This is a genomic window from Nonomuraea sp. NPDC049649, assembly GCF_040675175.1.
Classification (GTDB): domain Bacteria; phylum Actinomycetota; class Actinomycetes; order Streptosporangiales; family Streptosporangiaceae; genus Nonomuraea.
In genome coordinates this window covers 1-54854 of record NZ_JBFAOH010000033.1, presented here as the reverse complement: position 1 = coordinate 54854, position 54854 = coordinate 1, and the positions used below count along the sequence as shown (strand labels likewise).

Sequence of the window (54854 nt, the reverse complement as noted above, 5' to 3'; positions counted from 1 at the left end):
CAGGCGGTGCGTGATGAGGATCACCGAGACGCCCTGCGCCGAGACCGTCTTGATCAGTTCGAGGACGGTCTCGACCTCGGCGACGGCGAGCGCCGCCGTGGGCTCGTCGAGAATGAGCAGCTTGGGCTCGAAGGTGACCGCCCGGGCGATGGCGATGGCCTGGCGCTGGCCGCCGGACAGCCCTCCGACGGGGATGTCGGTCAGCGGGATGCGGATGTTCAGGGCGTCCAGGTGGCGGCGCGCGTCCGCGTGCATCCTCCGTACGTCGAGCAGCATCCCGCCGGCCTTGCGCGGCTCCCGGCCGAGGAACAGGTTCCCCGCCACGTCGATGTCGTCGCAGAGAGCGAGGTCCTGATAGACCATCTCGATGCCGAGTTCGCGGGCGTCCTTCGGGCTGGCGAAGGAGACCGGCCGGCCGTCGAAGACGATCTCGCCGGAGTCCGGCACGACGGCGCCGGCCAGCACCTTCATGAGGGTGGACTTGCCGGCGGCGTTGTCGCCGACGAGCCCCACCACCTCGCCCGGGCCGACGCGCAGCGTCACACCGCGCAGCGCGTCGACCATCCCGTAGCGCTTGCGGATGTCGCGCATGACCACCCGGTCCACGCGACCCGCCTCTTTGCCGGTCATGCCGCTCACTCGAAGGTGGCGCGGTACGGGTCGACGTTGTCCTTGGTCACGATGGTCACGGGCACGTCGATCCTCTTCTTCGGCTCGGCGCCGCCGACCAGGGCCTTGGCCTCCTTGACGGCCTCGTAACCCTCGGTCTTCGGGTCCTGCTGCACCACGCCGACCACGAAGCCGGCGTCGATGCCGCTGATGGCCTCCTTGGTCAGGTCCCAGCCGAAGACCTTGACCCGGTCGGCCGCGTTCTGCGACTTCACCGCGGCGACCGTGCCGAGCAGGGCGGGTTCGCCCGTCGCGTACACGATGTTCATGTCGGAGCGGGAGGTGAGCAGGTTCTCCGCGGCCGCCATGGCGGTCTCCTGCTTGTTCTGCCCGTCCACGGTCTGCACGATCTCGGCGCCGGCGCCCTCGACGGTCTTGGCGAACTCGTCCTTGCGGATGTTCTGGATGAAGGAGTTCAGCGCGCCCACCACGCCGAGCTTCGGCGCGGTCAGGTTCTGCGACTGGGCCCACTCGTTGACGAACTCGCCCGCCTGCTTGGCTGCGTCGGCGTTGTCCACGCCCACCTGGGTGTCCACCGCGGGCGAGTCGACGATGGCGTCCACGGCCACGACCTTCAGCCCGGCGTCCTTGGCGATCTTCACCGCGGGCTTGATGCCCTCGACGTCGATGGCGACCACGATGACCGCGTCGAACTGCTGCTGGACGAAGTTGTCGATGGCCTCGTTCTGCTTGGCCGGGTCGTCGTTGGCGTTGAAGATCGTGAGGTCGACGTTCTCCTCCTCCGCCGCCTGCTGGGCACCGGCGTTCATCTCGTTGAAGAAGATCGCCTGCTGGTTGATCTGGACCAGTGCGACCCGCGGGCGGTCTCCATCGGAGCCGCCGGAGTCGCCGGAGCCACCGCAGGCCGTGGCCAGCAGGGCGGTGGCCAGGATCGTCGTCGCCAGGCGGGTGAATCGCGGGGATCGAGCCATGGGAGGTGAGCCTTTCGGAGCGGGAAAGACTGGGTAATCGATTACCCGGGTTCCGGGCATGCTAAGGGCCGGGAAATGGAGCGTCAAGATGCGGCTTCCACCAAGAGCCTCTATCCTGCGGTAAGATCGCGGCACTCCAGCGGCGGCTAGGTCGATCGTCGGTAAAGATTCGGGGAAATCGATTACACGATGAGCGTGACGATTCACGACGTGGCCCGGGCGGCCGGCGTCTCCGTGGCCTCGGCCTCCCGCGCCCTCTCGGGGCGGCGCAGGGTCACGCCTGAGATCGCCGAACGGGTGGCGCGGGCCGCCGCCGAACTCGGCTACCAGCCGAACGCGGTCGCCAAGGCGCTGCGCGACCAGACCACCGGCACCATCGGCATGGTCGTGCCGGGCATCGGCAATCCGTTCTTCACCACGATCGTCGAGGCCGTCGAGCGCGAGCTGCAGAACTTCGGCACGGACCTGCTGCTGTGCTCCTCCCAGTCCAGTCCGGAGGTCGAGGCGCGGAGGCTGGAGACCCTGCTGGCCCGGCGTGTGGACGGGCTGATCATCAGCCCGTGCGGCATCGAGGCCAGCGTTCCGGCGGTACTGGACGCGGCCCGCCGGGTTCCCCTGGTGCAGCTCGACCGCCACATCGAGGGCGGCGGGGCCGACTGGGTGGGCGTGGACGACGAGGCCGGGATGTCCCAGGCGGTCGACCACGTGGCCGCGGGCGGCGCGCACTCGGTGGTCTTCGTAGGCAGCCGGCTGCTGAACTCCTCCGCCCGGCTGCGGCTGGACGGGTTCGAACGCGCGGCGGCCCGGGCCGGGATGGAGACCCGCACGCCGCTGCTGGGCGACTTCACCCTCGAATGGGGCATCGAGGCCGGGCGCAGGCTGCTCGACGACGGCCCCCTGCCGGACGCGGTGGTCTGCGGGAACGACGAGATCGCCGTGGGCCTGCTGCGTTCGCTGCGGACCGGCGGGACGCGAATCCCCGAAGACGTGTCGGTGGTCGGCTTCGACGACGTGGGACACGCGACCATGTGCGACCCGCCGCTCACCACCGTGCGCCAGCCGGTCGAGGAGATGGCGGCGGAGGCGGTGCGCCTGCTCGGCCAGATCAAAGCCGGCGACCCCCGGCCCGCGCAGCGCATCGCGATCGCCCCCAGCATCGTCGTACGACAGACCAGCCGACCGGCAGCGGGAAGGGAGACCACGTGAACGAGGCGGTCGAGCTGGCACGCCAGCTGATCAGGATCGACTCGGTGGGCGGGAACGAGGCCGCGGTCGCCGAACCGCTCGCGAGGCGGCTGTCGGACGCCGGCTTCGCGGTGCGGCGCCACGAGCACGCTCCCGGCCGTACCGGACTGATCGCCCGCTGGGGGACGGGCGAGCCGGTGACGCTGACCGGGCACCTCGACACGGTCCCGCTGGGCGGCCGCGCGTGGCGCTTCGCGCCGCACAGCGCGGAGATCGACGGCGACCGCCTGTACGGGCGCGGTTCGAGCGACATGAAGGCCGGCGTCGCCGCCCTGACCGTCGCCGCCGAGCGGCACGTACGCCGTACCGGGCCGAAGGCCGCCCTCGAAGTGGTCTTCACCGTCGGCGAGGAAACCGGATGCGAGGGGGCGGCCGAGATGGTGGCCGCGGAGCTGGTGAGCAGATCGCGCGCACTGCTGGTGGCCGAGCCGACCGCCAACCGCGCGCTGCTCGGACACAAGGGCGCGCTCTGGCTGGAGATCACCACGCGAGGGAGAACCGCGCACGGCTCGATGCCGCACCTGGGCGACAACGCGGTCTACAAGCTCGCCCGCGCGATCAGCGCCGTCGAGGCGTTCGATCCCGGGGTGCCCGAACATCCCTGGCTCGGGCCGTCCACCGTGAACGTGGGGACGGTACACGGCGGGATCAACGTCAACTCCGTGCCCGACCTGGCCACCGCGACAGTCGACCTGCGTACCGTCGCCGGCCAGGACCACGTGCGGCTCCGCGAGCGGCTGCAGGCCGCACTCGGCGCCGAGCCGGCCGTCGACGTGCTCGTGGACCTGCCCGCGATCTGGACGGAGCCGGACGACCCCTTCGTCCGGGCCCTCGTCGAGGCAGGGGCGGGCGAGCCCGGCGACCGCCCGGCGGCCAGCTACTTCACCGACGCCTCGATCCTCGCCACCGCCTGCGGCGGGGTGCCGACGGTCATCTGCGGCCCAGGTGAGCCGGAGCAGGCGCACGTCACCGACGAGTACTGCCTGATCCACCGCATCGAAGAGGCCGTCGAGATCTACACCGCCGCCCTGGCCGGACTTGTCCCCTGACGCCTACGTCTGACAACGGGCTTGCGTCATCGGCAGAGGTCAGTCACAGCGACAGCCGTTCCTCTGCCATCTTGATGAAGGCCGTGAGGCTCATCCCGTTGAGGCGCAGGCGCGAGTCCCCCCGCTCCACGTGAAGCGGCTGATCGGCGAACTGGTACTGAAGCAGCTCCACCCGGTGCCAGGCAAGCTGTCTGAGGGACCGTGCGAACGCGTCCGAATTGCGGCATTTATCTGAGCGAATATCTTTCACTTTTCAGCGGGCGCCGAAGACCTGGTACAGGGTGCCGGCGACTACTGCCCAGGCGAGTGTCGCGAGGCCCAGCACCGCGGGGGCGGGCAATTCAACGGCCAGGGTCCAGACCGTGATGGCGGAGGCGATCATGCCTGTCGCGCGGAGGGCGGCGCCGCGGGCGTCCTGGACGACCGGGTCGCGGCGGTGCTCCTCCTCCTCGATGAGGGTCAGGGTGGCGCCGAGGATGGCGGGGAAGGCCAGGAAGACGCCGCCAGGGAACCCGGGAAAGCGCCCAGGCGGGGGACGAGCGGCACGACCGCCAGGCAGTACGCCACCAGCGCCACCGATCCGGCGATCATGCCGAGCGCGGACTCCGCGAGCGGGCTGGTGGAACACCGTCACCGTCATCCCGGCGATCGCCACGGCCGGTGCGGCCGCGAAGACGCCCGCGAAGCGCTTGGGTGTCAGCATCTCGCCGACCACGGCGAAGAGGCAGCGCCCGCACCGCGATCCATCACATCTGGTTCATCGCGGGACCCGCCGCGCACCCCCGGTCTCATCCCCCATGAACCTTCCATACCACCGAGGGCCGTTCACATGCGTACGAGCCGGGCGGCGGGCCCGATCAGCCTATGCGCGTACGACCCGGGTGCCGGTCACGAGGTCGTGCAGGGCGGCCCGGTCGCGGCGGACCAGCAGCAGGGCGATCGAGAGCCCGGCCAGCGCGTACGTGGCGACCAGCAGGACCGTCCCGTCGTCCCCGGCCGCCAGCCGGGAGCCCGCCAGGTGGGCGAGCTGCCACGGCAGCAGCTTCACGACGTTGCGTGCCACGATCCGGGGCAGGCCGGGCCGCTGCCCGCCGGTGGTGGCCACGGTCAGTCCTGAGCGTCGTTTGCCCCAGGTGGCCCGGTGGCGGCCCGCCTCGCCGATCGTCAGGTACGCGCCGGCGGGCAGCACGGTCAGCAGGGCGATCAGCAGGTCGCCGCCGGCCGTGCTGAGCCCGTCGAAGGGCCGTACGCCCGACAGGTACAGCGGGACGAACACGGCGGCCAGCAGGGCCAGCCAGCCGAGGATCACCAGGTAGTCCCGGCCGAGCGCCGCCAGCCGGGGCCGTAAGTCGGTCTTCACCACTGGTAGGGCAGGTACTTGCCGTCCATGGTGATGACGACGCGGTCACCGTCCGGGTCCGGGACCCGCTTCACGTCGAGGCGGAAGTTGATGGCGCTCATGATGCCGTCGCCGCACTGCTCGTGGATCAGTTCCTTGATGGTCGGCCCGTAGACCTGGATGACCTCGTACAGCCGGTAGATCGTCGGGTCGACCGGGACGGCGGAGTCGAGCGCGCCGCGGGTGGGCTGGGCCTGGAGGGCGAGGGCGACGTCCTCGCCGAGTTCCAGGAGGGCGACGGCGGCGTTCGCCTCGTCCTTGGTCATGGGGTGCTGGCCGAGCAGCGCGGCCGTCGTCCAGGCCAGTGGCCTGCCCACCGCCTCGGCGAGCTGGGCCCACGTCACCCCCGTGGCGATCTTGGCGTTCTTGACGGCCTCGGCGGCTTCCTTCTTGCTGAGCACAGCGCCTCCCTCATGTGGACAGCATCTCCTCCATGAGATCACATCGGGGTAGGAGGGCGGGTTCACGCCGATGGGGCGGTCAGGGCCTGGAGTTCGTTGCGTTGCAGCAGCAGGGTGGCGAAGAGCGCGTTGGCGGTGTCGCTGAGCGTCAGGACGGCCCGGTGCACGGCGTGGTCGTCCAGGTCGGTCCGGTCGTGCTCGATCTGCGGGGCGTGCTCTCCGTAGGTGCCGCCGCCGGTCATCTGCGACTCGGGGGTGAGGCGGGTGGTCAGTGCCTGTTCGACGCCGTCGGCGGCGGACGCTTCCGACACGACGCAGACGACGTTGACGGGCTGGTCGTCCAGGCCGGCCGGGCGGCGCAGGCCGACACCGTACAGCGTGACCGCGCCGGGAGAGGACGGCGGGACGATGGTGGCGGCGGCGACGTCGCCGAGGCAGTCCGCCACGGCGGCGTGCGCGGGGTTGTCGGCCAGCGTGCGCTCCCCGCCCAGGACGGCTTCGAGCTGGTCGGGGGTGGAGGCGGTGGCCGCCGTGGAGCCGGTGACCACGACCTGGTTGAGCTGGTTGGTCAGGCCGCGGACGATCGGGCGGGACAGGTCGACTTCGGGTCCGGGGGCGAAGGAGAGCCCTTCGTGGCCGCCCATGGTGCGTGGCTCGGCGCCGAGGGCGGTCAGTTTCGTCCGTACGGTCTCCGCGTCGACGTCGCCGTCGTACCGGAACGCCTGCTGCGGAGGCTTGCCGATCGAGATCGCGCGGGTGGCGGTCTCGGGGGTCATGCCGGTGGCCTCGGGCAGGGCCTTGTAGGCGGCGCCGAGGGTGCCGAGGCCGGAGACCGCCGCGAGCGACCAGCGGCCGCCGTCGCCGCCGAGGTCACGCCACCAGCCCGGTTCGCCGTACTCGAAGTATTCGGCGGCGGGCCCTTCTCCTGAGACGGCGGCCAGCGCGTCTCGCAGCCCGCCCTCGCCCGCCTGCTGCCCGCACCCGGTCAGGACGAGCACGGCGGCCAGCATCACACTCGTTTTCCGCATGAACCGGAGCGTAGAGAACGACCTGCGCATCCGCGAACGGGACGTCACCGAGGGCGGTTCCACCAGAGGGAGAGCGACAGGGCGGCGGCGATGAGGACGGCGCCGCCGGCGGCGAACCAGGCCGCCGTGTCCACCCGCTCGCGGATCACGGTGAAGGTGCCGGGCAGGGTGCCGAGGGCGTCCTGGAGCTCGGCGGCGTTCTCGGCCCGGTGGTAGGTGCCGCCGGTGGTCTCGGCCATCCGCTTGAGCGCGGGCTCGTCGAGCCTGCGGACGTTGCGACCGCCCATGTCGAACCCGCCGCGGCCGTACCAGCTGCCGAAGCCGCGGCCGTCGAACTGGGAGTTCTCGCAGACCATCGGGACCGGCTCGGTGGTGCCGAAACCGATCGGGAAGACGCGGACCCGGCGCAGGGCCGCCTCCCTGGATGCGACCCGCGGGTCCACGCCCTGGGTGTTGGCGCCGTCGGTGAGCACGACGATCGCGGCGCCCGCGTACCCTTCGCGGGGGTTTCCTGGGTTCGCGCCGGTGGGGGCCACCGACGGGTCGACCTCGGCGATCGCGTCGATCGAGGTGAGCACCGCCTGGCCGATCGCGGTGCCGCGGCCCACGTTGAGGTCGTCCAGCGCCGCCACGAGCGACTCGGTGTCGTCGGTGGGCGGCACGAGCAGGCCGGCGCTGCCCGCGAAGGTGACCAGGCCGACCCGTGGCCCGCCGCGCTGCGACTCGATGAACTCGGCGGCGGCCTTCTTCGCAGCGGTCAGCCGGTTCGGGTCCACGTCGGTCGAGCACATCGAGCCCGAGATGTCGAGCGCGAGCAGGATCGTCGCCGACGTCCGCGGCACCGGCACCGACGCCTGCGGCCGGGCCGCGCCCACGGTCAGCAGGGCGAGCCCGGCGACGAACAGGGCCGGCGGGATCTTCCTGATCCAGCGGGTCCGGCCGGGCAGAGCCGTCCGTACGAGCGCGATCGAGGTGACGCGGACGGCGGCGCGCCGGCGGCGGCGCAGCGCCCACCAGCGGATGGCGAAGATCAGCGGGATGACCAGGATGGCCAGCAGGGCCCACGGCCACGAGAACGTCATTCAGATCACCCGTCCAGACCGGAGCACGGTGAGCGCCGCTCCCCCGGTGAGCAGCGCGAGGGCGAGCCCGATCAGACCGCCCGCGAGGGGCAGCGGTTCGTCGGACACGGTCAGTCGCAGGTCGATCGAGTCGGCGATGCCGTCGAGCCGGGCGGCGTCGGAGGCGGGGTGGTAGGCGCCGCCCGTGGTCCGCGCGATCAGGGTGAGGGTCTCCTCGTCGAGCGCGGTCCGCAGGTGGAAGCCGTCCACGTTGACCGTCGCACCGGCCGGGGTGCCGACGCCGACGGTGTGGATCCGGACGCCCGCCTTCTGTGCGGCGGTGGCGGCCTGTTCGACGTCGCCGCCCTGGTTCTGGCCGTCGGAGAAGATCACGATCGTGGCCGAGGGCCAGTAGCCGAGGTCGGGGATTGTGCCGTCGCGGTCGACCACCACCTGCTCGCCGGTGATCGCCGACAGCGAGGCCGTGATGGCGGTCGCCAGCGACGTACCGCCGGTCACCTTCAGACGGTCGACCGCCTTGAGCGCGAGCGAGTGATCGGCGTCCGGCCTGGCCGTGGTGAGCGCGCCCCGCTCGAACGCGACCACGCCGATGTCGACGCTGTCCGGCTGCGCCTCCACGAACGCCCGCGCCGCCCGCTGCGCCCCCGCCAGCCGCGTCGGTGCCACATCGTCGGCCCCCATGCTGTTGGACACGTCCACGGCGAGAATGACCGTCCCCGCCGTACGCGGCACCGGCACCATCGCCGCCGGCCCCGCCCCCGCCACGGCGAGCACCCCGAGCCCCGCGATCGTCAACCCCACCCCGAGGTACGTGCGACGCCCGCCCGGCACAGCCACCCCGGCCGCGGCGAGGACCCCCGCCCGCCGCCGCGCCGACACGACAACCCCCCACCCCAGCGCGACCGTGACCATCAGCCCGACCACCAACACCAACGGAGAACTCAGACTCATGAACCCCCCTCCCACCGCTCCGAACCGACAAGCCCGGCAGATCTCGCCACCTCCGCAGGTCCGGCAGGCACGGGCGCGGTGAGGACGACCCGGCCAGCCACTCGGGCGGGGGTGGGTGATGTCATGGGTGGGTCCTCGTCCGGGTGACTACTTCCACCAGGGTTTCCGCGAGGTCGCGGTGGGTGTCCACGCGGTGGACGGGGACGGCGGCGCGGCGCATGCCCGCCGTGAGCCGGGCCTCGCGCTCGGAGACGGCGGCGTGGAAGCGGACGCGCAGGAGCGGGTCGGCGGAGTCGACCACGAGCTGCTCACCCGTCTCGGCGTCCTCGACCACGATCAGCCCGGCTTCGGGCAGTACGTCGTCGGCGGTGTCCACGATCCGCAGGGCGACCACCTCGTGCCGCCGGGCGAGCCGCTGGAGCGACCGTTCCCAGTCGCCGTCGCCGATGAAGTCCGACAGCACGACGACGAGGGCACGGCGGCGCGCGAGACGTCCGGCGGCGTCGAGCATCTGCGCCAGGTCGGTGGTGGCGGCGCTCGCCTCGCCGGTGCGTTCCAGCTCGGCGGCGATCCGGAGCGCGTGCCGCCGCGAGGTGCCGGGCGGCACGACCCGCAGCATCCCGGTGTCGAACAGCAGCGCCCCGACCCGGTTGCCGCCCCGCCCGAACAGCCGCGTGAGGACGAGCGCGAGCTCGGCGAGGACGTCGTGCTTGGCGCGTCCGGGCCGCCCGGCCGCCATCGACGCCGACCGGTCGAGCACCAGCCAGACCGTCAGCTCGCGGTCCTCGGTGAACAGGCGCAGGTGCGGCTCGTCCAGCCGCGCGGTGACGTTCCAGTCGATGTGCCGGGCGTCGTCGCCGTGGATGTACGCGCGAAGCCCGGTGAAGTCGATCCCGGAGCCGCGGTGCGCGGTGCGGTGCATGCCCTGGAGCCGGCCGTCGAGCCTGCGGAGGACCTTCCACTCCAGGCGGAGCAGGAGCTTTTCCGGGGCGGTGGCCATCGGGTCACCGGTTCTGCAGGACGACGTCGGGGGTCCGGACGGCGCCGAGCACCCGGGTGATGACGGTGTCGGCGTCGACGTCGTCCGCGAGGGCCTCGTAGGAGAGCACGAGCCGGTGGCGGAGCACGTCGAGCGCCAGCTCGGACAGGTCGTGCGGCAGGACGTAGTCGCGCCCGCGCAGGAACGCCAGCGCCCGCGCTCCCGTGACGAGCGCGATGGACGCCCGGGGGCTGCCGCCGTACGTGACGTACCGTTCGAGCTCGCCGAGCCCGGCCGTCGCGGGAGAGCGGGTGACGGCGACGAGCCGTACCGCGTACTCGACGATCGCCGGGTCGACGTACACCTGCTGGGCGCGGGCCCGCATGGCGACCAGGTCCTCGGCGCTCATCATGGGCTGCGGCGGCTCGGGCGGGCGGAGCGCCCGGTCCACGATGGCCTGCTCCTCGGCCTGCGTCGGGTAGTCGACGACGACCTTCATCATGAAACGGTCGACCTGCGCCTCGGGCAGCGGGTACGTGCCCTCCGACTCGATCGGGTTCTCGGTCGCCATGACCAGGAACGGCTCGGGCACCCGGAACGTCTCACGGCCGATCGTCACCTGGTGCTCCTGCATGACCTCCAGCAGGGCGCTCTGCACCTTGGCGGGGGCACGGTTGATCTCGTCGGCGAGCAGCAGGTTGGCGAAGACGGGGCCGAGCTCGGTGCGGAACTCGCCGGAGTGCTGGTGGTAGACGCGGGTGCCGACCAGGTCGGCGGGCACCAGGTCGGGGGTGAACTGGACGCGCTGGAAGGTGCCGGAGATCGCGGCGGCCAGCGACCGCACCGCGAGCGTCTTGGCCAGGCCAGGCACGCCCTCGACGAGCAGGTGCCCGTCGGCGACCAGCGCCACGGCCATCCGCTCCAGCAGCACGTCCTGGCCGACGATCGTCCGCTTCACCTCGTACAGGACGTCTTCGAGGGGGTGGGATGCCGAGGTCATGGCTCTTCCTTCTCGGTCAGAGTTGGGGGCCGTCGCCCGGGGGGCCGTCTCCTTCGCCGCCGAGGGCCGCGCCGATGGGGACCGCGAATGCGACTCCGGCGAACGCCTGGTCGTCACCCGGGTCGGCGATCGCGACGACGATGCCGATGACCAGGCCGGCGGCGTCCAGGAGGGGGCCGCCGGAGCTGCCCGGGTTGACGGAGGCGTCGAACTGGATGAGGCCGCTCAGACCGCCTTTGTCGGTGGTCCGGTTGAGGCCCGACACGACGCCGGTGGAGACGCTGTAGGTGAGGCCGAGCGGGTTGCCGATGGCGACGACGGGGGCGCCCACGGTCGCGCCGCCGCCGAGGGTGGCCGGTACGACGATCTCCGGCAGCTTCGCGGGCGTGAGCGTCGCGATGTCCTGCTTGGGGTCGGCCGACGCGACCTCGGCCTCGGCCTCGGTGCCGTCGGCGTACGTGAGCGTGATGTCCTTCGCGCCTCTGACGACGTGGTACGCGGTCAGGATCGTGCCGTCGTCGGCCGCGATGACCCCGGTTCCGAGTGACCGCCCGGCTCTGATGACCACCACGGAGGGGCTGACCCGCTGGAAGACCTCGGCCGTGGTGAGCGTCGCGCTGGGCGTCGGTGTCGGGCTGGGCGCGGGCGCGGCCTGTTCGCCGTTCCCGTCGCCGGTCCCCAGCCAGTACGCGAGCACTGCCACGATGACGAGTACGACGCCCCCGACGAGGAACCGCTGAGCCTTTCGCGGCACGCGCTCCATGGCTCCATCGTCATAAATTTCAGTTGAAAGTGCTACAAACTCCGCCTGAGAACCTCATGAGAACCGGACGGAAAACCGTTTGCTTCGCATGACGGGCGCGGGGCACGGTGGTTTCCCGACCTCCTCGCCGGAAAGAGCGTCCTTGTCCCAGCACCCTTCCCCGCCGGTGGAAACGGCCACCGTCACCGTGTTCGCCTCCCCCGCGAGCTGGATCGAGTCCGATGCCCTCGCCCAGTGTCACCAGGTGGCCGCGCTCGACGGCATGAAGCACGTCGCCGCCATGCCTGACCTGCACCCCGGCAAGGGCGCCCCGATCGGCGCCGCCATGACGTCGGCCACGCTCTACCCCTTCCTGGTGGGCTCCGACATCGGCTGCGGCATCGCCGTGTTCCCCATCAAGCTGAAGCGCACCGATCCGGAGAAGCTCGCCGCCCGCTTCCCCGACCTCGACCGCACGCCGGACGACGACGACCCCGCCTGGGACGTGGTGGAGGGCGACATCCCCGCCGGTCACACCGAGGGGCTGGGCACGGTCGGCCGGGGCAACCACTTCGTGGAGCTGGCCCGGATCGGCACCGTCTTCGAGCCGGAGCACGCGAACCGGCTCGGCCTGGCGGCCGGCGACCTGGTCCTCGTCGTCCACAGCGGCTCCCGCGGGCTGGGCGAGCGGATCCTGCGCGCGCACACCGAGGCGCACGGCGCCGGTCCCGCCTCCGACCCCGCCGCCTACCTGGCGATGCACGACGACGCGGTGCGGTGGGGGTCGCTCAACCGGCGCCTGATGGCCGCCCGGGTCGCGCACGCCCTGGGCGCCCAGCCCACCGAGCCGGTGGTCGACCAGTGCCACAACCTGGTCGAGGTCCGCGACGGGGACTACCTGCACCGCAAGGGGGCGGCGCCGGGTGACGGGGTCGACGTGCTCATCGCCGGGACCCGCGGCACCCCGTCCTACCTGGTGGCCGCGCACGCCGGGCCGGACGCGGGCTACTCCGTGGCGCACGGGGCGGGCCGCAAGATGTCGCGCGGGGACGCCCTGCGCCGGGGCCGGGCCAAGCACACCGTCGAGGAGCTGCGCCGCACGCCGGTGGGGTCGCTGGTGGTCTGCGGCGACCGTCAGCTGCTCTTCGAGGAGGCACCGACGGCTTACAAGCGCATCGAGCAGGTGATCTCGGACCTCGTGGAGCACGGGCTGGCCACGCCTGTCGCCACCACCGTCCCTGTGGTGACCTACAAGACGGCCGATCCCGGGCCGCGGAGGGACCCGCGCCGTAAGCGGGGCCGGTCGTGAGCGTCCACCTGATGTTGTCGGCCGGGCGGGGGCCGCAGGAGTGCGCGTGGGCGCTGGCGCGGCTGCTGGGCCGTCTGGAGTCCGACGCCGCCCGGCGGAAGCTGCGGATCCGGCGTGTCGAGACCGTGCCCGGTGAGCGGCCCGGCACCTTCCGGTCGGTCCTCATCGAGATCACGGGAGCGGACGCCGAGACGTTCGCCGCCTCGTGGACCGGGACCCTCTGCTGGCAGGCCCCCAGCCCCTACCGGCGGGTCCCCCGCAAGAACTGGTACGTCATCGCCCAGCCGTGCGAACCGGGCGTCGCGTCCACGGAGTTCGCCGAAGAGGACGTGGAGATCGTCGCCTGCCGCACCGGCGGCCCCGGCGGGCAGCACCGCAACAAGGCCAGCACCGCGGTCCGGGCGACCCACCGGCCCACCGGGCACGTCGTCGTGGTCGACACCGAGCGCCAGTTCAGCCTCAACCGGCGCATCGCCATCCGCCTGCTCCGCGAGCGCGTCGAACAGGACGACGAGGCCGCCGCCCGCTCCGCCACCACCGACCGCTGGCGCATCCACGACGAACTGGTACGAGGCAACCCCACCCGAGTGGAACGCCCGGGCACCCCCACCCGAACCTCACCCCGCCGCAACCCCTGAGTATGGTGGACCACCCCTGCGCGACAGGGCGCGGACCCGCACCCGCCGCTGAGCCCCGACCGGATGAACCCCTGGATTACTCGGTGGCCGGGAAGTTGTAGATCTCCGTCGGCGTGCCGATCTGCTCGACCTTGCCCTGGTTCATGACGGCGATCCGCGACGACAGTGACAGGGCCTCGGTCTGGTCGTGCGTCACGTACACCATCGTGATGTCCGTCTCGGCCTGGAGGCGCTGCAGCTCGGCGCGGAGGTCGTCGCGCAGCCGGAACTCCAGCTTCCTGCGGCACGCCGAGATCGTCTCGGAGGAGTACGGGGTCGACGTCCGCAGCCTCCTGCTCGAAGCCGGCAGGCGGGGCCTGGTCGGCGGCCAGGAGGACATGATCGTGGACATCGCCCTCGATCTGGCGAAGACCACCACGTCCTAGTATCGGGGGCATGGCCCTTTCCCCGGGGGACGTCGACCGGTTCGAGGCTTCCAGGCCCCGCCTGGAAGCCCTCGCCTACCGCCTGCTCGGCTCGGCCGCCGAGGCGGAAGACGCGGTGCAGGAGACCTTCCTGCGCTGGCAGGCCGCCGACGTCGCGCGCATCGAGGTGCCCGAGGCCTGGCTGACGAAGGTGCTCACCAACCTCTGCCTCAACCAGCTCGCCTCCGCGCGGGCCCGGCGCGAGACGTACGTCGGCCAGTGGCTCCCCGAACCGCTGCTCGGCGGCGACCCGATGCTCGGCCCCGCCGACACGGCCGAGCAACGCGAGTCCGTCTCGTACGCGCTGCTCACGCTGATGGAGCGGCTGTCTCCCGCCGAGCGGGCGGTGTACGTGCTGCGCGAGGCGTTCGGCTACCCGCACCGCGAGATCGCCGAGATCCTCGACGTCACCGAGGCCGCCAGCCAGCAGCTCCTCCACCGCGCCAGGAAGAACCTCACCACCGGCAGGGCCCGCACCGAGGTCGACGAGGCCGCCGCCCGGCGGCTCGTCGAGGAGTTCCTGACCGCCGCCGCCAGCGGCAAGACCGAGCCGCTGGTGCGGCTGCTCACCTCCGACGCCACCGCCGTCGGCGACGGCGGCGGGAAGGTCCCGGCCCGCGCCAAGGCGTTCGAGGGCGCCCTCGCCGTCGCGACGTTCCTGCGCGGCCTGCTCCTGCCCGGCGAGGCCAAACGCCGCTACCTCGGCGGCAAGCCCGGCGTCTACGCCTGGACGGCCAACGGCGAACCCGCCCTGGTGGCCGTCCTGGACGGCCGGGTCGTCGGCGTCATGTGCCTGGAGGTCACCGCCGACGGCGTCGTCGCCGTCCGCAGCCAGGTCAACCCCGACAAGCTGGTACGCGCGACCGAGCTCTGGGCGTCGGCCGACCGCAGAGAACCCCTGCTCTACGCCTTCTGAGCCACGGTGTGAGGCGCTTCACAGCGCGAACCTGTCAGGAATCCGCCGGATGCCCGGTTCAAGGGGCAAACCCGTGCGAGACAGGAGCAGGAAGATGCAGCACCGCATCGTCGTCCTCGGAGCCGGATACGCCGGAACCATGGCCGCCGGCCGCCTCGCCAGGCGGATCCGGCGCGAGGACGTCACCATCACCCTGGTCAACGCCCACCCCGACTTCGTGGAACGCGTCCGCCTGCACCAGCTGGCGACCGGCCAGGACCTCAAGCCCCGCCCGCTCAGCGAGATGCTCAAGGGCACCGGCGTCGACCTGCGCATCGCCCAGGTCACCGCCGTAGACGTCGACCGCAAGACCGTGACCCTCACCGGCTCCGAACTCCCCTACGACACACTCGTGTACGCGCTCGGCAGCGGCTGGAACCCCCAGGGCGTGCCCGGAACCGACGAGCACGCGTACGAGATCGCGAGCCGCCCCGGCGCGCTGAGACTCCGCGACCGCCTGACCCGCCTCGGCGCCGGACAGACCGTGACCGTCGTCGGCGGCGGCCTCACCGGCCTGGAGGCCGCCACCGAGATCGCCGAGTCCCGCCCCGACCTCGACGTCGCCCTCGTCACCCGCGGCGACCTCGGCGACTGGCTCTCCCCCAAGGGCCGCGCCCACCTGCGCAAGGTCTTCGGCAAGCTCGGCATCACCGTCCACGAACACGCCGCCGTCACCGCCGTCGAACCCACCCGCGTCATCACCTCCGGCGGCCCCGTCCCGGCCGCGGTCACCCTCTGGACCACCGGCTTCGCCGTCCACCCCATCGCGGCCTCAACCACCCTGAAGCTCGGCGACAACGGCCAGATCGTGGTCGACGAGACCATGCGCTCCGTCTCCCACCCCGACGTGTACGCCGTCGGCGACGCGGCCCTGGCGATGGGCGCGGGGAACAAGCCGCTGCGGATGTCGTGCGCCTCCGGAGGCCCGACTGCGTGGCAGGCCGCCGACTCGATCGCGGCCCGCCTCACCGGCGGCAAGTTCCCGAACGCGCCGCTCCGCTACTTCAACCAGTGCATCTCCCTGGGCCGCAAGGAAGGCCTGATCCAATACGTCACCGCCGACGACCGCGCCGTGCGAGCGGCCCTGACCGGCCGGTTCGCCGCCGTCTATAAGGAGCTGATCTGCAAGGGCGCCGCCTGGAACGTCGCCAACCCGACCTTCGGCCTGCCGGTCCGCCGCCGCCCCCTCACCACCACCTCAACCGCCCAATCCCCGGCCTAGCCTGGCAACCCCGAGACACACCGGTCACCTACAGAACCGCGCGAACCCGACCGAACCCGGTAACCGCCGCGCCGCCTGAGAACACCGGTTCGGCACGACAGCGCGAAACCGGCCGCACGACCCCGCCTTGGAATACCGGAAAGTCGGCGGGCGCCCCATGGCAGGTGCCCGCCGCGAGCGGGACTTTCCTCAGGAACCGCCCGGGGTGACCAGTCCGGATTCGTAGGCGAGGACCACGAGCTGGGCGCGGTCGCGGGCGTGGAGTTTCGTCATGGCGCGGTTGATGTGCGTTTTCGCGGTCATCGGGCTGATCACCATGCGGTCCGCGATCTCGTCGTTGGACAGGCCCCGCGCGACCAGGGCGACGGCCTCGCGTTCGCGGTTGGTCAGCTCCTCCAGCGCGGCGCCGGTGTGGAGCGGCTGGGTGACGTACCGGTCGATGAGCTTGCGGGTGATCGCCGGAGCGAGCAGCGCGTCCCCGCGGGCGGCGACGCGGACGGCGTGCAGGAAGTCCTCCGGCACGATGTCCTTGACCAGGAACCCGGCCGCGCCCGCGCGCAGCGCCTCGAAGACGTACTCGTCCAGGCCGTAGTTGGTCAGGATGACGACGTGCACCCCGGCCAGGGCCGGGTCGGCGGCGATGCGCCGGGTCGCCTCGATGCCGTCGACGACCGGCATCTGGATGTCGATCAGCGCGATGTCGGGCAGCAGTTCCCTGGCCAGGGCCAGGCCCTCCCGGCCGTCGCCCGCCTCGGCCACCACCTCGATGTCGTCCTCCAGGTCGAGCAGCGCCCGGAACCCGCTGCGGATCAGCGGCTGGTCGTCCACCAGCAGGACCCTGATCACGGCGTCCTCTCCACGGGAAGCTCGGCCTGTACGGTGAAGCCGCCCTCGTCGCGGGGCCCGGCGCGCAGGGTGCCGCCGAGGGCGGTGACGCGTTCGCCCATGCCGAGCAGGCCGACCCCCGGCACCGGGTCGGCGCCCCGGGTCTCGCCGTCGTCGTCGACCCGTACAGCGAGAACGTCCGGACGGCAGTCGATCCGGACGGCCGCGGTGGCGGAGGCGGCGTGCCGGGCGACGTTGGTCAGCGACTCCTGGACGATCCGGTAGACGGTCCGGCCCACCGCGGCCGGCACGTTCTCCCGCTGCCCCTCGATCGTCAGCGTCGCGTCCAGGCCGATGGCGCGGGCCCGTTCCACCAGCTCGGGGACGTGGTCCAGGCCGCGCGGCGGGGACGGGTCGTCGTCGCGCAGCGCCCCCAGGGTGGCGCGCAGCTCCCGGTTCGCCTCGCGCCCGGCCTCCTGGATCGCCAGCAGGGCCTCCGGCACCTCCTCGCCGCGCCGGCGGGCCACGTGCACGGCGACCTCCGCCTGCAGCTTGATGATCGAGATCTGGTGGGTGAGCGAATCGTGCAGCTCCCGCGCGATACGCAGCCGCTCCTCGTCGGCGCGGCGCCGCGCCGTCTCCTCCCGGGTGCGCTCGGCTTCCTCCGCCCGCCGCTCCGCCTGCCGCAACGCCTCACCCGCCGCCCCCGCGGCGACCAGCCACGCGATCTCCAGCGCACCCCGGGCCCGCGCGAACACCTCCCCCACATCGTCCAACCCCGAAGCCAGCGCCGCGAGCGGCAGCGCGGCCAGCACCACCACGCTCGCCGCCACCGTCACGGCCCGATGCCCCGCCCGCACCGCCGCGTACACGGCGAACAGGTACGCGACGGCAGGCACCTCGAACCCCACCGCCTGATACCCCACCGCGCACACCCCGGTGACGACCAGCACCACCACCGGCGCCCTCCGCCGCCCCGCCAGCGCCAGCCCCCCGCCGACCAGCAGCCCATACCCGGCCACCCCGGCGACCGTCCCCGGCCGTTCCCCCGCCAGCCCGGTGACCAGCAACACCGCCGCCACACACCCGGCGATCCCCCAGTCCACCCAGCCCCGCCCCAACCGCATACGCCCCGCCACCGCCACGGCCCGGCCTCCACTCACGCGGGACTCTCCTCCCGGTCCAGCGACCTCGTCAGAGCGCCTTCATGGGCGCACCCTAGCCCGGCGGGCGGGTGGGGCGAATCCCGCGAGCGGAGGAGTGGCGGGTACCGCGGACGCGGTATGCGTGCGGATTCTGCGGCGGCCGCGGCAGCGCGAAGTGTCCACGTACGCCGGACGACCTGCGGCGGGTCCCCCGGACACCATCGAGGACGACATCCAGACGCAGGAGGAGATCCACATGCCAGGCAGAATCGTGCCGGTGGTCGCCGGGGCCGCGCTGATCGGGGTGCTCGGGCTCGCCGCTCCGGCGCTCGCGGTCACCTCGCCGGAGCAGGTTGATTCGTACGTGATGACGTCGGGCCGGGTCTGGTCCCTGGTGGGGGCGGGGCTGGGGCTGGCCGGGACGGTGCTGGGCGGGCTGGCTCTGGCCGGGACGCGCGTCGGACGGAAGGGAGCCGTCGCCGCTCTGGGGGCGGGCCTGGTGGGCGGGGTCATCGGCGCACTGGTCGTGGCCGTCGCCCAGGGCGGCCCCGGCACCGGGTACGGCATCGTCGGCGGCTACATCGCCGTGGTGGTGTCGCTGATGGCGACGGTCCTCGGAGGCCTGGGCCTGGCCCGTACCCGCTGAGGCGGAGACCACAAGGGGCCGGGCGGCGGCCTGTGCGCGCCTGCGAAGCTGGGCGGTCGGAGCGTCGCCGTATCCCCGGCCGTCCGTATCATCTCGGCATGACGAATCCCGGGTCGCGGGTCAGCCGGCGGGCGGTGCTGCTGGCGGCGGGCGGGCTGCTCGCGGGCTGTTCGGGGCAGCCGGAGGTCGCCCCGGTGGATCTGCGGCTGGGCACGGGACCGGCGGGGGCGGTGTATCGGCGGATCGGTGGTTCGATCGCCCGGCACATCGCCCAGCAGGTGCCGGGGGCGACGGTGACGACGGTGCCGAGCGGGGCGTCCACGGACAACATCAAGATGCTGAGGAAGGGCGAGGTGCAACTCGGGCTGACGAGTCTGGACGCGCTCATCCGTACGGACGGGAGCGCGCCCGGGGAGTTGTCGGCGGTGTGCCGCCTCTACGACAGTCACCTGCATCTCGTCGTCATGGCCGGTTCGAAGGTCGAGGAGTTCGCGGACCTCAAGGGGAAGCGCGTCTCGCTGGGCGCCTACGATTCGGGCACGGAGTTCACCTCGCGGCGGATGCTGGAGCTCGGGAAGGTCGGCACCGAGAGCCGGAACCTGAGCCAGGCGGCCTCGGCGGCGGCGCTGCGCGACGGGGAGATCGACGCGATGTTCTCGCTGACGGGAGTGCCGACCCCGGCTATCACCGAGCTGGCGGAGCATCACCCGATCCGGCTGATCCCGCTGGACTCGCAGGCCGACGCGCTCGTCACCGCCTACCCGGGGCCGTACGCTCCCGCCATGATCCCGGCGACCGCGTACAAGGGCGCGCCGGCCACCCGGACCGTCGCGGTGCCGAACGTGCTGCTCGCCCGGAACGACCTGCCGGACGAGCTGGTGTACGCGATCACGGACACGATCTTCACGCACACGGGCGCGATCGCCGCCGCGGGCCGGGGCGAGCCGGACGATTTGCCCGAGGCGTGGCACATCAACGTGCGGACCGGGATCTCGACCGCGTCGGTGCCGCTCCACCCCGGCGCGGCCGCCTGGTTCCGCGACCGCAAGCGCTGAGGGTCAGGCCGGCGGGGAGGACTCCTCGCGGGGCAGCGCGACCACCGCGGCGAACCCGTGCCCGGACCCGTCGGGGCGCGGCAGGCCGTCCTCCAGCCGCAGCTCGCCCCCGGCCGCCCCGACCAGGTCGGCGCAGATCGCCAGCCCCAGGCCGGTCCCGGTGACGTTCTGGTGCCGCGGCGCGCGCCAGAACCGCCGCAGCGCCTGGGACCGTTCGGCCGCTTCGATGCCCTGCCCGTCGTCGCGGACGGCGATGGCGACCTCGTCGCCGTCGACCCGGGCGCTCACCTCGACCGTCCGCGCGCCCGACAGCCGGAGCGCGTTGCTGATCAGTTCGTCTAGGATGCTGCCGAGCCCGCCCGTGGGTTCCAGCAGCCGCAGCCCCGGCGGCACGTCGACGGTGAGCGTCTGCCCGGCCGTCGCCGTGAGCGCGCGCCACCGGTCCACCCGGGTCGTCAGCACCGCGTCCAGGTCCACGGGCGAGGCCGTGCGGATGCTCTCCATGCGGGCGCTGGCCTGCAACGAGTTGAGCAGCCGCTGCATGGCCTTCAGCTCGTCGACCGCGACGTCGTACACCTGCCGCCCGCCGCCGGAGGCGCGCAGGTGCGGTTCCAGGCTTTCCACGGCGAGGCGGAGGCTGGTCAGCGGGTTGCGGAGCTGGTGTGAGGCGTCGGAGACGAACGCCCGCTGCCGCTGCACGGCGTTCTCGACCGCGTCCATCATGGTGTTGAACGACTCCGCGAGCCGGCGCAGCTCGACCGGGCCGGCTTCGGCGTCGGCCCGGATGGTGAGGTCGCCCTGGGAGATGCGGGAGCTCGCGGCGTCCAGCTCCCGCACCGGGCGGAGCACCCACGCCGACACCGGCCAGGCGACGGCGACCAGTGCGATGAGCGGCAGCAGCCCGAGGGTGGCGAGCTGGGCCCAGCGCACGAGGATGCGCTGGCGGGTCTTCGACAGGTCGGAGATCGTGACGACGGCGCCGACGACCTCGCTGTCCCGGCCGACCGGCTCGGCGACGACGAGGGCGGAGCCGTCCCACGGCGCCCACTCGCCGGAGGGTTCCGGCCGTGCCCCGGCCAGCGCCGAGGTGACGATCGGGGGCAGCGCCGGTTCGTTCCGCGCCGCTTCCTCGTACGCGCGGCCGGGGCCCATGAGCACGGCGCCGGAGGTGTCGATCACCGCGACCGGGATGCCGTAGAGCTCGTGGTAGCGGGCCAGCTCCTGCTGGAGCGCCTCGCGCCGCCCGGTCGCCAGCGCCGTGTCGGCCAGTGACGCGAACCGGCCGACGTCGTTCAGCCGGTCCACGTACGTCTCCTGCATCTCCCGCTCGGCGACGGTGACGCCGAGCGGGACCCCGAGCGCCGAGACGAGCAGCACGGCGAGGGGCACCAGGACGAAGAGCAGTCGGCGGTGCACGGCGGGTCAGCCGACCGGCTCCGGGTCGGCCAGGAGCCGGTAGCCGACCCCGTGGATGGTCCGGATGACCACGGCGGGGCCGATCTTCTGCCGCAGCGCCGCGATGTGGGTGTCGAGCGTGCGGCTCGACGACTCCCAGGTGGCGCCCCAGATCTGGTCGAGGATGACGTCGCGGCTCACCACGTTCGGCGCCCGGCGGGCCAGCAGCAGGAGCAGGTCGAACTCCTTGCGGGTGAGCGTCACCGGCCTGTCCTCGACGGTGACCTCGCGGGTGCCGACCTCGATCCGGATCGGGCCGAGGTGGAGCGGCGCGTCGGGGGCGCTCATGGCGCGGGCCAGCCGGGTGCGGCGCAGCACGGCGTCGATGCGGGCCAGCAGTTCGGGGATGCCGAACGGCTTGACGATGTAGTCGTCGGCGCCGGCGCGCAGGCCGCGGACCCGTTCGTGCTCCTCCGAGCGCGCGGTCACGGCGATGACGGCGGTTTCGGGGCGGTCGCGCAGCTTGCGGATCACGTCGAGCCCATCGCCGTCGGGCAGGCCCAGGTCGACGAGGACGACGTCGGCGGGGTCGGCGCGCACGGCCTCCGCGGCGGTGGCGAGCCGGTGGACCTCGAATCCGGCCTGGGCCAGGACGGTCACCAGGCCACGGGCCACGCGGTCGTCATCTTCGATGATGGTGATCCGCATACCGGATTGTACGACCGGCCCCGAGGCGGCGCGAAGACCAGTTCTTGGGATTTCTGTGACATCTCCCACATTCCTTGGGATTCCTCTGACACTACGCGGGCCTCCGCGCGCCCAAACTAAGGCCGCGCAGTCACCGAACGGGTGCGAATGCGCAGACGAGGAAGCAGTGATATGAGACTCACCAGCGGATACCGGGCCGCCGCCCGCATGATCGCCGCGATCGGCGTCGTCTCCCTCGCCGCCGCCTGTGCGGGCAGCGGCGGCGGCAGCGACCCGGCCGCCTACCCGGACCAGAACATCACGTTCGTCGTGCCGTTCAGCGCCGGAGGCCCGACCGACACGGTCACCCGCCTGATCGCCGAGCCGATGGCCGCCGAACTCGGCGGCAAGATCGTCGTACAGAACGTGGAGGGCGCGGGCGGCACCGTCGGCGCCGGCGAGGTCGCGCAGGCCCAGCCCGACGGCTACACCGTCCTCATGCACCACATCGGCATGTCGACGGCGCCGTCCCTCTACCAGAACCTGGGCTACGAGCCGCTGGAGAGCTTCGAGACGGTCGGGCTCGTCACCGAGGTGCCGATGACGGTCATCGCCCGCAAGGACTTCGAGCCCGCGACCCTCCAGGACCTGGTGGCCCACGTCAAGGCCAACACCGACACGGTCACGCTGGCCAACGCCGGGATCGGCGCCGCGTCCCACCTGTGCGGCCTGCTGTTCCAGACGGCCGCCGGGGTCAAGCTGCAGGAGGTCCCGTACCAGGGCACCGGGCCCGCGCTGACCGACCTGGTCGGGGGCCAGGTCGACTTCATGTGCGACCAGACGACCAACACCAGCGGCCAGATCAGCGCCGGCGAGGTGAAGGCGTACGCCGTCACCACCCCCGAGCGGGTGGCGAGCCTGCCCGACCTGCCCACCACCACCGAGGGCGGGCTGCCCGACCTCAAGGTCAGCGTCTGGCACGGCCTCTACGTGCCCAAGGGCACCCCGCCGGAGGTCGTGACGAAGCTGTCGGAGGCGCTGCAGGCCGCGCTGGCCGACCAGAAGGTCATCGACCAGATGGCCAAGCTCGGCACCGCGCCCGTCCCGGCCGGCGACGCGACTCCGGAGGCGCACCGTACGAAGCTGGAGGAGCAGCTCGGCACCTGGTCGAAGGTGTTCGCCGACGCCGGGATCGAGGCCTCCTGACGTGCGGCGCCGCCGGTCCCTCCCGGACGTCCTGGCCGGGGGAATCTTCATCCTGATCGGTGGCGCGTTCGCGGTGGGGTCGCTCGGCTACCAGCTGGGCACCCCGCTGCGGATGGGCCCCGGCGCCTTCCCGCTGCTGGTCGGCGTGCTCGTGGCCGCTCTGGGCCTGGGGATCGTCGTCAAGGGGCTGATCGCCGGTGAGGCGATCGAGTTCGGGCGGGTTCCCTGGCGCGCGATCGCGGTCGTCTCGGTCGCGCTGGTGTTCTTCGGTCTCACCGTACGAGGGTTCGGGTTCGTTCCCACGTCGTTCGTGACCGCCCTGCTCACCACGCTGGCCAGTAAGCACGTACGTCCCCTGATGGCCCTGACGGTGAGCGCCGGGCTGACCCTGGTCGCCACGCTCGTCTTCGTCGGCGCTCTTCAGCTGCGGATCCCGCTCTGGGGCCCGTGGCTGGGGTTCTGACCCGGCAACCGGATTGAGACATGGAACTCCTCGAAAACCTCGCGCTGGGTCTGTCCACCGCGCTCCTGGTCCAGAACGTCGTCTACTGCTTCGTCGGCGTGCTGCTCGGGACGATGGTCGGCGTGCTGCCCGGCATCGGGCCGACCGCGACGGTGGCGATGCTGCTGCCGATCACGTTCAGCTTCGAGCCGGTGACGGCGCTGATCATGCTGGCGGGCATCTACTACGGCGCGCAGTACGGCGGCTCCACCACCGCCATCCTGATCAACCTGCCCGGCGAGTCGTCCGCGGCCGTCACCGCGCTCGACGGGCACGAGATGGCCCGCCAGGGCCGGGCCGGTCCCGCCCTGGCCACCGCGGCGATCGGGTCCTTCATCGCGGGCACCATCGCCACCCTCGTGCTCGCGGTCGCGGCGCCGCCGCTGGCGCGCGTCGCCCTGCAGTTCGGCCCGGCCGAGTACTTCTCGCTGGTCCTGCTCGGCCTGATCGTGTCGATCGCGCTGGCGCGCGGCACGGCGCTCAAGGCCCTGGCGATGATCTTCCTCGGCGTCCTGCTCGGCACCATCGGGCAGGACATCTACACCGGCACCCCGCGGTTCGTGTTCGAGCAGCGGGAGCTGTACGGGGGCATCGACTTCGTGTCGGTCGCCGTCGGCATGTTCGGCGTGGCCGAGATCCTGCGCAACCTGGAGAACGAGCAGACCCGCACCACGATCGTCGGCAAGGTGAAGAACCTCTGGCCCACCCGCGACGACTGGCGCCGCATCGTCGGCCCCATCCTGCGCGGCACCGGCCTCGGCTCCGCGCTCGGCATCCTGCCGGGAGGCGGTCACGTGCTGGCCTCGTTCACCTCGTACGCGGTAGAGAAGCGCATCTCCAAGCGGCAGGACCAGTTCGGGCACGGCGCCATCGAGGGCGTCGCCGGGCCCGAGTCGGCCAACAACGCCGCCGCGCAGACGTCGTTCATCCCGCTGCTCACCCTGGGCCTGCCGGCCCACCCGGTGATGGCGCTGATGATCGGCGCGTTCATCGTGCACGGCATCACGCCCGGCCCGAACGTCATCAGCGAGGAGCCCGCGCTGTTCTGGGGGCTCATCGCGTCGATGTGGATCGGCAACGTGCTGCTCGTGCTGCTGAACCTGCCGCTGATCGGCATGTGGGTGCGGATGCTGCGCATCCCGTACAAAGTCCTGTTCCCGATGATCATCCTGTTCGCGTCGATCGGCACGTACTCCCTGGGGTTCAACGCCTTCGACGTCTACGCGATCATGTTCTTCGGGCTGCTGGGCTACGTCCTGATCAAGTGCGGCTGCGAGCCGGCGCCGCTGCTGCTCGGCTTCGTCCTCGGGCCGCTGCTGGAGGACAACCTGCGGCGGGCGCTCATCATCTCCCGCGGCGACGCCACCGTCTTCCTCACCCGGCCCATCTCCGGAGCGCTCCTGGCGCTGACGGCGGTGGCCCTGGTCATCACCGTCCTCCCGGCGATCAGGAAGCGTCGCGAGCAGGTGTTCGTCGAAGACGAATAGCCAGCGCCGTCATCGCCACCGCGGTCACCACCGTGACCAGCGGAATGACCGGCAAGGCGGCGGGGACCATGAAGATCGTCACCGTCCCCGCCGCCGCCCCGGCCACCAGAGACGTCAGAATGGCCAGATCCCGCAGCCGCGCCACCCCCAGACCCGGCGCCAGCAGAGCGGAGATGACCCCGGTCAGCGTCCCCGTGAGATACGTGGTCGACACGGCCAGCCGCCCGCCCAGAGCGCGCATCGCCGCACTCTGCAACCCCATCGCCGACGCCGCCAGCACCAGCAGCACATGCCGCTCCCCGCCGGCCAGCCAGCCCACCGCGAACAGGACCAGCACCAGCAGCTCCGCCCCCAGCGCCGCCAACATGCCGGCGACCTGCGCCGACACCCACCGCGCGATCCCGGTCCCGGCGGCGACCCCCACCGCGTACCCGGCCAGCGCGAGCCCCGCACCGACCAGACTCTCCACCTTGCCGGTGCCCGCCGCGTTGCCGAACACCACCAGGTTGCCGGTCATGACGCTGCTGAACACCCCGCCGAGCCGGATGACACTGGCCGCGTCGACCGCCCCGGTCCCGAGAGTTAGCGTGACGGCCACCGCGCTGAGCGGGACATCCTCAGGCTCCCCACCGCCCATCCCGCCCCCTCCGGTCAGAACACACTCTTCGTGCCGGTTTCGTGACTTATTGATACCGAGGCAGGTCGTGAACTATTCACTGGCCGTCTCCGCCTGCGACCCGCAGCGTTGTGGGCATGAGGAACAGAGCGGATCTCATCGTCTACCTGGCCGTCGCCTTCGGCGGGGCGTGGCTCGCGGCCATCCCGCTGTGGACGCAGGGGCTCCAGACGACCGCGCTCCCCCTGTCGCTGGCCGGGCTCCAGCTGTCGCCCGCGCTCGGGGTGCTCGTGGTGTGGCTGATGACCGCGCTGCGGAAGGATCCGGCCGCGCGGGAGTGGGCGCGGCTGACCGGGCTGACGTTCGGGGACCGGCCGGGGCGGACCGTCGGGTACACCGCCGCGACGTGGGCGGGGCTCCCCCTGCTGATCGCCCTCGTGATCGCGGTCAGCGCGCTGGCCGGGGTCTTCCCGACCGACCTGAGCGGGCTCTCCGGCTACCGGCAGGCCTTCCCGCAGGGCACCCACGCCACCGCCGTGGTGGGCGTCGTCTCCGGGATCGTGGTGACCACGGTGTTCGCGTCGGTGACGGCCTTCGGCGAGGAGTGGGGGTGGCGCGGCTTCCTGCTGCCCCGCCTGCTCCCCCTCGGGTACGGCCGGGCCATCCTGCTCTCCGGCCTCATCTGGGGTCTGTGGCACGCGCCCCTGACCCTCCTCGGCTGGAACTACCCCGGCCTCGGCCCCTGGGCGGTGCTCCCGTTCACCCTGTTCTGCGTGGCCGTGGGCGCCGTGCTCGGCTGGCTCCGGCTCAGCACCGGCAGCGTCTGGCCGGCGGTGATCGGCCACGGCGTCCTCAACGCCGCCGTCCCCACCCTGTACCTCGTCGTCTCGGCGGCGGGCCAGTTCCCCGATCCGCTGCTCGGCGGGGTGTTCGGGGCGATCGGGCTGATCGCGTTCGGCGCGCTGGGGCTCGCCCTGGCACGGATACGCCCCTGGTCAAAGAGCATGTAGGTGGAGACCTCGTACGGCTCGTCACAATTGGTCATGCATCTCGGACATGGGCGGATCACCAGTTGAGCCGCTCGGTCAGGAGTGCCTGCTGGGCCGGATTGGCGGTCAGGTCCAGGGCCCGAGCGTCGGCGCGGTGGGCCTCGTCGCGGCGGCCCAGGGCGCGCAGCAGCTCGGCGCGGGTGGCGTGGAAGAGCGGATAACGCTTCAGCGGCAGGTCCGCCAGCTCGGCCAGCGCCGCCTCGGGGCCTTTGACGTGCTGGAGCGCGATCGCCCGGTGCAGGCGGGTCACCGGGGAAGGCGCCAGGCGCAGCAGCATGTCGTACAGGACGAGGATCTGCGCCCAGTCGGTGTCCGCGAAGCTGCTCGCCTCGGCGTGGCAGGCCACGATCGCCGCCTGCAGCTGGTACGGGCCAGGACTGCGGTGGGTGTGGGCGGTGCGGGTCAGCAGGGAGGTGGCCTCGGCGATGGCGGCGTGGTCCCAGAGGGAGCGGTCCTGGTCGGGCAGGAGCACCAGGCGCCCGGCGGGGTCGAAGCGGGCCGCGGCACGGGCGCGGTGCAGCCGGATCAGCGCCAGCAGGCCCGCCGCCTCCGGCTCCTTGGGCATCAGGTTCGCCAGCAGCGCGGCCAGCCATTCGGCGTCGTCGACCAGGTCACGCGCCTGCGCCCGCTCGTTCGTACTGGAGAGGTAGCCCTCGTTGAACAGCAGGTAGATGACGGCGAGCACGCCGCCCAGCCGCTCGCCCAGCTCCTCCTCCCGGGGAACGCGGTACGGGATGCCAGCCTCGCCGATCTTCCGTTTGGCGCGGGTGATGCGCTGGGCCACGGTCGGCTCGGGCACCACGAACGCCGCCGCGATCTGGGCCGTGCTCAGGCCGCACACCACCCGGAGCGTCAGCGCGATCCGCGCCTCCAGGGACAGCGCCGGGTGGCAGCAGGTGAAGACGAGCCGGAGCCGGTCGTCGCGCGGTTCGGGTTCCGGGCGCAGGAGCAGGGCCAGTTTGGCGCGGTAGTTCGACTCGCGGCGCAGCACGTCCAGGCCGCGACGGCGGGCGACTGTGAACAGCCACGCGTCCGGGCGCTCCGGGATCCCCTCGGCCGGCCAGCGGCGCAGGGCGGTCTCGACCGCGTCCTGCACCAGGTCCTCGGCCGCGGCGAAGTCGCCGAGCAGCGAGACCAGGGACGCGGCCAGCCGCCCGGCGTGCTCGCGCACCACCCGCGCGAGCACCTTCTCGTGCGCCGGCTCACTCACCAGATCGGGCGGATCTCCACGATCGGGCAGGCCGGCCAGGACCGGACCAGCTTGAGAGCCTCATCCAGATCGGCCACCTCCACCTCGGCGAACCCGCTCACCACCTCCTTGCCCTCGACGAACGGCCCGTCCGTGACAACCGGCTCCCCCTCACCCAGCCGCACGGTGGTGGCGGTGTGCCGGGCCGCCAGATGGGTGTGGTGCGTGATCTTGTCGGCGTGGTCGGCGAACCACTGCCCGACGGCGGCGTAGGCGGCCTCGCGTTCCTGCTCGCCCATCGACTCCAGCTCCTTCGCGAACTCCGGCGACTCGACGAACATCAGCACGTACTTCACGGCGCTCCTCCTGGGGTCACGGGACGGCGCTCCACCGTCCCTACCCATCTGACGATCGGCGCCCGCCCGGATACGACATCCTCGGATTCAGATTCAATCGAACTGGTGCTCGAAAACTCTGGCATCAGCGCTCAGATCACGCTTACGATCTTGATGTTCGCCGGCCGTCCTGAGCGGCCGGCTCTCCCACGACTGGACGGAGATCGACCTTGAGACGTGCGCTGATCGCGTTAGGCATCGGCTTGAGCGTGCTGGGTTCCGCTGTCGTCACCGCCCCGGCGGAGGCCGCGAGCGTCGCGACGGTCCCGCTGGCCCGCACCAGCACGGCGGCCCAGGAGGTCGCCGAGTTCTGGCTCGCGGACGGGGCCGCCAACCTCCGCGACGCCACACCGTACGAGGTGGGGGCGACCAAGAACGGGGAGCGCCTTTCCGCAGACGTTCCGCCCGACGGGCCGCCGGTCTCCCTCGCCCCGATGGAAGCGCCGGACCCCGCGACCTCGGGCAAGGTGTTCTTCATCGGCGACGACGGCCGGCCGCACTGGTGCACCGGAACCGCCGTGCGGTCGTCGTACCGCAACACGGTCGCGACGGCGGCGCACTGCGTGTTCAACATCGAGGCTCCGATGGGCGCGCTCGGCGCATGGGTCTTCGTCCCCGCCTACACCGAAGGCGCGACCCCGTACGGCCTCTACGTCGGGAAGCAGGGCAACACCCACTACGACTACGACGACATCCGGGACCACGGGCGTAACTACGCCTTCGTCAACGTGTACAACGGCGTCGTCTCCTCGGCTTCCGCCGGGCTGACCGACGTCGGGAGGCTCGGCGACAACGTCGGCGGCCAGGGGATCGCGTTCAATCAGCCGATCGCGTCCACGGTCGACGTCCTCGGTTATCCCGCCGGCCCGCACCCCGACGGCACCCGGCCCTACACCGGCGAATCCCTCGAACGGTCGACCGGGTCGAGGTTCGCGGTACGGGTCACGGTCGCCCGCGCGGACCGGCTCGTCGGCGTCGACTCTCCGTTCACCGGTGCGGGTTCGCTCGGTTCGGCATGGCTGACCGGCTACTCGGACGAAACCCGTACCGGCTATCTCAACGGCATCACGACCAGCGTCTCCGACACCGACGGCGACGGCCGGTACGACACCGGCATCTCGTCGTACTTCGACCGCGAGACGATCCCGGTCTACCAGCACACCAGCGGCACCTGGACCGGCCGCTTCATCTGATCGGATCACCACGTGCGGGTGATGGGCGCCATACCGGGCGGCCACACGGTGCCCATCGCATCTCTCTGATGTCTTAGCTTGGAAACGGCATATGGCAGTGTTCTTCCCATCCGAACCCCGGTCAGGAGATCTGCCATGGCACGTGTCCAGCTCGCCCTCCGCGTCGCAGACCTGGAAAGCTCGATCACCTTCTACAGCAAGCTCTTCGGCGTCGAACCGGCCAAGCGCCGCCCCGGCTACGCCAACTTCGCCATCGCCGAACCGCCGCTCAAGCTGGTCCTGATCGAGGGCGAGGAGGGCGAGCCGACGCGGATGGACCACCTGGGCGTCGAGGTCGAGGAGTCAGCCCAGGTGGACGCCGCCACCCAGCGCCTCAAGGACGCCGGCCTGGCCACCTTCGAGGAGAACGACACCTCCTGCTGCTACGCCCTCCAGGACAAGGTCTGGGTGCACGGCCCCGGAGGCGAGCCGTGGGAGGTGTACGTGGTCAAGTCCGACGCCGACACCCCGGGCGCCATGGCCGCCCCCGAGCCGACATGCGCCTCGTAGAGGCGGCGCCGCGCTAGCGGCGGACGCGGTAGACGAGGTGGAGCACGCGGTCGCCCTGGATCACCACGTGCGGGTCCTCCAGCAGGTGCTGGGCGTCGATCGAGCCGAAGAAGCGCTTGCCCGAGCCGAACACCACCGGCACCACGTCCATCGCCACCTCGTCCACCAGGCCGAGGGCGAAGGCCTGGCCGCCGACGTCGCCCGCCGCCACGGCCACGGTGCGGTCCCCCGCGAGTTCCTTCGCCTTGGCGACCGCGCGGGTCACGTCGTCGACGAAGTGGTAGGACGCCTCCGGGTGCCAGCCTTCGGGCTTGGGCCGGTGCGACACCACGACCACGTGGTCACCCGCCGGGGGCTTGCCGTCCCAGCCGTTCACCATGTCGGTCGACCGACACGACGTTGTGCATCTTCACCATGGTCGGCTATGCGTCGACCGAGCGACCTGGGAATCGACAGGCTCAGGGAGAAACAATCGTCCGGTGATAGTGCACCACCGGTTCGGCGAAGCCTTCCCCCTCTTCGATCTCCATGCGGCCCGAGAGGGTGAAGCCCATCCGTTCGTAGAAGCGGCGGGCGCGGGGGTTGGCCTCGAACACCCAGAGCCCGGCCGTGTCGTAGCCCAGCTCACGGAGCCGCCGCAGCGAGCGGGTCATGAGCGCCGCGCCCAGCCCGGTCGACCAGTGTTCCGGCAGCACGTAGATCGCGTAGATCTCGGCCTGGCCGAAGGCGCTCAGGCCGGCGATCCTGCCCTCCGCCTCCGCCACGAGGACGCGCCGGTCGCCGATCATGCGCTGCCAGTGTTCGACCTGTGCGGGGGTGACGGTCAGCGCGTCGAGGTAGGCGTCCGGTAAGAGCCCGTGGTAGGCCGCCCGCCAGGAGGCGTTCTTGACGTGCAGCACCTCTTCGGCCTCGTCGCGTACGGCGTCCCGTACTTCGAAACCCGTCATGTCAGCGTGCCGGTGACGCGCCACAGGTCGTAGCTCCACAGCGAGGCGCACGTCCCCGCGCAGCTCTCCGTGAAGACGACCGTGAGCGTGCCGGGGTCGGGCAGCGTGCCGTAGACGGTGCGCAGCAGGCCGGCGTTGTGGTTGCGGGGCAGGCCGGTGAGCGCGGGGTCGATCACGCCCTCGACGCGCCAGGAGCCGCCGCCGTTCCAGATGGACGCGCCGTCGATGCTCGCCACCTGGAGCGACGCGCCGATCTGCCTCGGGTGGTCGGCTGGATACGGGTGCTGTTCCCGTACGACATAGAAACGGTCGCGGGACGGGTCGTAGGCGACGTCGAAGTTGTTGAGCCAGTCGGGACGCCCGTCGGCGCCGGTCAGCCCGGCCCGGGTGATCTCGACGGCGGGGCCGATGACGGGGGCGGACATGTCGGCCAGGGTGATGTCGCGCCGGTAGGCCCGCGTGCCGTCCGGGCCGCCCGAGGTGTAGAAGAGCAGCAGCCGGCCGCGGTCGGGCTGGACGGCGGTGACGGCGGGCTGGCCGACGCCCCACGCCGTGGTGCCTTCGAAGGGGAACGCCACGACGGGCCGCGGATACTTCACCCACGGCCCGTCGAGCGACTGGGCGAAGGCGACGCCGATCTGGTTGTGGGCGCTGGCGTCGACGTCGTTGCCCAGGTAGAACATCGCGTATTTGTACGTGACGCCCTGGAAACGAGCGGTGACCGCGACGACGGCGGGGTCGCAGTTGTGGAAACGGTCCCAGCCGGTGCCGCCGGAGGCGATGACCCGCCGGTCACTGACGATCTTCCCGCCGGTGCGCCGGGTGTGCCAGATGTCGTCCTTGATCTTGCCGTCGGTGGTGTTGTGGCAGGTCCAGTAGTGCTCGGTGGTGCCCTGCGCGATCGCCGCCGGCGCGTACGCGTAGATCTTGCCCTTCGGGTCGTAGATCTGCTCGATCGAGCCGGGCTGCCAGCCGACGGCCGCCTGCGCGGGCGCCGGGAGGAGTGCGCAGACGAGCGCGATCAGACAGGTCAGCATGGCGGCTCCTCCCCTTGATCGTCCGGGGAGGAGCATACGCCTGCGGAGCTATCCCCGTTCGGTCACGAGGGAACGCGCGGGTGTGAGCGCCGATGACAGAGCCCAGCGGCCCGGGCCGAGGATGGCGACCAGGAGGAAGGCCCAGCAGAACAGCGCGGCCTTCTCGCCGCCGTTCTCGATCGGGAACAGCGCCTGCGGCTGGTGGACGATGAAGTACGCGTACGCCATCGTCCCCGAGCAGACGACGGCGGCGGTGCGGGCGCCCAGGCCGAGCATGACGAGGGAGCCGCCGACGAGCTGGATGACGGCCGCCCACCAGTCCGGCCACTGCCCGACGGCGGGCACCTGGCCGTGCGGCCCGCCCAGCACGTCGAAGAGCGTCGCCGCGCCGTGGCAGGCGAAGAGCAATCCGATCACGATCCGGTACAGCGCCAGGAAGAGCCCTTGATCTTTGACCAGGGAATCCACAGAAGGTGTCCTCTCGACGTACGGGTTGAGGCGCCGCGACGTTGCAGAACGCCATTTTGGGAGCGCTCCCAAATAGTCGCCGGAAGCCTCCAGACCGTCAACGCCACTCGCGGCGGCGAGAGGCCGGTAGGGGTTTCACGTGGTGGAATGTGGGGTCAGATACTTGAAATTTTCATTAGTACGCGTGCAACTAAGGGCATCCCGGATCCCCTCCGGGTCGTCTGAGACGGCGTGCGGGCGAGCAACGTCTGCAGGTCACCCACGGTCCACGCCCCCGGCACCCAGCCCAAGACCGGAACTGAGCGAGCCGGTAACCACCCGCCGGAGTCAGTCCTTCTGCTTGCCAGGGACGGTGGCGTCGGTGATCAGCTGGGGCGCGATCGGCTTCATCAACGCGCCCGATGCCGCCTCCGGGCGATGCATATCACCACGAGACGGGATCCCCGTCATATCGAAGATCTCGGGCCCCGACGGCGGCCGGCGAGCATCTGCCCGGCGGTGATTACGTAGCCTCCCCCTCCGTCAGTTTCCCGGCAGATTTCGCCGGCAGGAGCGAGACCGTTCCCAGCAGCCAGTCCGCGAGCCGGTCGCGTTCGACCAGCACCAGCGGCTCCTTCGCGCCCAGCGCTTCGAGCCTGGCCTGCTTGGTGAGGTTGGCAGAGGTAACCAGAACGCCCGTGTGACCCGCGAAGGTGTTGGCCAGCGCGCCGAGGAAGTTGCGCACGTCAGGCGCACCGACTGATTTGCTGTAACGCTTGCATTGAATGGCGTACCGGCCGTGACCGGGAACGTAGGCAGTGATGTCCACCCCGCCGTCACCGGCACCACCACGCTGGCGGACCTGGCGGAACCCGTCGGCGATCATCCGCTCGGCGACGAGGCGCTCGAATTCCTGGCCGGACATGCGATCGACCTTTTCCAGCTCGACGTTGGCGGCCAGAAAGCGCTGTCTCTCCGCCCTGATCATGCGGTGCCGGAGAATGAGCCCGCCGACGAGTAACGCGGCGAGCAGACAGGTGATCCCCAGGGCCCAACCGGGGTATTCGGCGGCGAACCACACGACCGCGACACCCGCGACACAGGCCGCCGTGACTATGCGCTGCCTCTTACGTGCCCTCTTCCTGGATCCCCTCGCCACGGCTCCTCCTCCATGAAGTGGTACCGAGGGCCAGTCTGAGTGAGAGCACCGACAAATCCGGGGCGGCCGAGCACCGCGATGGACCGGACAGGCCCCTTACGTGGACCATGCAGCAAGGAGTTCCGCCGGACCGTAAGCGGCGTCGAGTCCTTCGCAGTCGATCCCGTTGCGCGAGACGGCGAGCACAGGGATGGGGTCGAAGGTGAGTGCGGCGCGGTGCCGGTGCAGTGCCGCGAGATCATGCCGGTCGAACGGGGAGTTCTCCAGCCACTTCACAGAGCCGACGAACAGCAGCTGTTTGGCGATCGGCGCGCGGTCCGCTCCCACGATGTCGATCTCCACATCGTTGCTACGGGTCCAGTAGCCGCCGATAGCGGGGGCAGCGGGCAGGTTCTCGTCGGGCAGCAGCCGTGCCAGCGCCTCACGCACCAGAGGCTCGATCGCCCTGCCGCGCCAACTGGTCCAGCTTTCACGGATGCGCGCCAGTGTCAGGTCGCCCCGGCCCCGCTCGATCTCCTCCATGGCCGGGTCCAGGAACTTCAGCCAGAAGCGGAGGTAGGGATCCGCAACCCGATAGCGGCGATCCTTCGAGGGCCGCGTGGAGATGGGAAGCTCGGCCGCGACCACCCGCTTGTCCATCAAAATGTCCAACGCCCGCTGGAGTGAGGCCCCTGCGATGCCGCCGGCGGCTTGGGCGATGTTCGTGAACGTCCGCTCGCCGCTGCCGATCGCCGAGAGCACAGTCCTGGCCTGCACCTGCTGGGGGAACTCCGCGGCGAGCGAGCGCTCCGCCGACACCAGCAAGGCCGAGACCGGATCCCTGAGCGCCGTACTCAGGAAGTCCCACATTCCGGCTCCGTGCGGCCATTCCACACAGACCAAGGGAAGGCCGCCGGTGATCAATGCGGCGTCGAAGGCCGTGGCCGGGTCGAGGCCGAGCATGTCTCCCACCTCCGCCGGGTTGAGCGGGCCCAGCACCATTTCCCGGCCGCGCTGATGGAACGGGCGTCCGTAGCTGTTCAGCGCCTCCATCATCGACAGGTCGGAGCCGATGAGAATCAGCAGAACCGGCTTGGTCTCCAGCACTCGATCCCAGGCCCGCTGAAGCATGCCTTCGAAAGCGCCCTCCTCATCCATCAAGTAGGGCACCTCGTCCATCACGACCACGCTCGCCCGGTCGTGGGGCAGTGCCGCTGCCAGGACGTCGAAGGCGGCATCCCAGGTCGCCGGGCGCGCGGCCGACAGCAGATGCGCGAGCGGGAGGTTGGATGACTGCGCATCCCGGCTGAGCCGTTCCAGGTCCGTCTCCGGGGACGCGCCTGTGGCGGCGTAGAAGAGGAACGGAGCATCGGATCTCTCCACGAACCGCTCTACCAACCGCGACTTGCCCACCCGGCGGCGCCCTCGAAGCATCACGCACCGCCCGGGCCGCTCTCCACCGATCCCGGCCGCCACCTTGCGCAGCTCGCGCTCCAGTGTCTCTAGCTCACGTCCCCTGCCGACGAAGTCCACCACGCCCCCTACCCCCGCTCACTACCAAACATGTTACTACCATCGATGTTACTACCGCCGATGTTACTAACATTGATGATAGTAACTCTCCAGTTACATGCCATGAACACAGCAGGCAGAGACGTCCCCGAGGCGCGCCAGACTTCGGCAGCGGGCCTGGACCTGCCCACCACTCCGGCACGAGGACGATCACATCCCTGCCGGCACCCTCAGACAGCGATTCGCACATAGGCGCGATCGTCATAACTCCGACTGCCGGGCTGCACTCCCTTCGTTGCACGCAGCGGCCCGATACAGAGCGGGTCCTCCTTCAAGAGCTCCGACAATCTGGCCTCACTCTCGGCCAGGCTCGGAAGTACCACCGGATACCCATCACTGGCCAGCACGATCTCGTCCACATATCCGGGCACGGAATGGATATCTATATAGTCATCCGGAATGGGCCGGCCGTCGAGCGCCCCGTACCCCCACTCGTCACTTCTCAGCTCATTGCGAAAGACTCCCTGCAGCTGAAGAAGCGGGAGGATCACCTCTCGGCCCGGATCACTGCGCATCAAGTCAAATACTTCGGCGCCTGCCGCAATATTTGCAGATATCACGGCAGCCCGCACACCTTCGGCAAAATAATCCACCATCTTCCGCCGCCTGACCCCACCCGGCTTCACGCCTGAGTGCCAGAAAGCAACATCCCCCAACTGCCAGATCTCGCGCCTCAAGCTCGAATACACGGCCAGCACCGCAGACGGGCGCTCCTGCAAAGGAAGATCATCAGGAAGCTCGTGATCGACAGCGTCAGTAAGCGCAGAGAAGGCTTGGCGAGCGGAGACGTCGGGCGCCAGATCAGCCAGCACACTCTTGCATATCTCCATCACAAGACGGCCCCCCGTGCGCCCCGAGTACTGCTTACCGCTCTTGTCCGTGGCCCCATCTATAACGGCGGCAAAAGATTCCGACAGAAAGATTCCGTCTTCACAGTCATCCTCATGCGTAGATTTGCCGACAATGCTACTTTCGATGACCTTCATTCCGAGATCCTTTGATCTTGATCTGCTTGGTCCTGACCACCCGCGGAGCGATGACGTGCCCGTCCGGAAGCACATCCGACTCCACCAGAACGCAGATGTTCTTCGAAGTACGAAGCTTCCCTCCGTTCTCCGCCAGCCAGCGTGCCGCGGCCACCACACCATGCGTGTGGCAACCTCCCACCAGAACAATGCGCCTGGATCTATTCAATGGATTGTCTACCCGCACCACGAATCCATAATCGCGCACCACGCATCCACGCCGAATCTCCCCCTCGTACACATCCGTTCCCCACACTATCGTTTCCCCCTTCACCGTCAGCGGCAACGCCTCCCCCAGTAACCGCATAAAGAGCTTGCTGACTTCATTGGTTTTCGGCCCGCCGAACACCAGCACGTTTTTCTCCAGGTCACTGCCGGGAACCTGAGAAGAGAGCCGAACTTGTTGCAGATCGATATTCGGTAAGCTCGCGTGAGTATAGGCACGAGTATTAACATGGCGCGAACCTGCCCTATCCCCGTCGTGGGTCGCTCGTACTTGCCGGTATGCACAAGCGCAGAGGATGCCACGATCATGATCAGGTCACGAGCGTCCGAGAAGCGCCAGAGGCGTCGCGCCGGCAACCTCTTGACCACCAGCCATCGAGCGGCTGCGGCCAAGGCTGCAATAGCGGCCCCGATAGCCGCGGAAAGAGCGGACTCGGCGCTGAGATCCAGCACGTCCTGCAGCACATCGAGCGCAGCCATGTACTGAACGCTGTGCTCGCACTTTCACATATGTGATGGCCTATCGGTCGTCAGCTCAGAAGAGGTCAGCGCGGGGTGGCAGCCAAGCTGCGGGCGCAGGCGTGAAGGGTTCAGCATCCCGCCGAGGACGCCCGGAGTCGCGGCCCGAGCAGCACCACACTCACCCGGTCCCGCATCATCGGGCAATCGACATCAGAGACGGAGTAGTCGACGTCCCATCGCACGGAACAGGCGGCGACGATGATGGTCATGTCGTCAGGCAGGTTGGACGGCCTATCCGCCGTCTCTCCGAGCCTTCCTGGATCCCCTCGCCGCGGTTCCGTGCGCGCGGCCGTACAGATCATCGCACCCCGCGGGCGGCACTCACGGCACCAAGATCATCACCTCGACGCCGGAGAGCGCGGGGTCTCCGGGCCCGTGCACGGATCGGTGAAGACCCTTGACTTTTGTATCCGTGAGCCTCCAGCCTATCCGGAACGATATCCGTCTAAGTAGATCCATATATCGAAGGAATCCATCGTTTGCGAGGATCCTGCCACTGTCGCGGTCGCGGCGGTTGGCACGGTCCTCGGCCGGTGCGGTTCGGGACGCGGAGGAAACCCCATGGTGCATCACATGGGAACCACAGGCGGAACGCCGGGGGTAGTAGCCCCCCGGCGCGCTTTTCGGCGGCGGGATTTCCTGAGAGGTGTCGGCCTGGCGGGGCTGGGCGTGGCGGGAGCCGGGCTGCTGGCCGCGTGCGGTGCTGATCCGGCGGCGTCCGGAGCGGGTGGCGCCCCCGCCGACGGTAACGGGAGCCTGGTCTGGGCGAACTGGCCGCTCTCGATCGACACCGACGAAAGCGGCCGGATCCCGAGCCTGGAGCAGTTCACGGAGCAGACCGGTATCAAGGCCAGCTACGTCGCGGAGATCAACAGCAACGACGAGTGGTTCGCCAAGGTGCGGCCGCTGCTGGAGAGCGGTCAGGGGCTCGCGGCGAGCGTGGTGAGCCCGACCGACTGGCTGGCGCAGCGCATGATCGAGCTGGGCTGGACGCAGAAGCTCGACAGGGGCAAGCTCACGAACGCCGGCAACCTGCTGCCCGCGTTCGCGGATCCCGCCTTCGACCCGGGCCGCGACCACACGATGGCCTGGCAGGGCTGGATCTGCGGGATCGCCGTGAACACGGAGGTCACCGGCCGGGACATCAAGTCGGTCGACGAGCTGCTCACCGACCCGGATCTGAAGGGCAAGGCGGCGCTGCTCAGCGAGCTGCGGGAGACCGTCGGCCTGCTGCTGCTCTCGATGGGCGCCGACCCGGGCAAGTTCACCGACGACGAGTTCAACGGGGCGCTGGAGAAGATCGACAAGGCGCTGGCGTCGGGGCAGTTGCGCAAGTTCACCGGTAACGACTACGCACCGGACCTCGCCAAGGGCAACCTGGCGGCGTGTTTCGCCTGGGCGGGCGATGTCGTCCAGCTGAGCAAGGACAACCCGAAGATCAAGTTCTTCATCCCGGAGTCGGGGGCCATCCTCATCGAGGACGTCATGATGATCCCGAACCACGCCCGGGACCCGGAGGGCGCGCACAAGCTGATCGACTACTACTACGACCCCACGGTGGCGGCGCAGGCGGCGGCGTACATCAACGCGTTCTGCCCGGTCAGCGGCGCGCAGGAGGCCATGACCAAGGTCGAGCCGGAGCTGGCCGAGAACGAGCTGATCTTCCCGGACGCCGAGATGATGGCCAGGATGCACCGGTTCATGCCGCTCAGCGCCGACCAGAACCAGACGTACCAGGACGCGTTCAACCGCACGACCGGGCTGTAGTGGAGCTTTGATGACCATGGACACCCCGACTGGAGCGCTCCAGATCGTCGAGGTCACCAAACGGTTCGGCAAGACGACGGCGGTCGACGACCTGTCGCTGACCATTCCGGAAGGCTCGTTCTTCGCCATCCTGGGCCCGTCCGGCTGCGGGAAGTCGACGACGTTGCGGATGGTGGCGGGGCTGGAGCGCCCCACCTCCGGGCGCATCTTCCTCGGCGAGCGCGACATCACGGACCTGCGCCCGCACCATCGGCCGCTGAACACCGTGTTCCAGAACTACGCGCTCTTCCCCCACCTGAACGTCTTCGAGAACGTCGCGTTCGGCCTGCGGGAGCGGCGGCAGAAGGACATCGCGGCCAAGGTCGAGACGATCCTGGAGCTGGTGCAGCTGCCCGGCTACGGCGACCGCAAGCCCGCCCAGTTGTCGGGCGGGCAGCAGCAGCGGGTCGCGCTCGCCCGCGCCATCGTGAACGAGCCGCAGGTGCTGCTGCTCGACGAGCCGCTCGGCGCGCTCGACCTGAGGTTGCGGCGGCAGATGCAGATCGAGCTGAAGCGCATCCAGACCGAGGTGGGCCTCACGTTCGTGCTCGTGACGCACGACCAGGAGGAGGCGCTGACGCTGGCGGACACGATCGCGGTCATGCACGACGGCCGGCTGGAGCAACTGGGCAGTCCGGTCGAGCTGTACGAGAACCCGCGGACGGCGTTCGTCGCGAACTTCCTCGGCACCTCCAACCTCCTGTCCGGCGAGGTGGGCGAGCGCCGTGACGACGCTCTGGTGGCGGACGTCGCGGGCCATCGGATCGTGGTCCCCGCCGACCGCAACCACGCGCCGCCGTCCGGCCGGATCTACGTGGGTGTACGTCCGGAGAAGCTGCACATCACGACCGAGGAGTCACAGGTCCCGGCCGATCACAACGCCATCCAAGGCCAGGTCGTCGACGCGAGCTTCACCGGCATCGGCACCCAGTACCAGGTGCGCCTGCCGTGGGGCCAGGAGGTGATGGCCTTCGCCCAGAACCTCTCGGCCGGCATCCGGCTGGCCGCCGGCGAGCAGGTGACGCTGCACTGGGACGTCGCCCACACCTTCGCGCTCGACGGCGCGGAGGAGGCGCCGCTCGCGCCGACGGCCAAGGACACCGTCGGAGCCAGGCCATGACCACGGTCACCGAGCCGGCCCGCCGGCGACGGATCCGCGTCCCCACCCCGTACCTGCTCCTGCTGCCCGGCCTCGCCTGGCTGGCCTTCTTCCTCCTGGTGCCGCTGGTCACGCTGGTGTCGATGTCGCTGCAGAGCGGGTCGTTCGCCACCGGCTACCGGCTCACGTTCGCGTTCGGCAACTATCCGGAAGCGCTGTCGGCCTACGTGGTGTGGTTCGGGCGGTCGTTCCTCTACGCCGGGATCGCCACGATCGCCGCCCTGCTGATCGGGTACCCGCTGGCCTACGCGATGGCCTTCAAGGTCGGGCGTTTCAAGTACGTGCTCCTGACCCTGGTCATCGCGCCGTTCTTCACCAGCTTCCTGGTGCGGACCCTGGCCTGGACGACGATCCTGAGCGACACGGGCGCGATCGTCGGCCTGTTCCGCGGCATCGGCATCCTGGGCGCGCAGGACCGCCTGCTGGCGACGCCCTTCGCCGTGATCTGCGGCCTGACCTACAACTTCCTGCCGTTCATGACGCTGCCGCTCTACGCCAGCCTGGAGAAGCTGGACCGGCGCCTGATCGAGGCCGCGGGCGACCTGTACGCGTCGAGCTTCCGGACGTTCCGCAAGGTGACGTTCCCGCTCTCGCTGCCCGGTGTCGTGGCCGGCACGTTGCTGACCTTCATCCCGGCCGCCGGCGACTTCATCAACGCGGAACTGCTCGGCAGCCCGCAGACGTACATGATCGGCAACGTCATCCAGAGCCAGTTCCTCCGTGCCCTGGACTATCCGACGGCGGCGGCGCTGTCGGTCACCCTCATCTCGGTGATCGTCGTGTTCGTGGCCGTGTACGTGCGGCGGGCCGGCACCGAGGAGCTCGTGTGAAGCCGGAAAGGATGGAGATGACGACCGCCCAGACGGTGGCGCGCCGGGCGCGGCGGGGGCCGTTCCGTCGTGTCCTCGACTTCGTCGCGCGGCATGTCGTGCTCGTCGCGGCCATGGCGACCGTGGCGTACCTGCTGCTCCCCATCGCGGTCGTCGTCATGCTGTCGTTCAACCGCCCGGCGGGCCGCTACAACTACACGTGGAACGAGTTCACCTGGCACAACTGGACTCACCTGTGCGGCGTCGAGGGCATGTGCTCGGCGCTCACCCGGAGCCTGCAGATCGCGGGGCTCACCACGGTCGGGGCGACGATTCTCGGCAGCCTCATCGCCTTCGCCCTGGCCCGGCACCGGTTCCGGGGCCGGAGCGCGACGAACCTCCTGGTGATCCTGCCTCTGACGACTCCGGAGGTCGTCCTGGGCGCGTCGCTGCTCACGCTGTTCGTGAACATGAAGATGCCGCTCGGCTTCTGGACGATCCTGATCGCCCACATCACGTTCTGCCTGAGCTTCGTCGTCATCACGGTGAATGCCCGGCTGGCCGGTTTCGACGGGCGCCTGGAAGAGGCGGCGATGGACCTGTACGCGAGCCGCTGGCGGACCTTCCGCCGGGTGACGCTGCCGCTGGCCATGCCCGGGATCGTCGCCGCCGCGCTGCTGGCGTTCGCGCTGTCGTTCGACGACTTCATCGTGACGAACTTCAACTCCGGCAGCACGGTGACGTTCCCCATGTACGTGTGGGGCTCCGCGCGTCGCGGCGTGCCGGCCCAGGTCAACGTCATCGGGACGCTGATGTTCGTCACGACGATCGTCGTCGTGCTCGTCGCCCAGGTGGTGGCGAGCCGCCGCAAGAGCTGACCGCGTCAGCGCAGGGTGGCGGTGAAGCCGCGGCCGTAGGCGTGGCGGGTGTTCGCCTCGATCAGCATCCCTCCGGGCACCCGCCGCGCCTTCACCCCCTCGTCCGCGGACGAGACCCGGAGCCGCGGCCCGTGCAGCACCACGCTCACCCGGTCCCGCTTCATCGTCGGGTCCGACAGGGCCACCTCCGTGCGTTCGCCGGACCGTACGAGGACCGAGGCCGGGCCGTCGATGAGCAGCCGCTCGGCGTGCCGCGGCCCGCCCGTGAAGACGTTCGCCGCCACGATGCCCAGCTTCCGGTGCTTGATCGCCTGGATGTGCCGGTTGTTGGCCAGCACCGTCAGCGGCCCCCGCGCGTAGCCGCGCAGCCTGGCCTCGGTCGCGTGCGGCACCAGCGCGTAGGCGAGCTCGGCCTCCCGGCCGGCGGGATGCCGGACGGCGGCCGTGAACACGTTCTTGGTCACCTGCGTGTCGGGATTGTTGGTACGGACGACGCGACGACTTCGGGTCACCGTCTCCAGCCCCGCGTCCACAGGCTGCCGGGTCAGCAGCACATAGCCGACAGCGCTCCCCCGGGTGCCGTTCACGTAGCGCAGCCAGCGCGGCGGCGCGGATGTGCCAGACTCCCAGGCCCCGCCGCCCCAGCGCTCCCCCGTCACCGAAACCGCGTCCCCGGGAGCGGCGATCCGGCTGTCCAGGGTGGTCACCGCGTCGCGCCCGCCCTGCCCGGAGACCCCGGCGGCCAGCACCACGATCTCGTCGTCGAGCATGAACCACGACTTGCAGGCCCGCGCATTGCGATATGTCACGAAATCGTCCGGCAGCAGCCCCTCCTGGGCCGCCGCGTAGGCGACGTCGTCGGACTGCACGTACCCGGACACCCCGTACGCCCCCAGCGTCACCCCACCCGAGAACGCGTTCTCCCCGCGCGGAAAGTACACGTACGTGTTCTGCGACTCCGATGAGGAGGTGAAGTTGAGCGGATGCCCCGGATTCTCGTACCAGAACCGCCCGTACAGCTCCGGCACCGTCCGCCGCTCCTCCACCGGCACCGTGACCCCCGCCAGCCGGTACGGAGAGACGGCGGTGAAGTAGTCGATCCCGTAAACGTCCCGCTGGTCCTCCCCCGCCAGATACAGGTAGTAAGCCCCATCCCCCTGGAACCAGGGCATGAGGTTCTCCCCGTTCATGTACTCGTACTTGCTGATCCGCTCCGAGCTCCGCGCCAGCGCGAACGCGTACCCGGGCCGCCGATGCACGGCACGGTCCATCGCGTTGAAGGCCACCGACCGAGCAGGCGGATTCAGATCAGCCGCAGAGATCCCCTCATCAGCCCGGATAGCCGCATACCGCGCGATGCTGACCGGCGACACGAACGCCGAGGTGCTGGCCTCCGGCAGATGCTTCACGTACTTCTTCAGCGCGAGCGCACTCTCGCCACCCACGTAATCGACCAGATCCGCGATGGCCTCGACGATCACCCCGACGTCCGCGTACCCGGTGCCAGTCCGCGACACCGCCCGCCCCTTGACGATCTCCATCATCCAGCCCTCGAAGATCAGCGGCGCGAACCCGTCGGTGATCCACCGGTACACCACCTCCCCAAGCCCCGCCCCGGTGGTGGCGCCGTCGAGCATCTTGAGGGTCTGCACGACGCGGGTGAGCAGGATCCGCCCGTACGAGCCGGTGTAGGCGACGGAGTGGTGCTGGATGAACGAGCCGTCCGCGTAGTAGCCATCCGTGACGCCGTGTTCGAGGTGGTACGGGTCGATGGTGGCGAAGACGGTGGCCTGGTCGGAGATGGCCTTGGCGACCCGGGCGTCGTCGGCGGTGAGCGCGCCCTGGAGGATGCGGTTGGCGGTGATGTCGGCGAGGTTGGCGCCGGTGTGGAAGCGGGAGTCGAGGTCGACGTCGCCGTCTCTGCCGTTGCGGAGGTAGGCGTCCATCGTGGTGATGTACGTGGAGGTCAGGTCGGGGCGTTCGGCGCGTAAGCGGTCGGCGAGCAGGACCAGGGTGCGGCAGGCGTGGGTGGGGATGCCGATCTCCCAGGTGTGCCAGTTGCCGTAGTAGCCGGCGGCCTGGTCGCCGAAGTGGCGTTCGTGCAGCCAGTGCAGGCCCTCGACGACCCGGCGCTGCGTCTCCTCGTCGCCGTCGAGGTCGCCGCCGGGGGTCCGCGTGGCGAGCGCGATCTCGTACAGGAACTGATACGCCTGCCGGAGGGCGGCGTCGTCGGCGCCGAGCGTGAGCCCCGCGAACAGCTCGCCGGCACCGGCCCGGTCCATCGCGGTGAGGCGCTGCCTGGCGGTGGTCAGGATGGCGGCGAGTTTGGGCGCGACCTCGGGGCGGGTGTTGGAGTCGGGGGTGCCGGCGAGCATGGCCACGGTGTTGGCGAGCAGCCGGGCGTGGTCGGCTCCGGAGGTGGTGGCGGCGCGGCCGGGCGAGGCGGCGGCGAGCAGTCCGGCGGCGGGGAGGAGGGTGAGGACCTGGCGGCGTGACATGTGCGGCACGGGGGGCTCCAGGCGTTGGAGGTGATGCCGCGTTTACGATACATGATCTTCTTCTGTCAGCCCAGGAGTCAGGCTCCCGTCCGCTCCCGGAACGCCTGGACGCCGGTCCTGACCGTGGGGAAGAAGTTCTCCGGTTTCAGCAGCTCGGTGGTGCCGGTGTTCTCGAAGATGCGCCGGACGGGGGCTTTGACCCTGGCCATGGCGAGCGTCACGCCGTCCTCGGCCAGCTCCCGTTGCAGGGTCCGCAGGGTCTCGACGGCCGTGACGTCCACGTAGTTCATCGCCTCGGCGTCGATCATCAGCCATTTCACCTCGTCCTCGGCCTCGGCGAGCAGCGCCCTGATCCGGCGGGCCAGGTGGGGGGCGTTGGCGAAGTAGAGCGGCGCGTCGAACCGGTAGACGATCAGCCCGGGCACCGGGCGCAGGCCCGGCCGTTCGGAGAGGTCGTGGAAGCCGTCGATGTCGTCGGAGGCGCCGAGGATCGCGTCGTGCGGCCGTACCGTCCAGTAGACGAAGATCCCCAGGGAGAGCAGCACGGCGACGAGCAGCCCGCCCATGACGTCGAGGATCAGGACGGCCACGAACGCGACCACGGCCAGGCCCATCTCGACGTTGTGCACCTGCCGATAGAGGACGAGCGGCCTGATCTTGACCAGCCCGATCGTGGAGAGAATGATCACGACGCCGAGCGCCGCGTTGGGCAGCGGCCCGATCAGCGGCGTGGCGAACGCCGCGACCAGCAGCGACACGATCGACACGATGATCCCGACCAGCGGGGTGTGGCCGCGGCTGGCGTCGTTGAGCGCGGTCTTGGAGCCGCTGCCGCCGATCGGGATGCCCTGGAACAGGCCGGCGGCGAGATTGCCGGCGCCCAGCCCGAGGAGTTCCCGGTCGGCGTTGATCTCGTAGCGGCGCTTCTCGGCGTAGGTGCGGGCGATCGCCATCGAGTCGCCGTAGGCGATCAGCGCCAGGCCGAGCGCGGGCACGGTGAGGTCGAAGACGTCGTCGAGGGTGACGTCGGACGCCTGCGGCAGGGGGAAGCCGCCGGGCACTTCGCCCACCACCGCGATGCCGAGCCGGGAGAACCCGAACAGGGCGGAGGCTCCGCCCGCGAGCACGACCACGGCGAGCATGCCGGGGAACTTGGGCACCAGCTTCTTCAGCACCAGGACCATCCCGATCAGCACGGCGCTGAGCAGCACCGTCCACCAGTTGATCTCGGGGATCGCGAGCACCGTCTCCAGCACCCGCGGCAGGAAGTTGCGGGCCTCGACCGAGATGCCGAGCAGCTTGTCCGTCTGCCCGGCGATGATGAGCACCGCGACCCCGTTGATGTAGCCGAGCAGGACGGGGCCGGACAGGAACTCCGCCATGAACCCCAGCTTGAGCAGGGCGGACACGATGAGCGTCAGCCCGACCAGCGCGGCCAGCACCGCGGCCACCGCCGCCACCCGGGCCGGGTCGTCCGATCCCGCCACGCCTGCCACGCTGGTCGCGGTCACCGCGGAGACCGCGCCGACCGGGCCCACGATCAGTTGGCGGGACGACCCGAACAACGCGTAACCCAGCAGCGGGATGGAGGCCGCGTAGAGCCCCGCGATCGGGCTGACCCCGGCGAGCTCCCCCATGCCGAGCCCCGACGGGACGGCCACCGCCGCCACCGTCACCCCGGCGGTGAGGTCCCCGGGCAGGCACGACCTCCGGTATCCCCGCAGGTCGGCCAGGCCGGGCGCGAAGTCCCACGCCTTCATCAGTCACGGGCCATGACGGCCTCGGCGTCCGCCTTGGAGTCGACCTCCTGAGCCGGCGGCACCCGGACGCTCACCTGGGCGATCGTGCCGCCCGTGAAGGGGTTCGGCGCCGCGTACTCGCTGGTCACCGCGTCGCCGGTGTCGCGGCCGATCACCAGCCCCTCGCCGCCCACCGAGAACTTGCCCGGCTGGGTCACCATCGGCCCGGACGCCACGTCCGTGTCGTCCACGGTCAGGGTCAGCGTCCCGTTGGCGACGTAGCGCGGCTCCTCGTGCGACTTCTCGAACCGCGCGACCGCGACGTGCCGCCCCGGCCCGAGCGGCGTGTCCGAGCTGAACCGCTGCTCCTCGATGCCGAGGAAGTTGTAGACGTAGTGCACCCGGCGGTTCTTGATATAGAGGGCGTGGCCGCCGAAACGCGACCCGTGCGCGAAGATCACACCCTCGGGGTCGTCGCCGGTCTCGAACTCGGCCGTGATCGTGAAGGACCGGTTGCGGACGTCGACCGCTGCGTCCTCCGGGATCTCCGAGGTGCCCGGATAGAAGACGTACCGCTCACGCTTGGGCGCCACCCCCGGCCGGTCCATGTGCATGATCTCTATCGGGCGGCGGTCGTCCAGCGGCAGGACGTTGTTCCGCCCGGCCTCCAGATACCAGAGCGCGATCAGCTCGCGCAGCTTCTCCGGGTGCTCCCGGCTCAGGTCGCGGGTCTCGGACCGGTCGGTCCGCACGTCGTAGAGCTCCCACTCGTCGTTGACGAAGTCGCCCCGGTCGATGCCGGTGCCGTGCCGCGCCACGGCCTTCCATCCGTTGTGGTAGATCGACCGGGTGCCCAGCATGGAGTAGTACTGCGTCTTCCGGGCGGACTCGGCCTTGGCGGAGGCGAAGCTGTAGCGCATGCTCACCCCCTGCAGCGGCGTCTGCGGATACCCCTTCAGCACCCGTGGCGGCGTGATGCCGAGACAGTCGTAGATCGTCGGCGCGATGTCGATCACGTGGTGGTACTGGTCGCGGACCTGCCCCGCCACCTGACGCATCTCCCGCCGCCACGCGATGATCGCCGGGTCGGCCGTCCCGCCGTTGGTGGAGAAGCGCTTGAAGAGCTTGTACGGGGTGTTGAACGCCCACGCCCACCCGGTGGGGTACTGGTTGTAACCCTCCGGAGTCCCGATCTTGTCGATCTTGGCCAGGTTCTCCTCGGGGTCCTCCGGATAGCCGTTGAACCCCTTGTTCTCGTTGACCGAGCCGAACGGGGTGCCCTCGCCGCTCGCCCCGTTGTCGGACATCACCACGATGATCGTGTTGTCGAGCTGCCCGGACTCCTCCAGATAGTCGAGGAGCCGCCCGAGTTCGTAGTCGGTGTACGAGCAGAACCCGGCGAAAGCCTCGGCCATCCGCGCGGCCACCCGCTTCTGCCCGTCGTCCAGCGAGTCCCAGGGCGCCACCTCCTCGCGCTCGGTGACGACGTCCGGGCTCGGCCAGGGATTCATCGGCGACAGCTCGGTCTCCGGCGGGACGATGCCGAGCCGCTTCTGGTTATCCAGCACGATCTCGCGGTAGCGGTCGTAACCCATGTCGAACGTGCCGCGATATTTGTCGATCCACTCCTGCGGCGCCTGATGCGGAGCGTGGGTCGCACCCAGGGCGAGATAGGCGAACCACGGCTTGTCCGGCGCGACCTGCTTCCCGTCGCGGATGAACTCGATCGTACGATCCACGAGATCGCGGCTGAGATGGTAGCCCTCGTCCGGCCCGTACGGCGGGTCGATGAAGTGGCTGTCATAGGTGAGGTGCGGGAAGAACTGGTTCGTCTCCCCCGGGAGGAACCCGTAATAACGCTCGAACCCCCGCGACAGCGGCCACGTCCGGCGCGACGACGCCATGCTCAGCTCCGCCATCGGCGTCAGATGCCACTTGCCCACGCAGTAGGTGTTGTAGCCATTCTCCACCAGGACCTCGGAGAGCATCCCGTTCTCCGGCGGGATCACCGAGTTGGCCCCCGGGAAACCGGCGGCGAAGTCCATCACGCTGGCCACACCGTTCAGATGATGGTTACGCCCCGTCAGCAGCGACGCCCGGGTCGGCGAGCACATCGCCGGCGTGTGCCACTGCGAGTAACGCAGCCCCATCTCCGCGATCCGGGTCAGGTTCGGCGTCTCGACCAGCCCGCCGAAGGTGTCCCAGGTCGCGATCCCCGTGTCGTCCCAGAGCACGAAGAGCACGTTGGGCGCACCCGGCCGCGCCTGCGGAGGCAGGTAGGGCGACCAGTCCTGCTGCGAGTCTCGGACGTCCAGGTTGACGATCCCGCGGAACTGCTCCGGCATGGTGTTTCCTTTCCGCATCAGGGCCCCCGGATGGCCTCTAGGGAGTTGGTGATGATGAGCGTGCCGAGCACCAGGAACAGCGGGATCGTGATCGCCGGCCCGTTCTCGGCCAGCCACTCCTTCAGCCGCCCCAGCGCCGCCGACCCGGCACTGGTGAACCGGAGCACGGCCACCAGCACCATCCCCAGCGACCCGACCGCCGCGAAGACCGCACAGGCGACGATCGTCCCCGTGAACCCCAGCCTCGCCTCGGCCACGACCACCCCCGCCGCCGCCGACAGCGGCAGACTCTTCGGGTTCGCGATCGTCGCCAGCGTCAGCCCGGCCAGGCCCGCCTGGTACGACTTGAGATCGTCCACTGCCTCCATCCACGGAGGCAGCTCCTTCCGATCCCGGTTCAGATACTCCTTACGGGCCAGCCAGAACAGCACCAGCCCCAGGATCACGTTCAGCCAGTGCACGAAGATCGGCGTCCCCCCGGCCCCAATCCCCACCAGGCTGAGCACCAACGTCAGAATCAGCACGCCCACGAACCACCCGACGGCGTACGCGGGCGCCTTCACGGCCCCCCGCCGCGAACCGGCGATCAGAATGGCCCCGATGTTCGGCACCGGCGAGACGAGCACCCCCACCGCGATCGGCAAGAGTTCGCCCAGAATCTCTAGCACCGGCCGCACTCGCCCCATCCCGCACGCGTCCCCATGCGTCTCGATGTCCCCCGCGGGCAGGTGACGCATAGCAAGCGGCCGGTAACTCTATGCCAAGGATCTACGGCTCTGCCATAAGCACAGTTCTTAAGAGTCGTCGGCGTAGTCCAGGATGACGGCGGCTGCGTGCAGGGTGATCTGGTTGCCGGTTGACATCAAGTGAGCTTGACGTTGCACCGTACGGAGCATGAGCAACTTCGAGATCGGCGTCATCCTGCCCGGCGTCGGGGCGGGCATCGACCTGCGGGAGGCGGCAAGGCACGCGGAGGACGCCGGGCTGGACGGCGTGTGGCACGGGGATCATCTCGGGGCGCCGACGCTGGACGTCACGGTCGCGCTGGCCACCGCCGCGGCGGCGACGTCGCGGGTCAGGGTCGGCACGAGCGTCTTCATCCCGGCGATCCGGCCGCTCGCCTGGGCCGCCAAGCAGGTGGCGACGCTCCAGTACGTGTCGGGCGGGCGGCTGGTGCTGGGGGTCGGCTCGGGCGGCGGGCCGGGGCAGTGGGCGGCGGCCGGGGTGCCGTATGGCGAGCGCGGGTCTCGTACGGATACCGCGCTGGAGCTGTTTCCCCGGCTGCTGGCGGGTGAGCGGGCCGAGGTCGAGGGCTCCCCGGTGGAGGTGGCGCCGGCGGTGCCGATGCCGCCGGTGTGGGTGGGGAACGCGTCGACGGCGGCGATCCGGCGGGCGGCGCGGCTGGGGGACGGCTGGTTCCCGTCGCTGATCTCGCCCGGGCAGCTGGCGGAGGGCACGAAGCGGCTGACTGAACTGGCGGCGGAGCACGGCAGGCCCGCTCCGGTCGTCGCGATCGGGGCGACCGGAGCGCTGGGCACGGGGGTTCCTTCGCGGGCGGAGATCGCGTCGGGCATCGCCGGCACCTATGGCCGTTCCGTCGAGGAGGTCATGGACATCCCGCTGACCGGCCACCCGCAGGAGGCCGCCGAGAAGCTGGCCGCCTACCGGGAGGCGGGGGCGCGGCACGCGGTCGTCGGGATCTCGGGCGGCGACTGGCCGAAGCAGGTCGAGCTGCTGGCGAAGGTCCGCGCGATCTTGCATGAAACGCATTGATGCACGTCGTGTAAGTTTGAGCCGTACGTGTACCACGACGGACGGGAAAGCCGATGACGACCGAGGACGCGCCGCAGTCCAGCCCCACGGCGATGCGCCAGATCATCCCCATCGACCTGCTGGAGCGCGACCAGTGCCCGTTCGATCCGCCCTCCGGCCTGCGGGCGAGGCGCGGGCAGGGGGCGGTGCAGCCGCTGCCGCTGAACAACGGGGCGACGGCGTGGCTGGTGACCGGCTTCGAGGAGGCGCGCACCGTACTAGCGGACCCGCGGTTCAGCGCCGACAAGATGCGCCACCGCGACGCCACCTCGCTGCAGCCGCACGAGGTGGACGCGCCGGCCGCGCCCGAGCCGCCGAAGGAGCGCGAGGACGGGTTCTTCGTCTTCATGGACCCGCCCGAGCACACCCGCCTGCGCCGCCTGCTGACCGGCCAATTCACCGTGCGGCGGATGAAGGCGCTGGAGTCGCGGGTGACCGAGATCGCCGTCGAGCACATCGAGGCGATGAAGGCGGCGGGCGATGAGGCCGACCTGGTGCCGGCGTTCGCGCTGCCGCTGCCGTCGCTGGTCATCTGCGAGCTGCTCGGCGTCGACTACGCCGACCGGTGCGACTTCCAGAAGCACACCGCCGTCTCCCTCGACAGCAGCGCCGACCCGGAGGAGCGGGCGCTGGCGAGCGCCGAGCTGTACGGGTTCATGCAGCGCCTGGTCGCCCAGAAGCGCGCGAACCCGGCCGACGACCTGCTGTCCGGGCTCATCCACGACGCCGACCCGCCGCTCACCGACACCCAGCTCGTCGACGTCGCGCTCGTCCTGCTCGGCGCGGGCCACGAGACGACCGCCAACCAGCTCAGCCTGAGCATGTTCGCGCTGCTGGAGAACCCCGACCAGCTCGCCGCGCTCCGCGACGACCCCGCCCTGATCGACGGCGCGGTCGAGGAATTGCTCCGCCACCTCAGCATCATCCAGCTCGGCGTCAACCGGGTCACCACCGCGCCCGTCACGCTGGGCGGCGTCGACATCCCCGCCGGCGCCACCGTGATCGTCGCCACCCCCGAGGTCAACCGCGACCCCCGCCAGTGGCCCGACCCCGACCGGCTCGACGTGCGCCGCCCCCGCAGCCCCCACCTGGCGTTCGGCCACGGCGTCCACCAGTGCCTGGGCCAGCAGCTCGCCCGCATCGAGCTGCAGATCGGCCTCCGCGAGCTGATCACCCGCCTCCCGGGCCTGCGCCTGACCGTCCCCGCCGAGAAGATCCCGGTACGGAACGAGATGCTGATCTTCGGCGTCCACTCCCTGCCGGTCACCTGGACATGACCCCTCCGGGACGGCGCGAACGCAAGAAGCAGGCCACCCGGGCCGCCCTGCGCGAGGCCGCGCTCCGCCTGGCGATCCGCGACGGCGTCGAGAACGTCACCGTAGAACGGATCGCCGGCGAGGCCGACGTCGCACTGCGGACCTTCTTCAACTACTTCTCCAGCAAGGAGGAGGCGGTGGTGGCCACCGTCTCGTCGGCCGCGGAGGCGCTCATCGCCGAGTTCCGCGCGCGACCTCGTACGGAATCCGTTCTGACGGCCTTCCGCGAGGCGGTGCTGGTCATCCTGAACGAGAGCGACGACGCCAACCGCGACTACCTGGCGGTGGTCCGGCTGATCCATCGGACGCCGTCGCTCGTACCGCAGCAGCTCGCCATGCTCGCCGCGCAGGAGAAGGCGCTCGCGTCGGCGATCGCCGAACGCGTCTCCGTCCCCGAGGACTCCGCCTATGCGATGGTGTGCGCGGCGGCCGTCCACGCGGCGCTGCGGATCGTGGTCAACCAGTGGCTGGAGCCGGGGCGGGAGCCGTCCACGGAGACGCTGCGGCGTCAGGTCGACCTGGTGATCGCCGAACTCGCCGCGGGGCTGGACCGTCCGTAGAAGGCTTTCCGGCAGTGCGCCAGCGCTTCCCGTACGGCTGGATTGCGGGTGTTCTTCCAGGCCAGGGCGAGCGTGGCGTGCTGGTCGGCGTCGTCGATGACGCGGGCGGTGAGGCGGTCGCGGTAGTGCTCGGCCATCGACTCGCTGAGGATGCCGACGCCGAGCCCGCGGGCGGCCAGGTCGGCGATAGCGTCCGCGGCGCTGGCCTGGAAGGCGATCACCGGGTGGCGGTCCCGTGCGGCGCAGGCCCGGTCGAACACCTGGCGCAGGCCGGTGCCGTGGGGCATGCACACGATCGGGTGCTTGGTCAGTGCCTCTAGGGTGATTTTTTTGTGGTCGGCGAGCGGATGGCCGGGCGGGACCGCGGCGACCAGGCGTTCGCTGATGATCGTCATGGTGTTCTCGAGGCCGTCGTGGTCGCCGCCGATGAGGGCCAGGTCGATGGTGCCGTCTCGGACGTTCTCGGCGAGCCGGTCGGAGGTGTCCTCCAGGAGTGAGATCTCCACGTTCGGGTGGGCCTGGTGGAAGGTGGCCAGGGCGTCGAAGAGCGGGGTGACGGTGCAGCCGATGACCATGCCTACGGTGAGGCTGCCGCTTATGAGGCCGGTCACCTCGTCGGCCGCCCGTCTGACGGCCGCGGCGGCGGCTAGCGTGGCGCGGGCGTGTTCCAGTGCGGCCTTGCCGGCAACGGTGAGGGTGACCGTGCGGGATCCGCGGTCGAACAGGTCGGCGCCTAGCTCGCGTTCTAGCTGGCGGATCTGGGCGCTGACGCCGGACTGGCTGATGTGGACGCGCTCGGCGGCGCGGGTGAAGTTCTGTTCCTCGGCTACGGCTACGAAGTACTCCAGCTGACGGAGTTCCATAACTGGGGATTCTAGTTGTGATGATGACTAGCTGTTGGACTTATGGTCGCCGGGGTGGGGATGCTGGGGGTATGAGCGAATACGAGAAGGCCATGCGGCCTGAGGACATCACACGGCTGTTCGTCGAGCGGTCCAACGCGGGGGACGCGGCTGGGGTTGCTGCTCTGTACGAGGAGGACGCTGTTCTGGCCTACCCGCCGGGGAGTCAGACGGTGGGGCGGGAGGCCATTCGTGAGCTGTGGGAGAAGGTGCTGGCTGGGCGGCCGCACTTCACGCCTGAGGAGCCGTTGCCTACGTTGATCTGTGGAGATATCGCGCTTACGTCTACGCCGCCCAAGGATCAGGCGGGGGCGCGGGCGCAGGTGGTGCGGCGGCAGCCGGACGGGAGCTGGCTGCGGATCATCGACCAGCCCGAATTCGTACCGCCTGCCTAGCTCAGGACGGGCGTGGGGCGCGGCGGTCCTGGCGCTGGGCCAGCTCTTCGTCGTCCACCAGGGCGAGCATCGGCTTGCCGGGCTCGCACAGCATGGTGACGGTGAAGCGGAGCGGGATGTCGTCGCGGTGGTTGCCGTCCTGGTAGTGGATGACGTCGCCGCCCGGCTCCCAGAACACCTCACCGGCCCGTACCACGCGCTCGGGCTCGCCCTCCAGCTCGAACAGCATCTCGCCTTCCAGCACGTAGCCGAAGGCCGGGCCGGAGTGACGGTGCGGCGGGGTGCCGGGGTCGCCGGGCGGGAACTCGACCCGGATGGTCATCACGTGCGCCCCCTCCGGGATGAAGGGCGGCTCGACCTCCTGCAACGTGGTGAGCGCGGTCTTCCAGGCGGCCTGTTGGGTCTCGGACATGGGACCTACCTCCAGTCTCGGTAGCGGATCGCACCGAGGGCGGCGCCGTCATCCGGCACCAGCGACCGCTCGCGCAGCTCGGTGCCGAAGTAGTCAGCGTGCGGGTCGGTGACCACCTCGCGCGAATCACCCCAGGAGGCCAGCACCTCACGGAAGAACTCGTCCATCTGGAACTGCTCGGGCCCGGCCACCTCGACCCGCCCGTTCAACGGCTCCCCCACCGCGGCGAGCAGGTTACGGCCGGAGGTCTCGAAGAACTCCCGCGCGGCGGACCCCTCAAGGGTGGGCGGGTTCGACACGTCGACCACCACGGACGCACCCTCCAGCGCTTCGGCCAGGCCTTCGCCGGTGACGGCGTTCACCCCGGTGCGCGGCGACGCCGCCACCGCCTCGTGACCCTGCTCACGGAGATTGGCCACGAGCTTCGAACCGATCAGACCGGTCCCACCGATTACCACGATCTTCATTGCGGACCTCTCCGGCTCTCCGAGGCGCTCTGCCGTCGGTCGCCTGGCCTGAGGTGCTTCGGACCTCGCCTTCAGCCTCCCTCGTGCTGTCTTTGCTGCCACGTACCGGGCGGCAAACTTTCAGCAACCGTCGGCGGCTTGGTGGGGTCGTCGGGCCGCTTGCGTCAGCGAGCGCGGCCGGTCACGATCTGCAGCCACAGTTCCTCGGCCGCGCAGGCGGAGGTCCAGGTGCTTTTCATGATGTCCGCGGAGCCGTTGGCGGGGAGGCACCCGCACGGCTATGGGTGGAATCAAAGGCTGGCACGCGAGCACCAGCAGGGAGTCAGGCCAGGTAGAGACGGTCCTGGAAGCCGCCGCGTTCACGGCGCTTGAGCTCTGCCACCTTCTCGATCGTCTCCCAGTCATGACCGTGAACAGCTGCCAAGGCCCGTAGCACCTCGTACACGTCGGCGATCTCCCCTGGCACCTCGTCACCAGATGCTTCTCTGAGTTCAGCCGCCTCCTCGAAGAGCTTCGCCATCAGCGCCGCGCGGTACCCCTCGTCATCGAGCACCGTCACCACCGGCTCCCTGCCGCTCTGTCGGATGATCTCGGGAATCTTGTCCCGTACCAGCTTGCCCATGCCTACCTTCGCCCCGTTCGATCCTGCGAAGGACCTGAGCTTACTCGGCACCAGTGACATCCTCTTGATCGCGAAATACCCTGAACCGGCCTATATCGCTATCAAGACGGGTAAGCACGGATGGTCGCGTCCTCGGAGCGGTGTAAAAAGCTCGACGAGGTAGGTGCCGTGAGTGGATCTTAGGCGGCCTCGGTGACGGGTGCCAAGGCCGGATCAT

The 54854-nt window shown here is 70.4% G+C and carries 59 protein-coding genes (1 of these 59 running past the window's edge); 23 read left to right on the top strand and 36 right to left on the bottom strand.

Features of this window, described 5'->3' with window-relative positions:
- Both AB0J42_RS29585 and AB0J42_RS29580 read right to left on the bottom strand, forming a co-directional pair.
- Window positions 1-630, bottom strand: partial view of an ATP-binding cassette domain-containing protein gene (locus tag AB0J42_RS29585; RefSeq protein WP_364300115.1) — the 5' portion only. Its footprint begins 147 nt before the window's first position; only the first 630 of its 777 coding nucleotides appear in the window; its start codon is at window positions 628-630; the stop codon falls past the left edge of the window.
- Between the two features lie 5 nt (window positions 631-635).
- Window positions 636-1601 carry a substrate-binding domain-containing protein gene (locus tag AB0J42_RS29580; RefSeq protein ID WP_364300113.1) on the bottom strand — a complete coding sequence of 322 codons (966 nt, stop codon included), beginning with the start codon at window positions 1599-1601 and terminating at the stop codon, window positions 636-638.
- A 189-nt stretch (window positions 1602-1790) separates the two neighbouring features.
- Here AB0J42_RS29580 and AB0J42_RS29575 point away from each other — a divergent pair, with 189 nt between their 5' ends.
- Complete coding sequence (locus AB0J42_RS29575) at window positions 1791-2807, top strand: LacI family DNA-binding transcriptional regulator (protein ID WP_364300111.1); 1017 nt, start codon at window positions 1791-1793, stop codon at window positions 2805-2807.
- Window positions 2804-3895, top strand: a complete 1092-nt coding sequence (locus AB0J42_RS29570) for a M20 family metallopeptidase (protein ID WP_364300109.1) — start codon at window positions 2804-2806, stop codon at window positions 3893-3895. The genes AB0J42_RS29575 and AB0J42_RS29570 overlap by 4 nt, the downstream gene beginning before the upstream one ends.
- Before the next feature lie 43 nt (window positions 3896-3938).
- Here AB0J42_RS29570 and AB0J42_RS29565 read toward each other — a convergent pair whose 3' ends face one another.
- The 10 genes from AB0J42_RS29565 to AB0J42_RS29520 all read right to left on the bottom strand — a co-directional run bounded on the left by AB0J42_RS29565 (window position 3939) and on the right by AB0J42_RS29520 (window position 11489).
- Window positions 3939-4067 (bottom strand): hypothetical protein, encoded by a 129-nt coding sequence (locus AB0J42_RS29565; protein WP_364300107.1) that lies wholly within the window; start codon window positions 4065-4067, stop codon window positions 3939-3941.
- Window positions 4068-4148: 81 nt separating this feature from the next.
- Entirely contained in the window at window positions 4149-4598 is a 450-nt protein-coding gene (locus AB0J42_RS29560; protein WP_364300105.1) for a hypothetical protein, read from the bottom strand.
- Window positions 4599-4757: 159 nt separating this feature from the next.
- Window positions 4758-5255, bottom strand: coding sequence for an RDD family protein (locus tag AB0J42_RS29555; RefSeq protein ID WP_364300103.1), 498 nt, complete (start codon window positions 5253-5255; stop codon window positions 4758-4760).
- The gene (gene cynS / locus AB0J42_RS29550) at window positions 5252-5695 is read right to left on the bottom strand and encodes a cyanase (protein WP_364300101.1); all 444 of its coding nucleotides are present in this window, start codon (window positions 5693-5695) and stop codon (window positions 5252-5254) included. Before cynS ends, AB0J42_RS29555 begins: the two co-directional genes overlap by 4 nt.
- A 62-nt stretch (window positions 5696-5757) precedes the next feature.
- Window positions 5758-6723, bottom strand: a complete 966-nt coding sequence (locus AB0J42_RS29545) for a hypothetical protein (protein ID WP_364300099.1) — start codon at window positions 6721-6723, stop codon at window positions 5758-5760.
- Between the two features lie 44 nt (window positions 6724-6767).
- A complete protein-coding gene (locus AB0J42_RS29540) occupies window positions 6768-7805 on the bottom strand; it encodes a VWA domain-containing protein (protein ID WP_364300098.1) in 1038 nt (345 codons plus the stop codon).
- Window positions 7806-8756 (bottom strand): VWA domain-containing protein, encoded by a 951-nt coding sequence (locus AB0J42_RS29535; protein WP_364300096.1) that lies wholly within the window; start codon window positions 8754-8756, stop codon window positions 7806-7808.
- A gap of 121 nt (window positions 8757-8877) precedes the next feature.
- On the bottom strand, window positions 8878-9756 hold the full coding sequence (locus AB0J42_RS29530; protein WP_364300094.1) for a DUF58 domain-containing protein: 879 nt from the start codon (window positions 9754-9756) through the stop codon (window positions 8878-8880).
- Between the two features lie 4 nt (window positions 9757-9760).
- Complete coding sequence (locus AB0J42_RS29525; protein ID WP_364300092.1) at window positions 9761-10735, bottom strand: MoxR family ATPase; 975 nt, start codon at window positions 10733-10735, stop codon at window positions 9761-9763.
- A gap of 16 nt (window positions 10736-10751) precedes the next feature.
- Window positions 10752-11489, bottom strand: coding sequence for a trypsin-like peptidase domain-containing protein (locus AB0J42_RS29520; RefSeq protein ID WP_364300090.1), 738 nt, complete (start codon window positions 11487-11489; stop codon window positions 10752-10754).
- Window positions 11490-11640: 151 nt separating this feature from the next.
- Here AB0J42_RS29520 and AB0J42_RS29515 point away from each other — a divergent pair, with 151 nt between their 5' ends.
- The 5 genes from AB0J42_RS29515 (at window position 11641) to AB0J42_RS29495 (ending at window position 16065) form a co-directional block, all read left to right on the top strand.
- Entirely contained in the window at window positions 11641-12786 is a 1146-nt protein-coding gene (locus AB0J42_RS29515; protein ID WP_364300088.1) for an RNA ligase RtcB family protein, read from the top strand.
- Complete coding sequence (prfH, locus tag AB0J42_RS29510; protein WP_364300086.1) at window positions 12783-13424, top strand: peptide chain release factor H; 642 nt, start codon at window positions 12783-12785, stop codon at window positions 13422-13424. The genes AB0J42_RS29515 and prfH overlap by 4 nt, the downstream gene beginning before the upstream one ends.
- A 143-nt stretch (window positions 13425-13567) precedes the next feature.
- The gene (locus AB0J42_RS29505) at window positions 13568-13849 is read left to right on the top strand and encodes a hypothetical protein (protein ID WP_364300084.1); all 282 of its coding nucleotides are present in this window, start codon (window positions 13568-13570) and stop codon (window positions 13847-13849) included.
- A gap of 10 nt (window positions 13850-13859) precedes the next feature.
- The gene (gene sigJ, locus AB0J42_RS29500; protein ID WP_364300082.1) at window positions 13860-14804 is read left to right on the top strand and encodes an RNA polymerase sigma factor SigJ; all 945 of its coding nucleotides are present in this window, start codon (window positions 13860-13862) and stop codon (window positions 14802-14804) included.
- Window positions 14805-14898: 94 nt separating this feature from the next.
- The gene (locus tag AB0J42_RS29495; RefSeq protein WP_364300080.1) at window positions 14899-16065 is read left to right on the top strand and encodes an FAD-dependent oxidoreductase; all 1167 of its coding nucleotides are present in this window, start codon (window positions 14899-14901) and stop codon (window positions 16063-16065) included.
- Between the two features lie 189 nt (window positions 16066-16254).
- Here AB0J42_RS29495 and AB0J42_RS29490 read toward each other — a convergent pair whose 3' ends face one another.
- Window positions 16255-16911, bottom strand: coding sequence for a response regulator transcription factor (locus tag AB0J42_RS29490; protein ID WP_364300078.1), 657 nt, complete (start codon window positions 16909-16911; stop codon window positions 16255-16257).
- On the bottom strand, window positions 16908-18053 hold the full coding sequence (locus AB0J42_RS29485; protein WP_364300076.1) for a histidine kinase: 1146 nt from the start codon (window positions 18051-18053) through the stop codon (window positions 16908-16910). Before AB0J42_RS29485 ends, AB0J42_RS29490 begins: the two co-directional genes overlap by 4 nt.
- A gap of 124 nt (window positions 18054-18177) precedes the next feature.
- Between AB0J42_RS29485 and AB0J42_RS29480 the strand changes: the two genes are divergently transcribed.
- Window positions 18178-18681 (top strand): DUF6223 family protein, encoded by a 504-nt coding sequence (locus AB0J42_RS29480; protein ID WP_364300074.1) that lies wholly within the window; start codon window positions 18178-18180, stop codon window positions 18679-18681.
- A 98-nt stretch (window positions 18682-18779) separates the two neighbouring features.
- On the top strand, window positions 18780-19736 hold the full coding sequence (locus AB0J42_RS29475) for a TAXI family TRAP transporter solute-binding subunit (protein ID WP_364300072.1): 957 nt from the start codon (window positions 18780-18782) through the stop codon (window positions 19734-19736).
- Window positions 19737-19739: 3 nt separating this feature from the next.
- On the opposite strand, the gene AB0J42_RS29470 is transcribed toward AB0J42_RS29475, so the two are convergent.
- Together AB0J42_RS29470 and AB0J42_RS29465 are read right to left on the bottom strand one after the other, a co-directional pair.
- On the bottom strand, window positions 19740-21152 hold the full coding sequence (locus AB0J42_RS29470; RefSeq protein WP_364300070.1) for a HAMP domain-containing sensor histidine kinase: 1413 nt from the start codon (window positions 21150-21152) through the stop codon (window positions 19740-19742).
- 6 nt (window positions 21153-21158) lie between these two features.
- Window positions 21159-21839 carry a response regulator transcription factor gene (locus AB0J42_RS29465; RefSeq protein ID WP_364300069.1) on the bottom strand — a complete coding sequence of 227 codons (681 nt, stop codon included), beginning with the start codon at window positions 21837-21839 and terminating at the stop codon, window positions 21159-21161.
- A gap of 171 nt (window positions 21840-22010) precedes the next feature.
- Here AB0J42_RS29465 and AB0J42_RS29460 point away from each other — a divergent pair, with 171 nt between their 5' ends.
- The 3 genes from AB0J42_RS29460 to AB0J42_RS29450 are packed head-to-tail and all read left to right on the top strand — an operon-like array spanning window position 22011 to window position 25013.
- Window positions 22011-23024, top strand: a complete 1014-nt coding sequence (locus AB0J42_RS29460; protein WP_364300067.1) for a tripartite tricarboxylate transporter substrate-binding protein — start codon at window positions 22011-22013, stop codon at window positions 23022-23024.
- Between the two features lies 1 nt (window position 23025).
- The gene (locus AB0J42_RS29455) at window positions 23026-23487 is read left to right on the top strand and encodes a tripartite tricarboxylate transporter TctB family protein (protein ID WP_364300065.1); all 462 of its coding nucleotides are present in this window, start codon (window positions 23026-23028) and stop codon (window positions 23485-23487) included.
- Between the two features lie 20 nt (window positions 23488-23507).
- A complete protein-coding gene (locus AB0J42_RS29450; protein WP_364300063.1) occupies window positions 23508-25013 on the top strand; it encodes a tripartite tricarboxylate transporter permease in 1506 nt (501 codons plus the stop codon).
- Here AB0J42_RS29450 and AB0J42_RS29445 read toward each other — a convergent pair.
- Window positions 24973-25650 carry a YoaK family protein gene (locus AB0J42_RS29445; protein WP_364300061.1) on the bottom strand — a complete coding sequence of 226 codons (678 nt, stop codon included), beginning with the start codon at window positions 25648-25650 and terminating at the stop codon, window positions 24973-24975. The two genes, AB0J42_RS29450 and AB0J42_RS29445, sit on opposite strands and share 41 nt — an antisense overlap.
- Before the next feature lie 116 nt (window positions 25651-25766).
- Here AB0J42_RS29445 and AB0J42_RS29440 point away from each other — a divergent pair, with 116 nt between their 5' ends.
- Complete coding sequence (locus tag AB0J42_RS29440; RefSeq protein ID WP_364300059.1) at window positions 25767-26639, top strand: CPBP family intramembrane glutamic endopeptidase; 873 nt, start codon at window positions 25767-25769, stop codon at window positions 26637-26639.
- 55 nt (window positions 26640-26694) lie between these two features.
- Here AB0J42_RS29440 and AB0J42_RS29435 read toward each other — a convergent pair whose 3' ends face one another.
- Both AB0J42_RS29435 and AB0J42_RS29430 read right to left on the bottom strand, forming a co-directional pair.
- Window positions 26695-27888: a sigma-70 family RNA polymerase sigma factor gene (locus AB0J42_RS29435; protein ID WP_364300057.1), complete on the bottom strand. Its 1194-nt coding sequence runs from the start codon at window positions 27886-27888 to the stop codon at window positions 26695-26697.
- Complete coding sequence (locus tag AB0J42_RS29430) at window positions 27885-28223, bottom strand: YciI family protein (RefSeq protein WP_364300055.1); 339 nt, start codon at window positions 28221-28223, stop codon at window positions 27885-27887. Before AB0J42_RS29430 ends, AB0J42_RS29435 begins: the two co-directional genes overlap by 4 nt.
- Window positions 28224-28432: 209 nt before the next feature.
- Between AB0J42_RS29430 and AB0J42_RS29425 the strand changes: the two genes are divergently transcribed.
- Entirely contained in the window at window positions 28433-29455 is a 1023-nt protein-coding gene (locus AB0J42_RS29425) for a hypothetical protein (protein WP_364300053.1), read from the top strand.
- 135 nt (window positions 29456-29590) lie between these two features.
- Entirely contained in the window at window positions 29591-30004 is a 414-nt protein-coding gene (locus tag AB0J42_RS29420; RefSeq protein WP_364300051.1) for an ArsI/CadI family heavy metal resistance metalloenzyme, read from the top strand.
- 13 nt (window positions 30005-30017) lie between these two features.
- Here the strand turns inward: AB0J42_RS29420 and AB0J42_RS29415 are convergent, their stop codons facing one another.
- The 9 genes from AB0J42_RS29415 to AB0J42_RS29375 form a co-directional block, all read right to left on the bottom strand.
- A complete protein-coding gene (locus tag AB0J42_RS29415) occupies window positions 30018-30383 on the bottom strand; it encodes a hypothetical protein (RefSeq protein WP_364300049.1) in 366 nt (121 codons plus the stop codon).
- Between the two features lie 79 nt (window positions 30384-30462).
- Window positions 30463-30951, bottom strand: coding sequence for a GNAT family N-acetyltransferase (locus AB0J42_RS29410; RefSeq protein WP_364300047.1), 489 nt, complete (start codon window positions 30949-30951; stop codon window positions 30463-30465).
- Window positions 30948-31988 carry a hypothetical protein gene (locus AB0J42_RS29405; protein ID WP_364300045.1) on the bottom strand — a complete coding sequence of 347 codons (1041 nt, stop codon included), beginning with the start codon at window positions 31986-31988 and terminating at the stop codon, window positions 30948-30950. The genes AB0J42_RS29410 and AB0J42_RS29405 overlap by 4 nt, the downstream gene beginning before the upstream one ends.
- A gap of 48 nt (window positions 31989-32036) precedes the next feature.
- On the bottom strand, window positions 32037-32456 hold the full coding sequence (locus tag AB0J42_RS29400) for a DoxX family protein (RefSeq protein ID WP_364300043.1): 420 nt from the start codon (window positions 32454-32456) through the stop codon (window positions 32037-32039).
- Between the two features lie 502 nt (window positions 32457-32958).
- Window positions 32959-33516, bottom strand: a complete 558-nt coding sequence (locus AB0J42_RS29395) for a restriction endonuclease (protein WP_364300041.1) — start codon at window positions 33514-33516, stop codon at window positions 32959-32961.
- Between the two features lie 174 nt (window positions 33517-33690).
- The gene (locus AB0J42_RS29390; protein WP_364300039.1) at window positions 33691-35106 is read right to left on the bottom strand and encodes an ATP-binding protein; all 1416 of its coding nucleotides are present in this window, start codon (window positions 35104-35106) and stop codon (window positions 33691-33693) included.
- A 209-nt stretch (window positions 35107-35315) separates the two neighbouring features.
- Window positions 35316-36131 carry a hypothetical protein gene (locus AB0J42_RS29385; RefSeq protein WP_364300037.1) on the bottom strand — a complete coding sequence of 272 codons (816 nt, stop codon included), beginning with the start codon at window positions 36129-36131 and terminating at the stop codon, window positions 35316-35318.
- Entirely contained in the window at window positions 36112-36525 is a 414-nt protein-coding gene (locus tag AB0J42_RS29380; protein WP_364300035.1) for a hypothetical protein, read from the bottom strand. Before AB0J42_RS29380 ends, AB0J42_RS29385 begins: the two co-directional genes overlap by 20 nt.
- 460 nt (window positions 36526-36985) lie before the next feature.
- Window positions 36986-37126, bottom strand: a complete 141-nt coding sequence (locus AB0J42_RS29375; RefSeq protein WP_364300033.1) for a hypothetical protein — start codon at window positions 37124-37126, stop codon at window positions 36986-36988.
- 460 nt (window positions 37127-37586) lie between these two features.
- Between AB0J42_RS29375 and AB0J42_RS29370 the strand changes: the two genes are divergently transcribed.
- The 4 genes from AB0J42_RS29370 to AB0J42_RS29355 are packed head-to-tail and all read left to right on the top strand — an operon-like array spanning window position 37587 to window position 41569.
- Complete coding sequence (locus tag AB0J42_RS29370) at window positions 37587-38684, top strand: spermidine/putrescine ABC transporter substrate-binding protein (protein ID WP_364300031.1); 1098 nt, start codon at window positions 37587-37589, stop codon at window positions 38682-38684.
- A gap of 10 nt (window positions 38685-38694) precedes the next feature.
- Window positions 38695-39843, top strand: coding sequence for an ABC transporter ATP-binding protein (locus AB0J42_RS29365; RefSeq protein ID WP_364300029.1), 1149 nt, complete (start codon window positions 38695-38697; stop codon window positions 39841-39843).
- Entirely contained in the window at window positions 39840-40712 is an 873-nt protein-coding gene (locus tag AB0J42_RS29360) for an ABC transporter permease (protein ID WP_364300027.1), read from the top strand. Before AB0J42_RS29365 ends, AB0J42_RS29360 begins: the two co-directional genes overlap by 4 nt.
- Window positions 40709-41569, top strand: a complete 861-nt coding sequence (locus AB0J42_RS29355; protein ID WP_364300025.1) for an ABC transporter permease — start codon at window positions 40709-40711, stop codon at window positions 41567-41569. The genes AB0J42_RS29360 and AB0J42_RS29355 overlap by 4 nt, the downstream gene beginning before the upstream one ends.
- 5 nt (window positions 41570-41574) lie before the next feature.
- On the opposite strand, the gene AB0J42_RS29350 is transcribed toward AB0J42_RS29355, so the two are convergent.
- The 4 genes from AB0J42_RS29350 to AB0J42_RS29335 form a co-directional block, all read right to left on the bottom strand.
- Window positions 41575-44067, bottom strand: coding sequence for a polysaccharide lyase family 8 super-sandwich domain-containing protein (locus AB0J42_RS29350; RefSeq protein WP_364300023.1), 2493 nt, complete (start codon window positions 44065-44067; stop codon window positions 41575-41577).
- Between the two features lie 77 nt (window positions 44068-44144).
- Window positions 44145-45827, bottom strand: coding sequence for a SulP family inorganic anion transporter (locus AB0J42_RS29345; protein WP_364300021.1), 1683 nt, complete (start codon window positions 45825-45827; stop codon window positions 44145-44147).
- Entirely contained in the window at window positions 45827-48151 is a 2325-nt protein-coding gene (locus AB0J42_RS29340; RefSeq protein WP_364300019.1) for a sulfatase-like hydrolase/transferase, read from the bottom strand. The genes AB0J42_RS29345 and AB0J42_RS29340 overlap by 1 nt, the downstream gene beginning before the upstream one ends.
- Window positions 48152-48168: 17 nt before the next feature.
- Window positions 48169-48819, bottom strand: coding sequence for a GAP family protein (locus AB0J42_RS29335; protein ID WP_364300017.1), 651 nt, complete (start codon window positions 48817-48819; stop codon window positions 48169-48171).
- A 226-nt stretch (window positions 48820-49045) separates the two neighbouring features.
- Here AB0J42_RS29335 and AB0J42_RS29330 point away from each other — a divergent pair, with 226 nt between their 5' ends.
- Genes AB0J42_RS29330 through AB0J42_RS29320 form a run of 3 tightly spaced genes read left to right on the top strand, consistent with a single transcriptional unit; the run spans window position 49046 to window position 51839 of the window.
- On the top strand, window positions 49046-49924 hold the full coding sequence (locus AB0J42_RS29330; RefSeq protein WP_364300015.1) for an LLM class flavin-dependent oxidoreductase: 879 nt from the start codon (window positions 49046-49048) through the stop codon (window positions 49922-49924).
- 53 nt (window positions 49925-49977) lie between these two features.
- The gene (locus AB0J42_RS29325; protein WP_364300013.1) at window positions 49978-51240 is read left to right on the top strand and encodes a cytochrome P450; all 1263 of its coding nucleotides are present in this window, start codon (window positions 49978-49980) and stop codon (window positions 51238-51240) included.
- Window positions 51237-51839: a TetR/AcrR family transcriptional regulator gene (locus AB0J42_RS29320; protein ID WP_364300011.1), complete on the top strand. Its 603-nt coding sequence runs from the start codon at window positions 51237-51239 to the stop codon at window positions 51837-51839. The genes AB0J42_RS29325 and AB0J42_RS29320 overlap by 4 nt, the downstream gene beginning before the upstream one ends.
- Here AB0J42_RS29320 and AB0J42_RS29315 read toward each other — a convergent pair.
- Window positions 51788-52702, bottom strand: a complete 915-nt coding sequence (locus AB0J42_RS29315) for a LysR family transcriptional regulator (protein WP_364300009.1) — start codon at window positions 52700-52702, stop codon at window positions 51788-51790. The two genes, AB0J42_RS29320 and AB0J42_RS29315, sit on opposite strands and share 52 nt — an antisense overlap.
- A 71-nt stretch (window positions 52703-52773) precedes the next feature.
- Here AB0J42_RS29315 and AB0J42_RS29310 point away from each other — a divergent pair, with 71 nt between their 5' ends.
- Window positions 52774-53136 (top strand): SgcJ/EcaC family oxidoreductase, encoded by a 363-nt coding sequence (locus tag AB0J42_RS29310; protein WP_364300007.1) that lies wholly within the window; start codon window positions 52774-52776, stop codon window positions 53134-53136.
- A 1-nt stretch (window position 53137) separates the two neighbouring features.
- Here the strand turns inward: AB0J42_RS29310 and AB0J42_RS29305 are convergent, their stop codons facing one another.
- From AB0J42_RS29305 to AB0J42_RS29295, 3 genes are all read right to left on the bottom strand, one after another.
- Window positions 53138-53548 (bottom strand): cupin domain-containing protein, encoded by a 411-nt coding sequence (locus AB0J42_RS29305; protein WP_364300005.1) that lies wholly within the window; start codon window positions 53546-53548, stop codon window positions 53138-53140.
- Window positions 53549-53553: 5 nt separating this feature from the next.
- Window positions 53554-54015, bottom strand: coding sequence for an NAD-dependent epimerase/dehydratase family protein (locus AB0J42_RS29300; RefSeq protein WP_364300003.1), 462 nt, complete (start codon window positions 54013-54015; stop codon window positions 53554-53556).
- 322 nt (window positions 54016-54337) lie between these two features.
- Window positions 54338-54637, bottom strand: coding sequence for a nucleoside triphosphate pyrophosphohydrolase (locus tag AB0J42_RS29295; RefSeq protein WP_364300001.1), 300 nt, complete (start codon window positions 54635-54637; stop codon window positions 54338-54340).
- Window positions 54638-54854 lie beyond the last annotated feature (217 nt).

Excerpts from the sequence above, each read along its gene's own strand:
- AB0J42_RS29540 (WP_364300098.1), bottom strand. The coding sequence starts at position 7,805 with ATGACGTTCTCGTGGCCGTGGGCCCTGCTGGCCATCCTGGTCATCCCG.
- AB0J42_RS29405 (WP_364300045.1), bottom strand. The coding sequence starts at position 31,988 with ATGCTGACCTGTCTGATCGCGCTCGTCTGCGCACTCCTCCCGGCGCCC.
- AB0J42_RS29295 (WP_364300001.1), bottom strand. The coding sequence starts at position 54,637 with ATGGGCAAGCTGGTACGGGACAAGATTCCCGAGATCATCCGACAGAGC.
- AB0J42_RS29350 (WP_364300023.1), bottom strand. The coding sequence starts at position 44,067 with ATGTCACGCCGCCAGGTCCTCACCCTCCTCCCCGCCGCCGGACTGCTC.
- AB0J42_RS29385 (WP_364300037.1), bottom strand. The coding sequence starts at position 36,131 with ATGAAGGTCATCGAAAGTAGCATTGTCGGCAAATCTACGCATGAGGAT.
- sigJ (WP_364300082.1), top strand. The coding sequence starts at position 13,860 with ATGGCCCTTTCCCCGGGGGACGTCGACCGGTTCGAGGCTTCCAGGCCC.
- AB0J42_RS29525 (WP_364300092.1), bottom strand. The coding sequence starts at position 10,735 with ATGACCTCGGCATCCCACCCCCTCGAAGACGTCCTGTACGAGGTGAAG.
- AB0J42_RS29415 (WP_364300049.1), bottom strand. The coding sequence starts at position 30,383 with ATGGTGAACGGCTGGGACGGCAAGCCCCCGGCGGGTGACCACGTGGTC.
- AB0J42_RS29315 (WP_364300009.1), bottom strand. The coding sequence starts at position 52,702 with ATGGAACTCCGTCAGCTGGAGTACTTCGTAGCCGTAGCCGAGGAACAG.
- AB0J42_RS29450 (WP_364300063.1), top strand. The coding sequence starts at position 23,508 with ATGGAACTCCTCGAAAACCTCGCGCTGGGTCTGTCCACCGCGCTCCTG.
- AB0J42_RS29530 (WP_364300094.1), bottom strand. The coding sequence starts at position 9,756 with ATGGCCACCGCCCCGGAAAAGCTCCTGCTCCGCCTGGAGTGGAAGGTC.
- AB0J42_RS29460 (WP_364300067.1), top strand. The coding sequence starts at position 22,011 with ATGAGACTCACCAGCGGATACCGGGCCGCCGCCCGCATGATCGCCGCG.
- AB0J42_RS29505 (WP_364300084.1), top strand. The coding sequence starts at position 13,568 with ATGACGGCGATCCGCGACGACAGTGACAGGGCCTCGGTCTGGTCGTGC.
- AB0J42_RS29495 (WP_364300080.1), top strand. The coding sequence starts at position 14,899 with ATGCAGCACCGCATCGTCGTCCTCGGAGCCGGATACGCCGGAACCATG.
- AB0J42_RS29345 (WP_364300021.1), bottom strand. The coding sequence starts at position 45,827 with ATGAAGGCGTGGGACTTCGCGCCCGGCCTGGCCGACCTGCGGGGATAC.
- AB0J42_RS29325 (WP_364300013.1), top strand. The coding sequence starts at position 49,978 with ATGACGACCGAGGACGCGCCGCAGTCCAGCCCCACGGCGATGCGCCAG.
- AB0J42_RS29320 (WP_364300011.1), top strand. The coding sequence starts at position 51,237 with ATGACCCCTCCGGGACGGCGCGAACGCAAGAAGCAGGCCACCCGGGCC.
- AB0J42_RS29305 (WP_364300005.1), bottom strand. The coding sequence starts at position 53,548 with ATGTCCGAGACCCAACAGGCCGCCTGGAAGACCGCGCTCACCACGTTG.
- AB0J42_RS29300 (WP_364300003.1), bottom strand. The coding sequence starts at position 54,015 with ATGAAGATCGTGGTAATCGGTGGGACCGGTCTGATCGGTTCGAAGCTC.
- AB0J42_RS29375 (WP_364300033.1), bottom strand. The coding sequence starts at position 37,126 with ATGACCATCATCGTCGCCGCCTGTTCCGTGCGATGGGACGTCGACTAC.
- AB0J42_RS29440 (WP_364300059.1), top strand. The coding sequence starts at position 25,767 with ATGAGGAACAGAGCGGATCTCATCGTCTACCTGGCCGTCGCCTTCGGC.
- AB0J42_RS29465 (WP_364300069.1), bottom strand. The coding sequence starts at position 21,839 with ATGCGGATCACCATCATCGAAGATGACGACCGCGTGGCCCGTGGCCTG.
- AB0J42_RS29410 (WP_364300047.1), bottom strand. The coding sequence starts at position 30,951 with ATGACGGGTTTCGAAGTACGGGACGCCGTACGCGACGAGGCCGAAGAG.
- AB0J42_RS29340 (WP_364300019.1), bottom strand. The coding sequence starts at position 48,151 with ATGCCGGAGCAGTTCCGCGGGATCGTCAACCTGGACGTCCGAGACTCG.
- AB0J42_RS29475 (WP_364300072.1), top strand. The coding sequence starts at position 18,780 with ATGACGAATCCCGGGTCGCGGGTCAGCCGGCGGGCGGTGCTGCTGGCG.
- AB0J42_RS29535 (WP_364300096.1), bottom strand. The coding sequence starts at position 8,756 with ATGAGTCTGAGTTCTCCGTTGGTGTTGGTGGTCGGGCTGATGGTCACG.
- AB0J42_RS29545 (WP_364300099.1), bottom strand. The coding sequence starts at position 6,723 with ATGCGGAAAACGAGTGTGATGCTGGCCGCCGTGCTCGTCCTGACCGGG.
- AB0J42_RS29310 (WP_364300007.1), top strand. The coding sequence starts at position 52,774 with ATGAGCGAATACGAGAAGGCCATGCGGCCTGAGGACATCACACGGCTG.
- AB0J42_RS29360 (WP_364300027.1), top strand. The coding sequence starts at position 39,840 with ATGACCACGGTCACCGAGCCGGCCCGCCGGCGACGGATCCGCGTCCCC.
- AB0J42_RS29365 (WP_364300029.1), top strand. The coding sequence starts at position 38,695 with ATGACCATGGACACCCCGACTGGAGCGCTCCAGATCGTCGAGGTCACC.
- AB0J42_RS29445 (WP_364300061.1), bottom strand. The coding sequence starts at position 25,650 with ATGGGCGGTGGGGAGCCTGAGGATGTCCCGCTCAGCGCGGTGGCCGTC.
- AB0J42_RS29560 (WP_364300105.1), bottom strand. The coding sequence starts at position 4,598 with ATGCTGACACCCAAGCGCTTCGCGGGCGTCTTCGCGGCCGCACCGGCC.
- AB0J42_RS29580 (WP_364300113.1), bottom strand. The coding sequence starts at position 1,601 with ATGGCTCGATCCCCGCGATTCACCCGCCTGGCGACGACGATCCTGGCC.
- AB0J42_RS29420 (WP_364300051.1), top strand. The coding sequence starts at position 29,591 with ATGGCACGTGTCCAGCTCGCCCTCCGCGTCGCAGACCTGGAAAGCTCG.
- AB0J42_RS29330 (WP_364300015.1), top strand. The coding sequence starts at position 49,046 with ATGAGCAACTTCGAGATCGGCGTCATCCTGCCCGGCGTCGGGGCGGGC.
- AB0J42_RS29575 (WP_364300111.1), top strand. The coding sequence starts at position 1,791 with ATGAGCGTGACGATTCACGACGTGGCCCGGGCGGCCGGCGTCTCCGTG.